We start from the raw sequence: 55,557 nt of genomic DNA on the forward strand, positions 1-55,557 counted from the left end.
GCTCGGCCAATTTCGATCAAACGCGCAATCGCCGGGTCCACCTGACCCGATCCGCCAAGGCGCAATGTGGGATCAGGCTGCAGCTTTCCGTCGGCCAGCGCTTGCTCATAAATGCGGTCGATGCGGTCAACCGCTTTGCCCATCATGTCAGGCAGTGCGCCAGGTTCGGGCGCATTCAGCGTAAAGCTTTCTAGCACAACGCTGTCGGGCCCATAACGCGCCGTGAAGGTGCCGGTGATCGGTCCGCCGGGGAATTGGTGATCAAGCTTTGCAATAGGTACGAGCGCATCGGCCGCGCCATATTGGTCAAGCGTCAAGCGCCACCATGCGCGGCTACGCCGTCCGGCCTGACCGTAATTGAGCAGCAGCGAATCGCCCCCAGCACCCGAGGGCCTCACATAGTCGATCCGGCTTGTGCCCGGATTAAACTCAGCCCAAGCCCGCTGCCAAGGGTTGCGCATTTCGAATGCGGTATAGCTGCCCCCGCTCACCACAACCGGGATCAGCAGCATCGGAGCCGATGACCTCTTTGCCGACGCACCGCCAAGATATCGCCCTGCCCGCTGCCGATCAAAGCTCACACCGAGCGTTGCGACATAGCGTTTGGGCCCCAGCCTTTCGCGCTGGATTACGATTGCCGATACCAGACCGTTCAGTTGGCCATCTGGAAGAGAGGGACCGCCAGCCTGCGCCCATGCTTTGCGCGCTGCTTCTTTCCACGCCTCACTGCGCGCGTCATTGGCGTTGTCGCCGCGCACATCGACTTCAATCCCGCGCACCTCGATATCGGTACTGGACGCGGTGGGTGCGATCCCGCGTTCGCCCGAAACCTGTGCAAGCACAAAGGCATAACCGCCAGCAAGCATCACAAATGCCAACAGGCTCGCCAATGCCCAGCGGGCGCGAAATGAGGCTCTCATAAACGGGCCAGAAGAGTGCGATATTGCCATCATCGGGGAAATCTTCACGGTCTTTGCCCAAACACGCGTGGAATTCCAAGCCCAAAGGGGTAAAGCGCAAAAAATGGAAGGCAAAAATTCATCCTACACCTACGCCAACGCAGGCGTTTCTATCGAAGCAGGCAATGCGCTGGTCAAAGCGATTGCCCCCCTTGCCAAAGCCACAGCGCGCCCTGGTGCAACCAGTGAGCTGGGCGGGTTTGGCGGGTTTTTCGACCCCAAAGCGGCTGGCTATAAAGACCCGCTTTTGGTTGCAGCGAATGACGGAGTTGGCACCAAGCTGAAACTGGCGATTGAGTTCAACAAACATGATACAGTCGGCATTGATCTGGCCGCGATGTGCGTCAATGACCTAATCGTCCAAGGCGCTGAGCCGCTGTTTTTCCTCGACTATTTCGCGACCGGTAAACTTGAAAACGGCATCGCGGAGCGTGTGGTGGCGGGCATTGCAGACGGCTGTAAGCAGGCCGGATGCGCGCTTATCGGCGGCGAGACGGCAGAGATGCCGGGAATGTATTGCGACGGCGATTATGACCTTGCCGGTTTTTGTGTGGGCGCGGTGGAACGCGGTGAGCAATTGACTGGCGAGAAGGTAGGCGAAGGCGATGTCCTGATCGGCCTTGCGAGCTCCGGTGTGCACTCAAACGGCTACTCATTGGTGCGGCGACTCGCTGAAGATAAGGGGTGGAAACTTGACCGCCCTGCGCTGTTTGATCCGGACCGATTGCTGATCGACGCGCTGATTGAACCGACGCGGATTTATGTCGCGAGCCTTCTGCCGCTCATTCGCGAAGGACTGGTGCACGGCCTGGCCCATATCACTGGCGGCGGGCTTTTAGAGAACCTCCCGCGCATTCTGCCTAAGGGCGCGCACGCTCAAGTGAATGCTGATCTTTGGGACCAACCGCGTTTGATGGCCTTCTTGCAAGCCCAAGGCGCGATTGAACCGCGAGAAATGGCGCGCACGTTCAACTGCGGGGTCGGCATGGTTCTGGCAGTGGCCGAGGACCAAGTGGCAAGCGTGACTGAGCGCCTAACGCTAGCGGGCGAAACTGTGGTTCAGGTCGGCAAGATCGAAGCGGGTGAGCGCGGCTGCACTGTGCGCGGTTCACAGGGCACTTGGGGCGGTATGGAAGACTGGGAGGCCGCGCACTTTGGCTGAACGCCCCCGTGCCAAGATCGCCGTCTTTATCTCAGGCACAGGCACCAATATGGCGGCCCTGCTTTATGCCAGCCGTCTGGATGACGCTTTGTTTGAAGTCGTGCTGGTCGCCAGCAATGTTGAAGGCGCTGCGGGGCTCACTCTTGCCGAGACCGAAGGGGTTCCCACCTTCACCCATTCGCACAAAGGCCGCTCGCGCGAAGACCAAGACGCCGCGATGGAAGCCGCCGCAATGAACGCGGGCGCGCATTACATCGTGCTGGCGGGCTATATGCGCATCTTGTCCCAAGCGTTTGTTGAGCGCTGGGAGGGCCGAATGCTCAATATTCACCCTTCCCTTTTGCCAAAATACAAAGGGCTCGACACCTTCGCCCGCGCAATCGAAGCGGGCGATGCCCACGCAGGGTCCAGCGTCCATATCGTTACCCACGAGCTCGATGCTGGCGAAGTCCTAGCGCAAGTCAAAGTCGCGATTGCGCCGGATGATACGCCCGAAACACTCGCCAGCCGCGTCAAAATCGCAGAACATCAGCTCTACCCGCGCGCGCTCTCCCAATATGTGAGCCGGGGGAATGATCCCGAATATCTCTATGCCAAGGTCAGTGAGTTCGCCTTAGCGCTGCCGGAAACATACGAAAAGACCAGCCATGGTTCGCCGGGTTTCCGGGTGGGCACAAAAAAATCAGGCAAGTTCTTTGCGCATTACAGCCAGCAGCACCACGGCTCTGAGCATATTGCTCTTTTGGTCAAAACCAGCGGGATGGATGAGCTGCTTTCTCTCATCGAGACGCAGCCCGAGGTCTATTACAAGCCTGACTATTACGGCGCGAGCGGATGGGTTGGGCTGATCCTCAACCGCCCAAATGTCGATTGGGATCATGTGAACGAGTGGCTTGAGCGCAGTTGGCGCACATGCGCGCCGGCGCGGCTCACGAAACTCATTGATGCAAGCGATATGTTCTAATGGCCAAACGGACACGCGAACATCTGCTTTCGCGTGGGCCCTTGGCGGAGCGCGCCAATGCCTTTCTTGGTAAAGCTTGGGCGCGCGGATGGCTACCTACTCCTGAGCTTACCTCCGATGCGCTTTGGGAAGCGGCATCAAAGGGGTTTGGGGACCGGAAAGGCGCTGAGGAAGGCGGACGCGCGGCAGAAGACATCGCCGACTTTCGCTTGCGGCTAGAGCGCCTTTGCGAAGCAATCACCGCCGAGGCTCAGCTTAATGCGCTAGGACAGGCCATGGCATTCGGACAGCTCGTCCGGGTAATCCGCAACCGGCTCGCCTTTGGGGAATTGTGGCAGTCCAAACCCGACCTTCTTGGCACCAAGCTTGCCCCGTCAATTATCGTTATTGGCCATATGCGCAGCGGCACAACGCGCATTCACAAACTGCTCGCCGCAGACCCTGCGCATTCGCACACTCGCTATCAGGATGCTTATCACCCGGTGCCAGCGCGGCTGGGGATGAACCGGGTGAAGTCGGCGTTTGATCTGGCAATGTTGGGGGCGCTCAACCCGTGGCTTCAATCCATCCACCCGATGGCTGCGACAGAAGTGGAGGAAGAACTCGCGTGGATTTCAGCGGCGCTGCACCACTCGATCTACGAATCGCAGTGGCATATCCCCACCTACAGCGCCTTTAGCGAGGCCCGCGACCCCGCTCCGATTTACCGCGAGTTTGCGAGGATCTTGCGCACTGATGCGGCGACGCGGCGGAACGCGGAAAAGCCTAGGGTGATGAAAGTCCCAGCCTTTGCCGAGGACCTTCCCGCTCTTCTGGCTGAGTTCCCCGACGCGCGGCTTGTTATTGCCAGCCGCGAGCGTGAGGCGGTTCTACGCAGCGCCGTTTCGCTTTGCGCCAACCAGATGGCGGTGCAATCAGACGCCTGCGAATTGGAGCAGATTGAGGCGCTTTGGGAGCACAAGATCACTATGCGCGAAGATCGCATGGCGAAAGCACTGGCGCATTGGAATGGTCCGGTTTCACGGCTCCACTTCGATGAACTCAACGCGGATTGGGGCGGCGCGATGCGGCGCTGTTATGAAGAGCTTGGCATACCGCTTAGTGAGCAGGCGTTAAAGGCGATGGACACCCACATGGAGGGAAGCGCCAAGGGCGTACACCGCACCCACTCAGCCCAGCTCGAACGCTTCTCCAAAAGCAGTTAATACGAAAAAGGGCCGCCCCGAAGGACGACCCTTTCACATTCAAATCTGAAACCCGATCAGCCGACAATTTCGTCGTCGTTAAAGAAGAAGGCGATTTCGGTCGCAGCATTTTCTTCGCTGTCTGAACCGTGGACAGTGTTTTCACCAATAGAAAGCGCAAATTCCTTGCGGATTGTGCCCTCGTCAGCATCGGCTGGGTTGGTTGCGCCCATGACATCGCGGTTGCGTTTCACAGCGTCTTCGCCCTCGAGGACTTGGACCACCACCGGCTCGCTCATCATGAATTCGGTGAGTTCGCCAAAGAAGGGACGCTCTTTATGCACTGCGTAAAAGCCTTCAGCCTGCTCTTTGCTCATGTGGATGCGTTTGGAGGCAACAACGCGAAGGCCGGCCTCTTCGAGCTTGGCAGTGACAGCGCCGGTGAGGTTGCGGCGTGTGGCATCGGGTTTGATGATCGAAAAAGTGCGGGTTGCCGCCATGGGAATGTTCCTTGCGTTAAAGAGAGGGACGCGAAAAGCCCGCGCCAGAAAAGGTTGGCGCGCCCCTAGCGCTGGGCGCTGCCAAGTTCAAGTTTTGTGTTCGATTGTGTGTGCCGGTCTTGGGTATCGCTGTTCAGCCGGTTTCCTCGCTGATCGTCAACTGGCTTGTTACCACGCCTTCATCATCAGGGAACGCGCTCACGGAAAATGTGGTGCCCGTCTGTTTATTTTCCCCGCCGATCATCTTTCCGCCGTTCATACTGGTCTCAATCTGGATCGTGATACCGGCGGCTTCTGCCTCAGAGCGGAAGTGCGCGATGATATCATCCGGTGACATGTCCGATTGGAAAGTGGTGAGGCTGCCTTTGGTGTCGGCTTGATCGACGAGGGTGTTGCTTAAAACCTTTGCGCCGCCAACCATCGTAAAGCCGGCGGGCAGATCGGTGGGCGCTTCGGTATTGGTGCGCATCGAGACCGTGCCGTCCTCGGTCTCTACTGTCATCGAAGCTTCGCCGTTGCTGTTGTCAATTGCGTGTTCGCCGGTTTCGCCCTTCTCAGCGGTAAATTCGCCCGACGTCTCCGACCCACAAGCGGTGAGCGCCAGCGCACTGGCAGCGGCAAACATGATTGCAGGTTTCATAAAGACTTCCCCCAGATATCCTTAGGCAACTTTGACCCATTTGCCGCCGTCTTGGCGGAAAAAAGCGCGCTCAAGCTCTTCGCTACTGTCAAGACTGCGCCAAGTCGCGCGCGCGGCTTCGACCGATGTGTCATCGAACAGCAGAAATGCCCGCGCAAAACCGGATTGATCCCGGTATTCGCCATCGGCGTAAACCACATGGCTCGCGGTGTTTGCAGGCTCGGGCGCGTCCGACAGCAGGATCGGTTGATTTTCACAGCCCGCCGTCCCCGCCTCTCCATTGGCAAGAAAGCTCTCAGGCCCGCTTTTCCATAGTTCACGCGAAATGGCTTGGCGCTGGTCGAGCGAATTGCTGACGACAAGCAGACGCTCACCGCTTTCCATCACGCGGCCTGCGATCAGAGCGACGACCTTTTCAACGGGGTCACGGGAGAGTTGCCAGAAATCGACTTTCATCAGGGAGTGTTCTTAGAACGCTTACACCGCTCTGAACAATACTTCACATTGCCCCAGTCGCGCTCCCATTTCTTGCGCCAGGTGAACGAGAGGCCGCAAGTGAGACAGACTTTTGACGGAAGATCCGACTTTTTGCGCATTCGCGCCATTTTAGTGGCCTACCGCTGTATTACCTGAGGCCATGAGGCTTTACTCAGCGTTGTCCGCGACAAACTGATCAATCAAGCGCGGGCCGTATCCGGTTGCGCCCTTTTCATGGGTTGCCCCCGGTTTATCCGACCAAACCATGCCAGCAATATCGCAGTGCGCCCAAGGCGTGCCCTTCTTGATGAAGCGGTGGAGGAATTGCGCGGCCGTAATCGAACCGCCCCAGCGACCACCAATGTTTTTCATATCGGCAATCGGCGAGTTGATGAGCTTGTCATACGCAGGGCCGATGGGCATGCGCCACAGCTTGTCATCAGTGGTCTTGCCGCTGGCGATCAATTGATCGGCGAGCGCATCGTCATTGGCGAAAATTCCGCCATGCTCATTACCAAGCGCCACGATTATAGCGCCAGTCAGCGTTGCAAAATCAACGATGTGTGCCGGATCAAATTGCTCTTGAGCCCAGTGAAGCGCATCGCACAGGACAAGGCGGCCTTCTGCATCGGTATTAAGCACTTCGACGGTCTGGCCGCTCATCGTGGTGAGCACATCGCCGGGGCGGATCGCATTGCCATCAGGCATGTTCTCAACCAGCCCCATAACGCCGACCACATTGGCTTTTGCCTTGCGTGAGACGACAGCAAGCATGCCGCCCGCAACCGCGCCGGCGCCGCCCATGTCCCACTTCATGTCTTCCATGCCGGGGGCCGGTTTGATCGAAATACCGCCGGTGTCGAATGTCACGCCTTTGCCAACAAAAACAGAAGGCTTGTCGCCCGCATTGCCGCCATCCCACTTGATCGCAAGCAGCTGCGATTCGCGGCGCGATCCCTGCCCAACGCCGAGCAATGCGCCCATTCCAAGCTCAGTCATCTCTGCCTCGCCAAGCACAATAAGCTCTGCACCTGTGCCCGCGAACGCTTCTTTACAAAGTGCCACGAAGCTTTCCGGATACACTATGTTTGCAGGCTCTGTGACGAGCTTTTTCGTGAACTCAACCCCGCGTGCAATCGCAGCATTGCGTTCCCAATCAGCCTCAGTGCCCTCAGGCGCGCCAACCACATGGATAGTCTTCAGCGAGATTTGCTTATCGGCCGCAAGCTTGGTGCGGTATTCGTCGTGAGCCCAGCTGCGCAGTTTAGCGCCGAGTAAGACCGCGCCTGCCTCCTCAGCTGAAAGCCCCGCAGTGCTAAGGTCGAGCACAACAGCGTCTTCGCCCGAGCGCAGATATTTTGCCGCAAGCGCCCCGCCTGCCCGTTCAAGATTGAGGCGGCGATTGTCTGCGCTGGATTTGCCCGCACCGACCACTGCAATACGCTTGGCCGAGCCGTCCACGCTTACAAAACCGTCGTGCGTTTGGCCCGCTGTCCCCTTGAAACGCGCGGCGTCCGCGCCTGCGATGAACACGGCATCAATACCGTACACACCAGCATCTGGGCTGTTTGACAATTCACCCTGATTGATGAGCGCCGCGTGTACGCGAACCTCAGGGAGACGGGCGGCGGTGAAGAGGATTTCCATGGTGGCTCCGACAAATTGGCCCAGTCTTTGAGCCTTTGGATATTTTGTGTTCGCCCGCTTTTCAGCGCGGCTAACCGTGGGCAAGACACACTCGCCCCTGAAACCCGATTGCGATTAAGCGTGAGCGGTGCAATAGGCAAGCCATGTTGGGAGAATTCAGGGTCATCTTGGAGCGAAGCAGCCTTGCGTCTGGCGCAGTGGCGCTTGCCATATGCTGCCTGCCTGCATCGGTTGCGGCAAAAGAGGCCCGGTCAGAAGCGAGCCTACCGGCAGCACAGGAGGCTCCGCCGGAGCAAACGGAACCGTCAGGGCCCTTTCAATCTGTTCAGGAAATCGAAACACGCGAAATCGAGTTTGAGGCAAACTCGGTTGACTATGACGCTGAAGCAGAACGGATAATTGCCCGCGGCGATGTGATCCTGCGAAATGAACAGGCCTCTGTGCGCGCAGACACAGTCGTGTGGGACCGCAGGAGTGGGACCATCAATGCGAGCGGCAATGTGCGCTTTGTCGATAGGTCTGGCAATCAGGTCTTTACCGAAGCGGTCGAACTCAATGACGCCTTCGAAGCGGGCGCAATGGATGAGCTTTTGCTTGCGCTTCGCACAGGAGGCAGGCTCGCGGCGCGTTCAGCTGAGCGCGGTGAAGACGGCATCGTTATGCTCAGCGAGGCGGCTTATTCTGCCTGCCCTGTAACCGATGAAAAGGGCTGCGCAAGAGACCCAAGCTGGCGCATCACCGCTGACCGGGTAACCTTTGACCCTGAAGAAAGCCGTATCCGATTTGAAGGCGCGATGCTGGAGATATTCGGCGCACGCCTGCTCCCACTCCCCGGCCTCGCGATTAGCACGGATGGAAGCGCCGAAAGCGGGTTTTTGGTTCCCAACGTCCGGGTCGATCAGGTGAACGGGCTTGAACTTTCGGGTGAATATTATTGGCGCCTTGCCGAAAACAAAGACCTGACGCTTGGCACTCACGTATACACCAACGCCTCTCCGATGGTGCGCGCGCAATTTCGCCATTTCACTGAGAAAGGCGCGTATCAAATTACGGGCTTTGCGACGAACAGCAATCGCGTCGCGAACTTCGGAGTGGCTCCCACTACCACTAATGAACCGCGCGGGCATTTGTTTGCTAATGGCCGTTTCAATTTCTCGCCTGAGTGGAGCCTAACCGGCTCGGTGCGCGTATCGTCTGACCGCACTTTCTTGCGCCGGTATGACATCAGCCGCGATGACCGCTTGCGCTCAACCATCAATCTAGAGCGGATCGGCGATGATTCGTATCTCAGCGTAGCGGGCTGGGCGACGCAGACCTTGCGGATCGCAGCGGATCAGGGCCAAGTACCGATCGCTATCCCCGCGATTGATTACCGCCATATCGTGGGCCGTGATGTGCTGGGCGGGCAATTGCAAGTTCAAGCCAACACGCTCAGCCTAATCCGCACCGAGGGGCAAGACACACAGCGCGCCTTTGCGGGCGCACGCTGGGATATGCGGACCCTTACCGATCTTGGCCAGCTTGTGACGTTCACCGGATTGGTGCGCGGCGATGTTTACAACACCAATGACACACTCTCGACGGTGACCGCTGTGTATCAAGGCAATGAAGGCTGGACCGGGCGAGGCGTGGCAACGGCTGCGGTGGATGTCGAATGGCCGCTTGTTGGCGAAGCGTTCGGCGGCACACAGGTTCTGACACCGCGTCTCCAGATTGTCGCAAGCCCTCCAATCCGCAATTTGTCCATTCCCAATGAAGATGCGCGAGCGATTGACCTTGAAGATTCCAATCTCTTCGCGCTTAACCGTTTCTCCGGCTACGACCGGGTCGAGGACGGCACACGCGTTACCTATGGCTTCGATTGGGAGGTCAATCGCCCCGGATGGCGCGTCAAAACCAACATAGGCCAATCCTACCGCCTCACAAATGAGGAAGAAATCTTCCCTGATGGAACGGGCCTTTCAGATCGCTTCTCCGACTTCGTCGGGCGCACAGAAATACGTTTTCGCAACTTTGTCTCCTTCACCCACCGCTTTCGGATCGACAAAGACAACTTCGCCGTTCGCCGCAATGAGTTCGATGCAACCGTCGGATCACAGCGTAATTATGTCGAGCTGGGCTATTTGAGGCTCAATCGGAACATTGAAACAGTCGAGGATTTGGCTGACCGTGAGGAATTGCGCGCAGCTGCTCGCTTTACGATTGGCCGCAATTGGTCCGTTTTTGGCTCGGGCGTCTTTAACCTTACCGATGAGGACGAAGACCAGGTCTTTACCCCCGACGGGTTCGAGCCCATTCGCACGCGGCTTGGCATTGCGTACCGTGATGATTGTATCGAATTTGGAGCCACGTGGCGGCGCGATTTCATCACCTTTGGCGATGCAGAAGAGGGCAACAGCTTTCAGGTCTTCTTCGCCCTTCGAAATCTGGGTTTTAGATGATTTTTGCGCGTTGGCACAAATGTAAAAAAGAGCTAAGAGCCCGGCGAGAGGACTCAGCCTGCGTTCAGCCTGCTGTGTCTAGGCGAGGGCAAATGTTGGCTGATACGCGATCGCCAAAGGCTAGATGATGCGCTCTTTTGCGTATGGATCAGCTTCAAACAGAACACGATAATTTATGCGAGAAACCGGGATCAAAACTGTGACCTTGAAGGCTTTTTCAACTCTGCGCACATCACTTGGCGCTACCCTTTGTGCTATGGGCGCGCTTGCCATGGTGTCATCGACGACGGTGGCCGGGCCCGCTTATGCTCAGGATGCTAGCCCGCCGCCTGCCCCTGATGCTGCTTCTGATGCGCCTACTGCTTCGGCCAATCCTTTTGGCTTGCCAAACGATGTTACGCTTTTTGGTACAAGCAACCCCAACGAGCGCAGCGCCACCGCTGTCGTAAACGGGTACGTCATTACTGGCACAGACATTGACCACCGCGTATCGCTTATCACCAACGCTTCGCAGACCGACGTATCTGCCGAAGAGCTGCAGCGATTGCGCGGTCAAGTGCTTCGCAATCTGATTGACGAAACTCTCAAGATTCAAGCAGCAGATGCGCAGGAAATTGGCGTCCAGAAAGCGCAGATCAATCAAACCTACGAACAGCTTGCGGCACAGAACTTTGGTCAAGAAGCCGATGCGATGGACGTCTATCTTAAGTCGATTGGTTCGTCACCAAACGCGCTAAAGCGTCAAATCGAAGGCGAGTTGGCTTGGGAAAACCTCATCCGCCGCAACATCAGCCCGTTTGTGAACGTAGCTGCCGAAGAAGTGACCGGCGTTCTCGACCGGCTTGAGGCATCGCGCGGGACAGAGGAATACCGGCTCGGCGAAATCTATTTGAGCGCGACAGACGAAAACCGCGAAGCGGTTATCGCCAACATGCAGCGGATCGTGGAACAGCTTCAGGCAGGCGGCAGCTTTGTCGCGTATGCTCGCCAGTTCTCTGAGGCATCAACTGCCATTCAGGGCGGCGACACAGGGTTTCTTCGCCTTGCCACTCTGCCAGGCCCCATGGCCGAAGCAGCGCGCCAGATGCAGCCGGGTCAGTTGATTGGCCCGATCGCAATTCCGGGCGGTTTCACTATCATATATCTGATTGATAAACGTCAGGTTCTGACCGCTGACCCGCGCGATGCAGTGCTCAGCCTCAAGCAGATTTCTGTGGCTTTGCCGGAAGGTGTGTCGGAGAGCGAGGCGGCAACAAAAATCGAAGAGTTTGGCGCTTATGTGCAGACCCTTCGAGGATGTTCAGATGCAGAGAGCGCTCAAGCCGCGATTGGCGCATCGGTTGTCTCTAACCCGCAAATTCAGGTCCGGCAGCTTCCCGAACAGCTGCAAAGCATTTTGTTGAGCATGCAAGTGGGTCAGACAACCCCGCCCTTTGGGACGGCTGCCGAAGGCGTGCGTGTTCTGATGCTTTGCGGCCGTGACGATCCTGATGATGCAGGTGCGCCGACCTTCCAGTCAGTCATGAGCTCGATCGAGGAAGAGCGGATCAATAAACGCGCTCAGCGTTACCTTCGCGACCTTCGCAACGACGCCTACATTCAGTACAACTAAAGCACGCATCGCGGTGTCCGATTTACCGCTTGCCGTTTCTTTGGGCGATCCAGCCGGCATCGGTCCGGAGGTCATTTTTAGCGCCTACAGCCGGATGAAAGATACGGCTGCCCCTTTTTTCGTGGCTGGCGGGGTGGATGTGCTGCACGGATGCGGGAAGGCTCAAGGGTCAGACCACAAAATCATCACCATAGCGCAGCCAGCCGAGGCGGCCGGCGCGTTCGCGCATGGTGTGCCTGTTCTGGCCGGGGCAGACGCGGCCTACACACCGGGCAACCCCGATGACGCGGGTGCAGCGCTCGCACTTCATTCACTGGCAGAGGCAGTGCGCTGCGTTTTGCTAGAGAAGGCCAGCGCAGTTGTGACTGCGCCAGTGAGCAAATCGCAGCTTGGCAAAGTGGGCTTCGATTTTCCGGGACAGACCGAATTTCTCGCCAACGTTTGCGGGCTCGCGCCTGAGGATGCGGTGATGATGCTGGCAGGGCCAAGCCTTCGCACAGTGCCGCTGACGGTGCACGTCGCGCTTGCCGAGGTGCCGCGCCTGATTTCGCCTGAGCTGATCGAGCACAAGGCGACAATTGTTGATGCGGCATTGCGCCGCAACTTCGGCATCGCGTCTCCTCGCTTGGCGGTATCCGGGCTCAATCCGCACTCGGGCGAGAACGGTCAGTTTGGTAGCGAAGAAGCCCGCGCGATTGAGCCTGCTATCGAAGCGCTCAAGGCCAGGGGTATTAATGCGTTTGGGCCTGTGCCCGGCGATGCTCTTTTCACCCCATTGATGCGGCCCAATTACGATGCTGCGCTTTGCATGTATCACGACCAAGCGCTCATCCCGATCAAGGCGATTGAGTTTGACCAAGGTGTCAATGTGACGCTCGGTCTGCCGATTATCCGCACCTCGCCCGACCACGGCACCGCTTTTGATATCGCTGGGAGAGGCACAGCAGATGCGGGCGCTATGATCGCAGCAATCCATATGGCAAGCGCGATGAGCAAAGCGCGGGCGGGCGGCTGATGACCGGCCTACCCCCCATCCGCGAGACCATCGCGCGCCATAACCTGTCAGCGAGCAAGGCTCTGGGGCAGAACTTTTTGCTCGACGAACAATTGCTGGACCGGATCGCCGCGCTACCGGGTGATTTGTCGGGCGCGAATGTCCTTGAGGTGGGCCCCGGCCCCGGCGGCTTGACCCGTGCGCTCCTTCGCGCAGGTGCGAAAGTCACCGCCATCGAAATGGACGCGCGATGCCTCCCCGCTTTGGAAGAACTGAGCGACGCCTTCCCCGGCCAGCTTACCGTTGTCCAAGGCGATGCAATGAAGCTCGACCATAGTGAGGTGATGCAAGGCAAGCCCTTCCACGTGCTCTCGAACCTCCCCTACAATGTCGGCACCGCATTATTTGTCCGTTGGCTTACCGGAGAAGATTGGCCGCCCCAATGGCAATCGCTCACCCTCATGTTCCAACGCGAGGTCGCCGAGCGGATCGTCGCGAAAGCAGGCACCAGTGCCTATGGCCGCCTCTCCGTTCTCGCTCAGTGGCGCAGCCGAGCCGCCCTTGCGATGAAAGTCCACCGCAGCGCTTTCACCCCGCCCCCCAAAGTGATGAGCGCCATCGTCCATGTGACACCGGGCGAAGCGCCAGAGGGCGTCTCGGCAAAAACCCTAGAGCGCCTCACCGAATCCGCCTTTGGCCAACGCCGCAAAATGCTGCGTCAGAGCCTGAAAGGTGTGCCTGGGGCTCTGGATGCTATTGCGACAGTAGGCATCGACCCCACACGCCGAGCTGAGACAGTGAGCGTCGAAGAATTTGTGAGCGTCGCAAAGACGATTGGCGGCTAAGCGTTCATCCGATGCCCAGAAGCGGTGCCAATGGGCCAAGCGCGATGAGTAGGCAGGCAGAATGCGCCGCGAGGGAGAAATAGAGCTTTCCCTTGGTCATCAAGCGCTTTCCATGCTGCGAACCAATTCCGCGCGCTCAAGCATCAGTTTGAGGATCTAGGAGCGCTCTGCGGCCCACTCTAAAGGGTTCGAGAACATCAGTATTTCGATGTCCTCCACCCCTTCCCTGCGGATGCCATACTCGTTGCTGAGCATATCCTACTGCGCAGGTTCTACGGTCATTTTGGATAACGGCAGAAACAGGTCGCGGCAGCCATATTTGAGCGGCGGCGCGACGGAGAGCGTCAGACCGTCCTCATACACCCCGACCGTAACGGGCGGAGAATTGGTTTACCCCGCCTATTTGCGCGTCTTCGCCTTTTGGCGCCACTCATGGAGCAGCGGCTCGGTGTAGCCGGAGGGTTGCTCTACGCCCTTGAAAATTAGGTCCTTGGCGGCTCGGAATGCGGGCGCATCCTCATTGCCGATGAGCGGCACATAGGTGGGATCATTCGCATTCTGCGGATCGACTTTGGCGGCCATGCGGGTAAGGCTGTCCATGATCTGCGCCTCGCTCACCACGCCGTGGAGCAGCCAGTTCGCAAGGTGTTGTGAGGAGATGCGAAGCGTTGCGCGGTCCTCCATCAACCCCACATCATTGATGTCGGGAACCTTGGAACAGCCCACGCCTGCATCGACCCAGCGCACCACGTAACCAAGCAAGCCTTGGCAATTGTTGTCGAGCTCTTGGGTGAGCTCTTCATCCGACCAATTGGTGCCCTGTGCAAGCGGGATCGACAGCAGGGCATCTAGCCCAACAGGCTCGGGCAGGTCTTTCTGAATATCGAACACGTTCTCGGCGTGATAATGCAGCGCGTGGAGCGTTGCAGCGGTCGGCGATGGGACCCATGCGGTGTTGGCCCCTGCGCGAAGGTGGCCGATTTTCTCGGCCATCATCTGACCCATAAGGTCAGGTGCTGCCCACATGCCTTTGCCGATTTGCGCCTTGCCTGAGAGGCCGTGTTTGAGGCCAATCGCGACATTGCGCGCCTCATAAGAACCGAGCCAAGCCGACCCCTTCATCTCGCCTTTGCGCATCATGGGACCTGCTCGCATCGAGGTGTGGATTTCATCGCCTGTGCGGTCGAGGAAGCCTGTGTTGATGAAAACGATCCGGTCCTTCACCGCCTCAATACAAGCGCCAAGGTTTGCAGAGGTGCGGCGTTCTTCGTCCATGACGCCGACCTTGATCGTGTGGCGCTTGAGGCCCAGCAGGTCTTCGACTGCATCGAACAGATCGTTGGTGAAGGCGCATTCCTCTGGCCCGTGCATCTTGGGCTTTACGATGTAGATGCTGCCGTGTTTTGAATTGCCATATTTCGCGTGGCCTTCGACATCCAAAGTGCTGATCGCGCTGGTGAAGACCGCGTCCATTATGCCCTCGGGGATCTCGCTCTCATCGGCCAGCAGGATTGCGGGGTTGGTCATTAGATGCCCGACATTGCGGACAAACATAAGGGAGCGGCCCGAAAGCGCGTATTCCTCGCCCGCACCATTCCTATAGGCCTTATTGCCGTTCAACTCACGGGTTTGCGTGCGCCCACCCTTGTCAAAGCTCTCCTGCAAATCGCCGCGAATAATGCCAAGCCAATTGGTGTAGGCGAGCAGCTTGTCTTCGCCGTCCACTGCTGCCACGGAATCTTCACAATCGGCGATGGTTGTGAGAGCGGCTTCAAGATTGATATCCGCGATATGGATTTTATCGCCGCGGCCCACAGGGTGTTCGCCGTCGAACACAACTTCAATGTGCAGGCCATTATTGACGAACAAACGCCCTTTCTCGGTTTCGCCTACATATTGGCTTACATCAGCAATCGCGATGCCTTTGTTGACATCCGTGAGATCGGCCCAGCTTCCTTTTGCAAGAGGCACAGCTTGGTCAAGGAATTGCCGCCCGCGCGCGATCACTGCTGCTCCGCGTTCCTCGTCATAGCCACCAGGGCGAGCCGCTGGAGCATCCAGCGCGTCAGTCCCGTAAAACGCATCATAGAGCGAACCCCAACGCGCATTGGCAGCGTTCAGGAGAAAACGCGCATTGAGGATTGGCACCACAAGCTGCGGCCCCGCCATGGTGGCGATTTCCGCATCGACGTTCTGAGTGCCGATCTGGAAATCCGCAGGCTCTGGAACAAGATAACCAATCTCACGCAGGAACGCCTCATACTCGGCTGCGTCATGCGGCTTGCCAGCGCGGTCTGAGTGATAGGCGTCGATCTTGGCCTGCAAGTCATCGCGTTTCGCCAGCAGCTCTTTACTGCGCGGCGCATAGGAAGCGAGAAGGTCTGCAAAGCCCTGCCAAAAGGCATCCACATCACGGCCAAGCGGCGCGAGAACTTGAGCTTCGAGCAGCTCAGCCAGCGGTGCATATACAGATAGGCCAGCGCGGAGGGTGTAATTGTGCATGTGTGTCCTCAGATACCATCGAATTGGCTCCTGGGGAGGAGGACGGTGTCCATATGGCTAAGCTGCATGGACAATGCAATCGTGACGTTGCGTCAAGCGGGCCTTGATAGTTCAGAAGTGGCCGTTAGAGGTGGTTTCCTATGAAACCAACCACAACCGCAGACGTTGATGCCGATGCTATGCTCGCCCAAGTGCAAGACTGGTGCAGCATCAACACCGGCACCGCCAATTTGGAAGGCCTCGCGCGCCAATTGGATGTGCTCGCCGACGCGTTTTCCGTCCTGCCCGGTGAGATTGAGCGGGTTGACCCAGTACCAGTAACAGCGGTGGATGCGGACGGCCATGAGTTCGCCAAACAGCACGGCCAACATTTCGTCCTTCGCGTACGCCCCACAGCCAATCGCCGCATTTTGCTCACCGGCCATATGGATACTGTCTTTCCCAAGGACCACGCATTTCAGGGGCTGACTTGGCTTGAAGAGGGTGTTTTGGGAGGGCCCGGCGTTGCCGATATGAAGGGCGGGATTGCGGTGATGCTTCATGCGCTGATGGCGTTTGAGAAAGGCGCTGGCGCAGGCTCGCTTGGCTATGACGTTCTGCTCAATTCTGATGAGGAAACAGGCTCGCTTGCCAGCGATGAACTCATCGCAGAGCTTGCACGCGGGAAATTGGCAGCGCTGACATACGAACCCGCCGCCCTTCCCGATGGCACCCTTGCCCATGCGCGTGGGGGAAGTGGGAATTACTCCGTTACCATCACCGGCCAATCCGCTCATGCTGGCCGCAACCCTGATGATGGGCGCAATGCTGTCGTTGCAGCTGCCGATCTGGCGGTGCGGTTAAAGGCGCTGCATTCACCCGACATTTCCGTAAACCCGGCCAAAATCGAAGGCGGCAGCGCCAATAATGTCGTGCCCGACCATGCCGTCTTGCGTTTCAATATCCGCCCTCAAAGAACCGAGGCAGCGGAGAAATTTGCGCGTGATCTCAAAGCACTGACCGCTGCGATTGAGAGCCAGCACGAGGTCTCCACCCACACCCATGGCGGCGTTACCCGTCCGCCAAAGCCGGTGGATGAACAGGCGCAGAAGCTCTTCGACCTCGTTCGGACATGCGGCGCGGAACTCGGGCAGGATATCAAATGGAAGTCGACAGGCGGCGTGTGCGATGGCAACAATATTGCCGCTTGCGGTATTCCAGTGGTGGACACCATGGGCGTGCGCGGAGGGTCAATTCACTCGCCGCAGGAATTCTTGATCACAGACAGCTTGGCTGAGAGGGCCGCGCTGTCAGCACGGGTGATCCAGAGATTGGATGAAGGGGCACTTTCTTGAGCTTTCGACTGCGGGCCGCGCGCCTTTGCGATCTGGAACAGCTTTACCAAATGGCAAAGCTTACAGGGGGCGGCTTTACCAATCTGCCCGCTGATCGCAAGGCCCTGACCTCAAAGCTTGAGCGAGCGACCGCCGCGTTTGAGAACACTGGCGATGAGCTTGTGGATGAGCAGTTTGTGCTGGTGCTGGAAGACCCGAAATCGGGCGCGGTGCGCGGGACGTGCCAGCTTATGACCATGGTGGGACAGCAATGGCCGTTCTATTCCTACCGCCTCAACACTTTGACGCAGTACAGCCAAGAACTCGACCGCACGGTGCGCACCGAGATGCTCAACCTGGTCACCGATCTTGAAGGATCAAGCGAAGTCGGCGGGCTTTTCCTTCATCCCAATGAGCGCGCAGGCGGCCACGGCCTCTTGCTCGCACGCAGCCGGTATCTGTTTATCGCCATGCACCGAAAGCGCTTTGCCGACCGTATTCTCGCCGAACTTCGCGGGATCATTGATGAGCGCGGCGATAGCCCCTTCTGGGATAACGTCGCGGGCCGCTTTTTCGGGATGAGCTTTAACGAAGCGGACTATTTCAACGCGATCAATGGCAACCAGTTTATCGCGGATTTGATGCCCAAACACCCGGTTTATGTCGCCATGCTCGACCAAGAGGCGCGCAAAGTGATCGGCGTCCCTCACCTGTCTGGCAGAGCCGCCATGCGCATGCTCGAAAACGAAGGCTTCGCGTACGAGGGCTATGTCGATATTTTTGACGGCGGGCCCAGCATGACGGCGCGCACCGACAATGTGGTGAGCGTTCAAAACAGCGTTGAGGCGCGCGTTACATCTATGGACCTTGAAGAAGGCGAACGCACCATTCTGGCCACCGGGACGCTTTCCGACTTCCGCAGCTGTTACGGTGCAAGGGTTCTTGATCAAGACGGCGGGATTGCGATCGATGCGGCCTCCGCCGATACCTTGGATGTAAGCAAAGGCGACACAGTCTGGAGCGTGCCGCGCTAGCCCCGTTCAGCTCTTTGGTTTTTCGAGAATAATCACCGTGTAGCTGGTCGCATATTCGCCCAAAATCGGCAGAGCCATAAGCGTATCGCCAATGGCTTTCTTCGCGCCGGCATGACCGAAACCGGACTTATCCAGCCGATCAATCGTAAGCCCAACCTTGCGCACCATGCTACGAAAATCGGCAATATCGAGCCCATTGACATAACCCTGCTCGGCAAAGCTTGACCACTGCGCCCATTTGTTAGCCTTTTTGCTGCCATCGGGGTTCAAATCCCAATGGCGCGGCACAAATGCCGGATCGTCGTAAATCGCCTCGGCTGCGCGGAACATCGCCTTCTCGCCAAAGATCACATGCGCCCATGGAAGCGGGACAAGCGCCTCCATATGCGGGCCCCATGGCCCTTTAAATGGGAACCATTCGATCAAAACGCGGCCACCGGGGCGCAGCACGCGGTTCCAATCGGCAAGGATGCTGGCCGGGTCCATCACATGCTCAAGGCAATCAAAGGCGGTGATGAGATCAACGCTCTCATCAGGCAAAGGGAGCCCTTCTACGGATCCTTCGACAAAGCGCAAAGTCTCTGAAAATTCAGGATGTTTGGCAAGTGTCGCCTCGGCCCGGGCCAGAGCGGCGGTGTCGATATCAACGCCGGTGACAGATTTCGCTAAGCCTTTGGCGGCAAGAAAGAAGCTGAGCTGCCCCGCCCCGCATCCGAAATCGAGCACATCTTTGCCTGCAATCTCATCGTCGGAAAAATGCCGCCAGCTTGCCGTCAATGACGCATCGCGCCAATCGGCATACTCCGCCACATCCGCCATCTTGGCCTCGGGCGGAGACATAAAACGCTTTGAAAGCGCGGTGCAGGCGAATGTTCTCAAATCCATCGCGCGCCTTAATAGTAGACTTGTCCTAATGCTCATTTAAAGCCCGAGGTCATGATTACAGAAATCAATTTCGACGGGATCGTGGGGCCCAGCCACAACTACGCGGGGCTCAGCCTGGGCAATATTGCAAGCGCCAGCCACAAGGGTGATCCATCCTACCCACGCGCCGCCGCGCTCCAAGGCATGGCGAAGATGCGCCGCAATTTGGGCGCGCTGGGGGTGCAAGGGTTCTTGCTGCCGCTGCCGCGTCCCAATTGCGCTTTATACGACGCGCTTAACCTTGATGGGAGCGAGGCCCCAGCCCTGCGCGCAGCGCCGTGGTCCGCCTCCAGCATGTGGACTGCCAATGCAGCCACAGTGTCCCCTGCCCCGGACACTGCTGATGGCAAATGCCACCTGACGCCTGCGAACCTCATCACCATGCTCCACCGCGCGCAGGAATGGGAAGACACCAAGGCGCAATTGGACATTGCGTTCGGCGACAAAGCGCACTTCACAGTCCACGACGCCGTCCCGCCAACTTTTGGCGATGAAGGTGCGGCCAATCACGGGCGTTTTTGTGAAGGCCACGGGGCACCGGGTGTGGAGCTATTCGTCTATGGCAGACCGGGCGGCAATTTCCCCGCACGCCAGCACGAACAGGCAAGCCGCCTTGTCGCGCGTTCCCACGGTTTGGACCCGGAGAAATGCGTCTTCATCGAACAAAACCCCGCCGCCATCGAAGCCGGCGCGTTCCACAATGACGTGGTGAGCGTGGTGAATGAACGCGTGCTCTTCACCCACCAAGAGGCCTTCGCCGATCAGCAAGGCGCTTACGACGCCATCCGCGCCAAATTCCCCGCTTTGGAAGTGGTGGAAGTCCCCTCCAGCGCCGTTTCAATCGAGGAGGCGATCCGCACCTATCTTTTCAACGCTCAGCTCATCACCCTGCCCGGTGGCACAATGAACCTGATCGTCCCCGAAGAGTGCCGCGAGTCGCCAAGCGTTTGGGCTTATTGCGAAGAGATGATGGCCTCTAATGGCCCCATCCGCGAAGTCGTGCCCGTCGATGTGCGCCAAAGCATGGCCAATGGCGGAGGGCCTGCATGCCTGCGCCTGCGCGTGGTGTGCGATCCTGCGACCGTCGACCCGCGCTTTCTGCTCGATCAGGCAAAGGCCGATATGATGGAGAGTGTTATCGCAGCCCATTGGCCCGAGCAGATTGATCCAACGGATTTGGGCAGCGAAGCGCTCGCCCAATCTGTGGTCGCCGCACGCCTTGCTCTGCTCGAAGCATTGGAACTTCAAGCGCTTGCCTAGCTTTGCAAGGAATAGGGTTAACGCGTTTGCAAGGAATCGTCGGAAGCGTTTACACTTGTGTCAGCGTTAACCTTTCAAAGCCGCAGTAAGCCGTAGTTGGCACGCTGTTTGCTCTGATACTCACGGACCAAGGAGTCAGTATGCTGCGCAAGATCGGGCGACTTTTTATAATCAAGAACCGCTTTGAAGCGTTCGCGATTATCTATGCTCTGGCGCTGGGTGCAACGAACCGCGGTCTGGTCTACCTTGAAACCTTCCCGCCCTATTGGGGCGAAGCGCTGTTTCTGGCGGCATGCTGCGCAGTCATGATGGGCGGCGCGGCGATTTTGGATTCGCTTAAGGCGAAGAAAGAGCTCGAGGAAACGAGGGCGCAATTGGCAAATTACCAAGGGAGCGGGGCGCAGAACTAGGCCGCGCCCCGACGATTCCAGATTAAAGAACTTTCCGGAAGATGACTTTGTCATCACCCTCACCATAATACCCGCGAATGCAGGCTTCTCGCTCGTAACCAAGCATGTCGTAAAACCCTCTTGTGCGCTTGAAATCGGCAGTACCCGACGTCTCAACCAAGAGGATGCGCACGCCTTCGCGGCCAAGTTCCCTTTCGATAAATCGCATCAATTGCGATCCAAGATTCTGGCCCTGTACGGCTGGATCGACGGCAATCATCATCACATTCCAAGTGCCATCGGTAAGTGGCTCAGGAACATAGTATGCCGCCGCGTTAACCTGGCCATTGTCGCTTACGATCCACCGGTGTGCAAACGCATCTCCGGCGAAATGTCCTGAAGTCATCTCGGGTAGCATTTCCGAGGGAAACATCTCGTTGACATCAACTAGATATGCGACACGTTTGAGGTCAGCCCGCTTAAGCGGACGAATTGATTTATCGGTCAATTTTTGAACTTTCTTTGAATTCGATATACAGAATACCGCTCAGGAAATCCTCCCTCACGGCTCAATCTCAATTGCCGACCTTGCATAAGGTCAGCTTTATCAGGCAATCGTATTCAAAAATTCTCCGGCGTTAAGTGGGGGTTTCTGTTGCTAGCTACCCCCGGAGCCCCGGAATCCGCTTCTGTTGCCCGGTGGGTCCAACCGCGCTTTAGCTTTGTAAGATCAGGCCGTTAGGCCGTCAGATTACGCTGCGATTGCGAGTGCTTCGTTATCGTTTGCACTTATGAGTTGTGAACAGTTTTACGGGGTTTTCAGCCCGGGCAAAAACTACGCTTTTCAGTCCACGTCGATCCTAGTTCGGCCCCGTCAAAAGTGGCTCAAAAAGAGCAGCTTATGGTGGAGCCGCCGGGTACTGCCCCCGGGTCCGTTGTACCTATTGCACGCAGCAATTTATCGCCATAGCCCGCAAAAAACGGGCAGGACCTATATAGGCCCCGCCCGCTTAATGTGAAGTGACTAATCCACTCCCGCTCGCGGGAGGGGGATATGAAGCGTTACTTCTTAAGCGCGTCGCGGATTTCGATTAGCAAGTCGATTTCGCTTGGACCCGCTGGCTCTTCGGCTGCTGCTTCGGCATCTTTCTTCTCGCTCGCCTCTTTGATTTTGTTGGCATAGCGAACCAACAGGAAGATGATGAAAGCAAGGATGATGAAGTTGATGATCGTTGTGATCAACGCGCCGTAACCGATCATTGCTGCGCCTGCTTCTTTCAAAGCGGCATAGTCGGTCATCGAGCCCTCATAGCCTTCTGGTGCGGAAAGCAGGATAAACTGCGAGGAGAAATCGGCGCCGCCAAAGACATAACCGACAACAGGCATAATGACATCACCGGTAAGCGATGCAACGATAGTGCCAAAGGCGCCTGCGATAATAACCGCGACGGCCAGCTCCATAACATTGCCTTTGGCGATAAATTCCTTGAATTCGTTTAGCATAGTGATCCCCAATTTTGTTGTTGTTTGAAACGCTTCTTACAGCTCAAAACGCTCTTGCCAAGCGTGCGATACATAGCTTTGCACGCCTTGAATCGCAGGGTGCGGTGCCCTATATCGGCAACACACACGGTTTTCGCTGCGATTGGGGGATCAACTCACGCAGCCTTAAGGAGGAAATCCATGAATCTTCGCAATTTCGGCCCCAGGATCGCAAAGGGCATTGTTGTCGCTGCCGTCTCATTGACTCTGGCTGCGTGCGGCATCAACTCGGTCCCCACAGCTGAGGAAGAAGCCAAAGCCAAATGGGCCGATGTAGAAGCGCAGTTCCAACGCCGCGCCAACCTCATCCCGAACCTTGCCGAAGTCGCTCAAGGGGCGGCGGAGAACGAGCGCGGTATCCTTACCGAAGTGACCGAAGCGCGCGCGCGGGCAACCTCAATCAATGTGACCGCCGATGACCTTGGCGACACAGCGAAGATGGAAGAATTTGCCGCTGCCCAAGGTCAATTGGGTCAAGGGCTCGGGCGTTTGCTCGCAAGCTTTGAAGCCTATCCGACGATCCAATCGAACCAGAACTTCCTTGCGCTGCAAAGCCAGTTGGAAGGGACAGAAAACCGGATCGCCGTTGCTCTTCGCGATTACAACGAAGCGGTCCGCAAATATAACACGACGATCCGCACCTTCCCTGACACAATTGGTGCAAACATCATCCACGGCGCAGAACCTCTCGCGCCGTATAGCGCTGTGACCGAGGGCGCAGAAGCAGCGCCAACGCTTGATCTGACTTCGGACTAAGCATGCGTATTGGAGGGGCGCTCATCGGTATTGCCGCGCTGGCCCTTGTCGGCTGCTCGACGAAAGCTGAAAGCGACCCAACCAACCAGAACGAACGCGCTTCTGCCCCGGCGCTCGAATTGACGGGGCGCGTTGTGGACGCGGCGGACATTCTGTCTCCCGGTTTTGAGACCGCCCTCGCCGATAAACTTGAAGAGCTTGAAGAAAGGACGCTTGTGCAACTTGTGGTGGCAACCACCCCCAACCTGAATGGCTACTCGATTGAGGATTACTCCCTCAATCTTGCGAAAACGTGGGGCCTTGGAAGCGCCGAGCGGAACGACGGCTTGTTGCTCTTGATTGCGCCAAACGAGCGCCGAGTGCGCATCGAGGTTGGTTACGGGCTTGAAGACAGCGTCAAGGATGAGGAAGCTGGGCAGATCATCCGCGAGGCTATTTTTCCAAGTTTCAGAAATAGCAACTTCGAAGCCGGGGTGGACGCAGGTGTCGATCGCCTCATCGATGAAGTCACACCCTACGAACAGAAGAAAGCTGCATGAAGCATCTCGCGCTCCTCTTTGCCGCTCTGGCCGCTCTCATCGCATCGCCCGTATACGCCCAGCCGGAGTTCCCGGCGCTTACCGGGCGCGTTGTAGACACAGCTGACATCATCCCTGCCGATGTAGAGGCGCAGTTGACCGCCAAGCTTGAGGCGCTGGAGACCCAGTCTCAGCGGCAGTTGGTGGTCGTCACAGTTCCTGATCTGCAAGGGTATGACGAACAGACATTTACCTATCAGCTCGGCCGCGAATGGGGGATTGGCGACGCGGAGCGCAATGATGGTGCGATCCTTCTGGTCGCGCCGGAAGAGCGCCGCGTTAGGATCGAAGCTGGCTATGGCCTCGAAGGCTACCTCACCGATGCGCTATCCTCGGTCATCATCCAGAACGAAATTCTGCCGCGCTTTCGCGATGAAGATATGCCCGGCGGGATCGTGGCAGGAACCGACGCGATCATTGCGCAATTGGTGCTCCCACCCGATGAAGCTGCGCGAGTGGCCCAAGAAGCGACCGAGACACGCTCAAGCGACGGAGGCTTCCCCTTCGGCTTTCTCATCTGGATCGGCTTCATGTTCTTCTTCTTCGTGCTCCCCATTGTCCGGGGAAGCCGCAGAAGGCGCAAATACCGCTCGAAGGGTAAGGGCCCCTGGAACAAACGACGCGGCAAACGCGACAAATATGACGACGATGATGACGACGACGGTTTCGGCGGCGCGGTTGGCAACATTATCCTTTGGGAAATCGGTTCAGCTATCGCGCGCGGCGCTATGAGCGGCGGCGGTGGTGGCGGCTCCGGCTGGGGCGGAGGCGGCGGTTTTGGCGGCGGTTTCTCCGGTGGTGGCGGCTCATTTGGGGGCGGCGGCGCCTCAGGAGGCTGGTGAAACATGGCCTATTTGAACGAAGCCCAACACAAAATTGTCTCTGCGGCTGTTAAGGAGGCGGAGCTCACCACGTCTGGCGAAATCGTGACTGTTTTGGCGGATCGCTCCGATGGCTATACCGATGTGGCGCTATGGTGGGCCTTAGGCCTCAGCTTTACCGCGATGAGCCTTTTTGCCTTTATCCCCGCCCCGTTCCTTGATCTTTGGGATGCTCTGATTGGCGGGTGGAGCCATGAATGGACCACGGGTGAGCTGGCGAGCATGACCATCGGTCTGGGCCTGCTGACGTTTCTCATAGCATTGGGCGCGCAGCAATGGCAGCCCTTGAAGTTCTTCCTCATTCCCAGCCCCGTCAAAGCCGCGCGGGCTCATGAACAGGCGATCAAGCACTTCAAAGTCGGCGCAGAACGCCGCACCGCGGGCGCAACTGGCGTGCTCATCTACCTCTCGATGCGCGAACACCGCGCTGAAATCGTCGCGGATGACAGCATTGCTGAGAAGGTAAACGCAGAAGTCTGGGGCGAGGCCATGGGCGACATGATCGTGCGCATCCGCGAAGGTCAGGTTGCCGAGGGCATGGCCGCAGGCGTGCGCGATGTTGGCTTTGTCCTCGCCGAGCACTTCCCTCGCGGAGACAATGACGAAAACGAGTTGCCGGATCGCTTGATTGAGGTCTAAGCCTCTCGCTCATATGAGCCATTCCAATTACACCAAAAACGCAGATGCCGACCTGCCAGAGCAAACTCGGTGGGAGGGCAAGTTCATCGTCGCCAAAACGCGCGGCCGGTGGGAATATGTCGGGCGCTCTCGCGGCATCAGAGCCGCTGCCATCATCGCAATTGACGAGGATACCGACGGCACACGCCATGTGATCCTGGTCAGCCAGTACCGCGTGCCTCTGGGCCGTTTCTGCCTCGAAATTCCCGCTGGGTTAGTCGGAGACGATGACGGCGGCGAAGACGAGCTTGCCTCTGACGCTGCCTCACGTGAGCTCGAGGAAGAAACCGGCTACAAAGCCGAGAGGATGGAAGTGCTGGGCGAGTTTTACTCATCCCCCGGCATGGTCTCCGAATGCTTTACCCTGTTGCGAGCGACTGGCCTAACAAAAGTCAGTGAGGGCGGCGGATTACAAGGTGAGAATATCACCGTACACCGCGTCGCTTTGAGCGAACTGCCTGATTTCGTGGCCGAATGGCGCGAGGCGGGCCACGGCGTGGACGTGCGCATAGCGATGCTAATGACACCAGAATATCTGGGGTCAGAATAATTGGGAGAGAATTCACATGACTAAACGCTGCGAAGGCAAATTGGCCCTCGTCACCGGCGGCGCACAGGGCCTTGGCCGAGCGCATTGCATCCGTTTGGCACAAGAGGGCGCGCGCGTCCTTGCGACCGATATCAACGGCGAAGGTGCTGCGGAAACGGCCGAAATCGTCAACGCCGAAATGGGCGCTGGCACTGCGTTTAGCATTCAGCACGACGTCACCGACCCCGCCGCGTGGGAAGCTGCGGTGGACGCAGCGCGCGACCAGATGGGCGGCCTCAATGTGCTCGTCAACAACGCTGGCATCGGCGTTCCCGGCAATATCGAAGAGTGCGATTTTGGCGATTGGCAGCGGTGCTTTTCGGTCAATGTCGATAGCATTTTCCACGGCTGTCAAAAGGCCCTGCCCCTGATGCGCGAGCATGCGCCGGGCTCGATCGTGAACATCTCCAGCATCGCAGGCCTGATCGCGAGCGACACCATGCCAGCTTACAATGCGTCCAAATCGGCGGTGTGGATGCTATCCAAATCCATCGCCCTTCACTGTGCGAAAAAGAACATGCAGATCCGTTGTAATTCGGTGCACCCGACCTTCGTGGATACGCCGATCTTGGATGGGACAGCCAAATCAGCGCAGCTCGACAAAGCCGTGCTGATGGACAAACTCGCGCGGCAGATCCCGCTGAAGTTCGTCGGCGAACCCAATGATATCGCCAATGCCGTGGTTTATCTCGCGAGCGATGAAAGCCGCTTTATGACCGGCGCTGAGATCAAGCTGGATGGCGGGATTTCGGCGATGTGATCACTGCGGACACATTGGAGTGGTACTAAAAAGCGGTCTCGCCAGCCACTGTCAGATCGTCTGCAGATTGGAGAGCAATCTGGGTTTGATAGTAGTATTTTTCAGAGCGCTGACCATCGGCGAAAAACCAGATCTTGGTTTTCTTGGCTGTCCCGCGAACCGCGATAGCTTTGCTTGAAAGAGTGCCCACTACCGGCCCGCCAAGTCGCGCAGAAAGAGCACGCTCGACCGCGGGGGTAAGCGCAACCGTCAGGTTTCGCGGGTCGCGGTAGTCTTCATGTGAATTGAGAAACAATCGGCCATTTTGCCGTCCGGTCTCACGCACGACCATTTCAAAAACGCCCCTGGTGCCCTCCTCCGACTGCGCGGCGTTGAAGACAGCTTGCTCTGGAGAAATACGCAAGGTTGAAGCCTGTTGGGCGGGTGCGGCACAAGACGCGGCACAAAGGCTGAATGCGAACCCTGTTGCGATGGTCGGTAGCGACTTCAATTGCTTCTCCCTTGTTGCGAGAACCTAATATTGGGCGAGGGTATGACCATCGGTCAATAGTTCATTGGAGCGAGCAGCTTCCTTCTCTAGAGATCATGGACAAACAAAAGGGGCCCTCGTGAGGCCCCTTTACCGGTTTTCTCAAATTTTTGCCGGAGACCGTTGGCGGTGATGAAAACCGGCCAGCGTGGCTTAGTCTGCGATCAGCGCGATTGCGAGGTAGATCAGGATCGGGAAACCGACGCCTAGAATAACCGCGCCGACAAATCCGATGCGCCAAATGAGGGCATCAACACCGGACCAATTGGCAAGGCCTGAGCAGACGCCGAACAGCTTGCCGCTCTGCTTGTCGAGGCGGAATCCGCTGCTTGGCGGACGGCTGTTGTTTTGGGTCAAATTGCTCATGCGAGAACTCCAGTGGTCAAAAGTACAGTGCCGGGTGTGGCGGTTCCTTGGGCGGGAATGATGGCCCCTGCCATCAATATCACGGTGATGATGAGCGCTCCAGTGCCTGCAATGACGCGGGCCGCTTTCGTGCTGGAAAGGTCAAAGAAAGAGTACATTATCCTATCCTGTTGGTGGGAAGTGTGAGTTTGCAATCAATCGGCTCAGGCGATGACGGGTGAGCCAGGAACGATTGCGTAGGCGAAGACACCGGCAGTCACGACAACTGAGAATCCAGCTGCGAAGAAGCGGTTGGCGGTTTCATTGGCGAACATGGTTTTGGTCCTTTCGAATTGGGTTAAATAAGCGCCTGAAATTAAGCGATACCAGGGGTTGCTGGGACGATGGCGTAAGCGAACATTGCGGCTGATACGACGACTGAGAGAGCAGCAGCGAAAAAGCGGTTTGCGGTGTTAGTGGCAGTCATTGTTGGTCTCCTAAAATCAAGTCTCGGTATGTTTTCCCGGCGCGTTTTCGTTCTTGGCCGGGGGACACCAAAGACTTTGCAGAAGGCGTGCCAAACTTGAAAAATGGCGGATTTCTGCGGTTGACGCTCTGTTACGAACTTATCCTTTTGTTCATCATTCCGAAAGGTTGGGATTTTTCCCCAATAGTTGGTAATGTTGATTTCAGCAGTTTCAAAGGCTGTGCTTTCGCTCCGCCCCTGCTAGGCGAATGGACGACCATGGCGCTTGCAAAGATCACCCTCCAAAACTTCCGCAATCATGCCGCGAGCGAGCTGAGCGATACTGCGCATTTCAACTTGCTTGTGGGAGAGAACGGTGCGGGCAAGACCAATGTGCTTGAAGCGATCTCGCTGCTTTCCCCGGGCCGGGGCCTAAGGCGTGCAAATCTTGCCGACTTTGCGCTTAGGCAAACTGGCGACGCACAGCCCGGCGCTTTTGCCATTGGTGCAAGCCTGATCGAGCAAGGCCAAACGAGCGCACGTATCGGCACCTATACTGAGGCAGAGCGCCCCACCCGGCGTCTGGTTCGCATCAATGGAGCGGAGGCAAAGTCGTCCTCTTTAAGCGAGTGGCACGCGGTCTCATGGCTTACCCCTTCGATGGATGGCCTGTTTACTGACAGTGCGGGCGCGCGGCGGCGATTTGTGGACCGGATGGCGCTGGCGATTGAGCCGGGGCACGCAAAGGCGGTGAACCAGCTGGAGACGGCGATGCGTGAACGCAACCGCCTGCTCGAAGATCGCGGCGATGCTCGCTGGCTCGATGCGGTTGAGGCCCAAGCCGCGCAGCATGGAAGCATGGCCGCGCAGACGCGTGCGGCATTGGTGGCGCGATTGTCAGATGAACTCTCCGCCCTCCCCGTAGAACCTTTTGCGCGGCCGATCCTGACTTACCGCCCCGGCGGCCCCGTAACGCCAGAAGAGCTGCTTGCCGAGTTCGCGCGCAATCGCCCACGCGACCGCGCCGCTGGCCGCGCGCTCACTGGACCGCACCGTGATGAGCTGGAAGTGGTGATGGCGCAAAAGGATCGCTCCCCCGGCCCTCCCGCTGCGTCTTGCTCGACCGGCGAGCAAAAGGCGATGCTCATCGCAATTACCCTTGCTCACGGTGTTCTTGCAGCCACGGGAAGGCCTAGCGTGCTATTATTGGACGAAGTTGCAGCGCACCTTGATCCCGTGCGGCGCACCGCCTTGTTTGAGCGCCTGCGCGCAGGCAAAGCGCAAATCTGGATGACCGGAACCGAGCTTGCCCCGTTTGCCGATATCCAAGAAGAGGCGGCAATCTGGCGGGTTAGCGGCGGATCGCTCGAAAGGCTCTAGCTCTCGTCAGACGGCAGCGCCGCCACCACTTCATCGATGGTTGATGCGACCAACGCCTCAATCCCTTCGGCCGTGGGGTGAATGCGGTCATTTTGGAACAACTGGGGCTCTTGAAATATATCCTCAAGCCAAAACGGGATCAGCTGCGCATCATATTTGGCCGCCATATCAGGATAGATCGCGTCAAAATCGGCAGTAAACTCCGGTCCATAATTGGGCGGACTGCGCATTCCCATTAAAAGGACAGGGATATCCGCATCTGAAACCACCGTGAGCATCGCATCGAAATTGGCCCGCGTTTGCTCTGGCGAGAGGCCGCGCAAGAGATCATTTCCGCCAAGTTCGAGGATGAAAAGATCGGGCTTTTCCTTCTGGGCCTTTAGCACAAAATCGAGCCGGTCTAGCCCTGCAGCGCTGGTGTCGCCGGGAACCCCAGCGTCAATCACCCGTGCATTAATTCCGCGCGCGCGCATCGCCACTTCAAGCCTTTCGGGATAACCCTCGGGCTCTTTCAAATTGTACCCTGCAAAAAGGCTGTCACCAAAAGCGAGGATGCGCACTTCTTCGCCCATGACGGGGATCGCCTGTTCGCCGGGTTCAAACGCGCCTTGCGCCGTACCAGCGACAGGCTGCTCCACCGGTGCCTCGGACGAAGGCTCTGACCCGCAAGCCGCCAACGAAAGCGCCAAAGCGGAAACCCATGCTAGGTTCGTTCGTACTGTATTTTTCTGCAAGCGTCGCATAGCTTTCGCTGAACCTTTCAATTGGTACTTGTTTGAAACCCATCCCTATCCCATCTGGAACCTCGTGACAAAGCCCTCTTCTGCCTCAGGCACCACCGCCCCAAATGCCGATCTCGCCATCAGTGCGCGCGGCCTCACCTTGACCCTTGGCTCATCCGATGCGCCGGTTGATATCCTCAAGGGCATCGACCTTGATATTGCCAAGGGCGAAGTTGTGGCTTTGCTGGGTCCGTCAGGCTCAGGCAAAAGCTCGCTTATGGCAGTGCTTTCGGGCCTCGAACGCGCCACCGGCGGATCGCTGACCGTGGCAGGCCAAGACTTTGCATCGCTGAACGAAGACGGCCTTGCCGCCGCGCGCCGGGGTAGGATCGGAATTGTGCTGCAAGCCTTCCACCTCCTCCCCACAATGACTGCGACAGAGAACGTAGCGACCCCGATGGAATTGGCAGGCAGCAAAGATGCGAGCCCGCGCGCTCACGCCGAGCTTGAGGCGGTTGGCCTTGGCCACCGGACCGGCCATTATCCGGCACAGCTGTCTGGCGGCGAACAGCAGCGTGTTGCTATCGCAAGAGCCACAGCGCCGCGTCCAACCCTCATTTTTGCAGATGAGCCCACCGGGAACCTCGACGCGTCCACGGGTGAGGAGATTGTTGAGCTCCTTTTCGTAAGGCGCGCCGAAACAGGTGCGACTTTGCTGATCATCACGCATGATGCAGCATTGGCCGAAAAATGCGAGCGCGTGCTCACCATGGCAGACGGTGTGATTGCATCCGACCGCCGCACAGGCGCGCAGCCTGCCGCCGAGGCAGCAGAATGAGCGCACCGGGTACTGCGAGCACTGAGAATGCTCCGAGCCCTCCGGGAGGTCTTGGCTGGGGAGATGCTTGGCACATTGCGCGGCGCGACCTCAATGCGCGGTTTAAGGGTCTCAGGCTCCTTCTGGTCTGCATATTCCTTGGCACAGCGGCGCTTGCCGCGATCGGTACTCTCACCGCCTCAATCGAACGCGAGCTTGAAAGTTCGGGCCGGGAGCTGCTCGGCGGTGACCTGGAGGTTGAGGTTTGGCAACGCGATTTATCGCAGGAAGAGCAATCGTCGCTTGACGAGTATGGCGAGATATCAGGTGGCTACCGCCTGCAAGCCATGGCAAGCACCGATGATGCCGCGGCGCCCGTTGAGCTGAAAGCGGTAGAGAGCAATTGGCCGCTGTTTGGCGAATTCACCCTGGCCGATGGCAGCACGCCCGGCGCGCCCACTGGCAATGACGCCTATCTTGCGCAAGGCGCGCTTGACCGGCTCAATATCGAAGTGGGAGACACATTCCGCCTCGGCACCTCGGATCTGCGCGCAGCAGGCATCATTGCCAATGAGCCTGACCGCTTGTCCGAAGGCTTTCAATTGGGCCCAACCGTGCTTGTGGCAAAACAGGTCCCGCTTGATGGCGGCCTGCTCCAGCCCGGCTCCCTATTTCAAAGCAAATACCGCATTGCATTCACGGATGCAGGCACCGATCCGGAGGGTATTCAAGAAGAGCTCACCGCAGCCTTTCCAAATGCCGGATTTGACTTCCGCACCAGAGACCGCGCATCGCCGGGAGCTGATCGTTTTGTCACTCGGATGAGCGACTTTCTGACGCTTGTGGGACTGGCCGCATTGGTGATTGCGGGCATCGGAATTGCCGGGGGCGTATCCTCATACCTCGATCAGCGGCGCGCTAGCATTGCGACGCTCAAAGTGCTCGGCGCATCATCGCGCGATATTATGCGTATTTACGCGCTTCAAATCGCGGTCGCTGCGGTTGTCGGAAGCGCGCTTGGCCTTGCAGCCGGCGTTCTGGTCACCCCGCTGCTCGGCATGGCTTTGCAAGGGTTATTGCCGATTGAAGGCGGCTTTGTGATTGAGCCTGCACCGCTGCTGTTGGCCGGTGCTTACGGTGTACTGGTTGCCTTTGCGTTTGCCTCTGCGCCGCTTTTGAGGGCGCGCTCATTTCCCGCCATGGCGCTTATGCGCAGCCGGATTGTGCCGCTCTCAAGCGACCGCCGCGCGCTGTTTGCGACCGCAGCGGGTCTTGCGGCGATTTGTATGCTGGCGCTGTTTACCACAGGACAGGCGTGGCTGACTGCAAGCTTTCTTGCAGGGGCAGGCCTTGCTTTGATTGCGCTAGCAGGCTTGGGCCTTGGGCTCCAGCATGTAGCACGGAGATTGCCGCGTCCTTCCAATCCGCTGCTGCGCTCGGCCCTCGCTAATATTCACCGCCCCGGTGCGCCGACAAGCGCTCTCGTCACAGCGCTTGGCTTTGGTCTTGCTGCCTTCGTTCTGCTTGCCGCTATCCAAAGTGCAATTGACGGCAATATCCAATCCCGCGTGCCGCAAGAGGCACCCGACTATTTCGTGATTGACGTCCCGCCTGAAGAGCGGAAGCGGTTCACCTCGCTGATCACCGCTCCTTTTCCCGATGCCACTGTGCGCGCGGTACCAACAATGCGCGGCTCTGTGCTTGCGTTTGGCCCAGAAGGCGCGATGCAGCGCACCGCTGACCTTGAAGAAATCCCAGAGGGAGCATGGGCCCTTAACGGTGAGAGAGGCATCACCTACGCCGACGAACCACCCATGGGTAGCCGCGTTGTCGACGGTGAATGGTGGAACGAGGCAAATGCGGGCGAGAGCCTTGTCTCTATCGACAAAGAATTTGCCGATGCAGCCGGACTTGAGATTGGCGACATGCTGACCATCGGCATTCTTGGGCAGGAACGTGATGTGCGCATTGCCAACACGCGCGAGATCGACTGGGAGAGCATGGGGTTTAACTTCACCATGGTGTTTTCCAGTGGCGCGATTGCCGATGCGCCGCACAAGCTTTCCGCAACGATTGAGCTTCCCGATAACGCCAGCGTCGAAGACCGCGCGCAGCTGTTGCGGACGATGGTGCAGGAATTCCCATCAAGCTCTGTCGTCGAAGTGGGCGAGGTTCTGGTGCAGGCGCGCACAATTCTAGAGCAAGTTGGCCTGGCAACGCTTGCAGCGGCGGCTGTGGCGGTCCTTGCAGGTCTAGCGGTGTTGATGGGAGCCATCGCTGCCGCTCGCGCGGCGCGCACTTATGACACGGTGGTCTTACGGGTTATGGGCGCATCACGAAGGCAAATCCTTGGGCTTCAGCTTGCAGAATATGGCCTGATTGCAGGCGCGCTCGCTCTTGTCGCGCTCGGATTGGGATCAGGCCTCGCTTGGGTGATCATCACCCAATTGTTCGAGTTCGACTGGCTTCCGGATTGGGGCGTGGTGCTCGCCGTCCTTGGAATGGGACTGGCAACGGTGCTCGCATTTGCGCTTGGCGGCTCGCTCCCCCTATTGAGAGCGAAACCCGCTCAGGCGCTGCGCGAACTTTAACGCACATAGACGCCTAAGCGGGCTAGCACCATTTATGCAAAGACGTCCGCGTTGTGAGGGTCTTTGGGGTCTGGACCAAACCGGTTCGGTCCATCCGTGCCGGGGAGGAACATCACGACGATGAAAGCGATGCTCGCAATGATACCGATCAGCGGAATGATGCTGGCCACGATAAAGCCAAGATACCACCAACCGGACATATCACGGTCATGCAGGCGGCGTATCACAACCGCGATACTAGGAATAAATACCGCCAGAATGAACAGTCCATAGAGGCTAATGCCCACGAGTTCCAGCGTGCCTATTCCTGCTAATTGGTCAGGCTCTGAGAAGGGATCGGTTTGAGCCGCAAGCGGATCAGTGGCCGATGCCGCTATAATGTCAAAAAACGCAGGCCCAGCCAGCACGACGCCAACAAGCGTCGTGAATACGACAAACATCCAATATTCCATCCGGCGTGAACGGCCAGAGAAGTCAAAATACCGCTTCAACGGCAAAATCATCCAATGCATAAAATTGATCCCCTCGGTTTAGCGGCGCACAAGCGACCATATGCTGGCCGAATATTCAAGGCATTCGCGCTCTATTCGGGGGAAAAGGCCGTTTGAGTATCCGCGCATGTGGCCAACAAAAAAGACCCCGTGCGATTTCTCACACGGGGTCTTTTGTCAAAAGCGCATGAGCGCTCGCTCGATCAGAAACGGAAGCGAACCACACCGCCATAAGTGCGCGGCTGGTTCGGGTAACCCGATACCGTGCCGGCCTGAGCAACGCCGTCAAACACCGTCGTGATGAAGTCCTGGTCAAGCAGGTTACGCGCGAACGCGCCCACTTCCAGGCCATTGACGAGCCGTAGCGTAACCGACGCGTTCACCAGATTAACTTCGCGTTCGAAATTGTTCGGGCCAAAGGTCGGCAAGCCGTTGTTGATCAACGTATTGCTTTCGTGGTTGTAATCGACACGGGTCAGCAGTGAAGTGCCGCTATCCCATTCATGCGTGTATGTTGCCGAAGTCGAGATTGCGATTTCGGGAATACCCGCTGGGGTAACGCCGGTCAGATCGCCCAAAACGCTTCCGGGGAAGCTGTCGAACACCGGATCGAGGTATGTCATCGCAAAGGTGAACACCAATCCGTCCGTCGGATTGATTGTAGTATCCAGTTCAAAACCCTGAACCGATTGCTGACCCGCATTTTGCAGCGCAAAACCGGTTCCGGTGAAGGCCAGGCTCTGGAACCCTTCAATCGTTTGGTCAAAGATGGCTAGGTTGAAACCAAAGCCTGGCCATTGCCCCTTGATGCCGAATTCGTAGACTTCTGCATCCTCCGGTCCAGCAAAGCGTGAACCTGACGAAAGGTTTGGAAGCTGAAGACCAGCGTCGATGATTGGCGAATCCGGTGCGGCAAACGTCGATCCGCCGGGACCGGCCTGAAAGTCGGTGTTTAAAGGACGGCTGTCCCGCGAAAGGTTGACTGAACTTGCCTTAAAGCCGGTGGCGAAACTGGCGTAGATGTTGACCTCATTCGAAATCTGATACGCCGCACGCAACAGATATGTGAACTTGTCATCATCCGTCTGGCCGTCTTCGACCGCGTTAGGAAGAGCCAGGAAGGGCGGCTGGAACTGAAACGCAGCCAGACCAAGAAGTTCGTTCTGCACTGGGTCTGTCGCCGCTGCAAGCAGGCCCGCCTGAACTGCTGCTGGCAGAGCCTGGAATTCGTCACGATTGGTGACGAGAGGCAGGTTGGGATCAGCTGCCGTGGCCCCCGTGATGAAGGCATCGACGAAGTTGACCTGCGCCAATGGATCAAAGCTCGCTTGGCTAAGCGCGAAGTTCTTTGAATCGTCGGTGTAGTTACCGCCAACGGTAAAGACGAGGCCATCAACTGGTTCATAATCAATCGTGCCGAAAACTGAATAAGATGTGTTGTCCATCTCGAAAAGTTCTTCGGTCAACAGAGGCGTATTGAAAATGCTTTCCTGTGGGAAGCCGAAAGCCGCCTCCAGCCCGTTGAACAAGGTCGGTTGCCCCGTCAGCACTGCCACAGGGTCTTGACCTGCCAGAATTTCAAAGAAATTTCGAATGTCTGTACCGTTCTGGATCGAACTGTCCTGGCTGATCGACTCGTCGAAATAATAGCCGCCAAGCAGGAAGTTGATCGGACCATCAAAATCCGATGTAACCCTGAATTCCTGAGTGAAGGTTTGAACGTCCTGCGCGCGAGTTTCGTTAGCGACGTCTGCGCTGGTGAAATCGATGTCCGTCAGAAAGCTGTTCTTCAGTTCACGATACGCTGTGATCGAGGTGAAACTCAGCGCACCAAGATCGTAATCCATCTGAATCGAGCCGCCATAATTATCGACTTCGTTTTCAGGCACAAAGTTCAGGAACACCTCGCGAGCAAAGATGTCCGTACTGAATTGACCACCAACGGCAAGGATACCCGCCGAGGTAGGGCCCGCGACAACCGTGCCGACGGTGCAACAGACTTCGTCGATCCGCGAATAATCGCCCATAGCGCGGATACTGAAATCAGGGGTCGGTTCGATCAGCAACTGTGCACGCGCAGACCAACGGTTGCGGTCGTTAATCTCTTCATCGAGATTAAGAATTGTGCCGTACCCGTCGCGGCGGTTGTAGCTGCCGTCGACCGAGAATGCGATGTTCTCGGTAATAGGGCCGGTAATGTCACCCTCAATAGTGTACGCATCGAAATTACCGTAGGTTGCCTCAATCGAGCCGCCCCAATCGAATTGCGGCTTCCGCGTAACAACAGAGATAACGCCGGCCGATGCATTCTTACCGAACAGCGTCGATTGCGGGCCGTTCAGCACTTCGATGCGTTCAACATTCTGAAGATCGGAAAGCGCACCGGCAGAACGTGAACGGAACACGCCGTCAATGAAGACCCCGACCGATGGCTCGATACCGAAGTTGTTATCGCCGTTACCGAAACCGCGAATGATGAAAGTCGATGCCGAAGCGGTTTGAAGCTGGCTAACGCGCAGCGATGGAGTGACGGTCTGCAGATCAAGGACGTCGCGGATCTGCGCATCTTCTAGCGTTTCACTAGTGGTCACAGAAACCGAAATCGGCGTTTCCTGAAGCGTCTGCTCACGCTTCGAGGCGGTCACGATGATGACATTGCTGTCGCCATCATCTCCCAGAGCATCGGCCGCATCTGCTGCTTCTTCAGCATCAGCGTCTTGAGCAAAGGCGGCTGTCGGTGCAGTAAAGGCAAAACCGGCGGCACCTGCAAGCAGTGCAAACCGAAGCGACCGGGGGTGCCGGAATTAATTGAACGCATGGATATCCTTCTCCTCATATCCCATCACAAACGTCCAGCCGCCTATAGATGCATCCCCAGATGCTGGGCTGTGACGCGTGTGACCAATGACTTTTGCGATAGGCGAACCTAAACACGCCTACAAGCAGGGTGCGAGGGTTTGCATAAGTGTAAAGTCAGAGCTGTGGCCAAGCAGTCACACCCCAAAAACTGGTTGTTTGCAGGTGCACACAGCATTGAGAAAAGTACTGATTAACAACTTACGCTGCGTCACGCTGTGCCTTTTGCGCTGTGTTGCTAAATTGGCGCGTGATTAGGCTGGGTGAATTACGCCCTTGTTGCGCCGCAGCATAGCGTCTAGGGGGGCGGGCAAATTCCCAAACTTCTTTCCAAAATGAGAACCCTTATGTCTCGCGACCTGCGTAACATCGCGATTATCGCTCACGTTGACCATGGTAAAACCACTCTGGTCGACCAACTTTTCCGCCAATCGGGCACTTTCCGCGAAAACCAGCGTGTTGAAGAGCGCGCGATGGATTCAGGCGATCTGGAAAAAGAGCGCGGGATCACCATCCTTGCCAAATGCACCAGCGTTGAATGGGAGCACGACGGCACAACCACACGCATCAACATAGTTGATACGCCGGGCCACGCCGACTTCGGAGCCGAGGTTGAGCGTATCTTGAGCATGGTGGACGGCGTTATTCTTCTGGTGGACAGCGCAGAAGGCGCAATGCCTCAGACCAAGTTTGTGACCGGTAAAGCGCTCGCCCTTGGCCTGCGCCCAATTGTGGTCGTCAATAAGATCGACCGACCCGATGGCCGCCCGCAGGAAGTCTTGGACGAAGTGTTCGACCTGTTCGCTTCGCTCGATGCCAATGACGATCAGCTCGACTTCCCATCGCTTTTTGCCTCAGGCCGCGATGGTTATGCCAGCGACAGCGAAGCCGCGCGCGAAGGTACGCTTGATCCGCTGTTTAAGCTGATCACCGAGCATGTCCCCTCACCCGGCCTCGACACCACCGGCAAGTTCAGCTTCTTGGCTACGCTTCTCGACCGTGACAACTTCATGGGCCGCATCCTGACGGGCCGCGTTCAATCGGGCACGCTCAAGGTCAACGATCCGATCCACGCCATCGACAGCGAGGGCAACGTCGTCGAAGCAGGCCGCGCGACCAAAGTGCTTTCCTTTGACGGGCTCGACCGGGTGCCGGTTGAAAGCGCGCAGGCAGGCGACATCATCGCTCTGGCTGGTCTTGAGAAAGCCACCGTTGCCAACACCATTTGCGACCCATCGGTGAAAGAGCCTATCGAAGCCCAGCCGATTGATCCGCCAACGCTCGCCATGCGCTTTGCCGTCAATGACAGCCCGCTTGCCGGGCGCGAAGGCGATAAGGTCACCAGCCGCATGATCCGCGACCGCCTCTTCCGCGAGGCTGAAACCAACGTCGCGATCCGCATCACGGAAAGCGCCGACAAAGACAGCTTTGAAGTCGCAGGCCGCGGCGAACTCCAGCTCGGCGTTCTCATCGAAACTATGCGCCGCGAAGGCTTTGAACTTGGCATCAGCCGTCCCAAAGTGCTCCTTCGCGAAGAAGACGGCCAAAAGATGGAGCCATATGAGACGGTCGTTATCGACGTGGATGACGAACACTCCGGCACTGTGGTTGAGAAGATGCAGCGCCGCAAAGCGGACCTCACCGAGATGAAGCCGTCGGGTCAGGGCAAAACCCGCATCACTTTCTCTGCCCCGTCACGCGGCCTTATCGGCTATCACGGCGAATTCCTCTCCGACACCCGCGGCACGGGCATTATGAACCGCCTGTTCGAGAAATATGGCCCTTACAAAGGCCCGATTGAAGGGCGCAATAACGGCGTTCTCATCTCCAATGGCGACGGCGAATCCAACGCCTATGCTCTTAACATGCTGGAAGAGCGCGGCGAACTCTTCGTGGGCGCTTCGATGAAGCTGTATGAGGGCATGATCATTGGCGAAAATGCCAAGCCCGATGACCTCGAAGTCAACCCGATGAAGGCAAAGCAGCTCACCAACATCCGCTCCTCGGGCAAAGATGACAGCATCCGTCTAACCCCGCCCCGCCGTATGACGTTGGAGCAATCGATTGCCTACATAGACGACGATGAAATGGTCGAAGTGACCCCCCAGAGCATTCGCCTGCGCAAGGCGCTGCTGTGCCCGCACGAACGTAAGAAAGCACGTCGGAGTAAAGGTTAGGCCGCGGCAGCCTACAACCGTCATCCCGAATTCATTTCGGGATAACCATAGACGCTTTGGCGTCTCGCTGCTGTTATCCTGAAACGAGTTCAGGACGACGATGGCGGTGTTTAGGACGACGGATAAGGGAAGTGTGCAGCTATTCTCCGTCCGCTTGTGCTGAGCTTGTCGAAGCACTTGTTTTTCGTGTAACTCTGGCCGGAAGGAAAGTGAGCCAAGACCAGCACGATCTATTTCGGTGACAGTCAGCACATGCTGCGCGAGCATATTTCGGATAAGAGCGTGGACCTCATCTATCTCGGCCCGCTGCTCAATTCGAACGCCGATTACAACATATTGTTCAAATCACCCGAGGGGCAGGACAGAGACACTCATGCGCTAGAACCAATCGACACCGATTATCCTACGTTCGCGCTTTCGTTCTGAATGGTTGAAAAAGCAGAGTATGTGGCCAGATTTGTACCGGCCTTGAACTCGAGGTAATCGTTCACGCACAATCGCTCGCTTCTGCAAATCCTGACCCTTGCCGAACTGTTCCAGAACAAACGGCCCGATATTCCATGGGGCGATGCGAACGCCCTCAAAAAGGTGAAGCGCGAGAAAACGAGCAAGCAGGACAAGCACAGCAAGCAGAGCAAGCCACTTTAGAACAATGTCCCATATCGCCAACGCGTGCGACCCGGCGAAAACCTACCCCCTAGCAGCCTGAGCGAGCGCCAAAAAATTCGGCTGGCCATTGCTTGCAGTGACGCCGCCATCGACAGGCAAGTTGACACCAGTGATGAAGCTTGCATCTTCGCTTGCAAGGAATGCGGCGGCCGCTGCGATATCTTCGGGTTCGCCGATGCGGCCCATGGCAACGCGCTGCATGAAGGCGTCAATCATTGCGTCATTGCCGGTGATGCCGTCCACCATGTCTGAACGCGTAATCGACGGGTTGATGGCGTTCACACGAATGCCCATCCCGCCCACTTGCAAGGCGAGCCCGCGAGTAAAGTTGGTCACTGCGCCTTTGGATGCGTTGTAAACAGGCAGAAGGGAATCTCCGCCCATCCCTGACACGCTGGAAATATTGATAATGGACCCCTTGCTCGCTTTAAGATGAGGGATCGCGGCCCGGCTCATGTAAATGACGCCCTTGACGTTAATGTCTATGATGCGGTCAATTTCCTCGTCAGATGTCTTGTGAAGCATCGACCCGCCGCCAACACCGGCATTGTTGATCATCACATCGAGCCCGCCGAATTTCTCGGCGCAGGCCTCCACGATCTCGGTCGCAAAAGCGCTTTTGGAGACATCACCGGGCACGACCAAAGTGCGCTCCGCATCAAGGCTAGCCGCCATCTCAGCGCATTTCTCTGCGTTGCGAGCATTGATGACAACATTGGCACCCTCGTCATGAAAACGCCGCGCAATCCCTTCACCAATGCCAGTGGAGGAGCCGGTGATAATAACCGACTTACCAGCGAAACGATCAGAGATTGCCATATAAAATTCCTTTGCGATTTCGGGCTTTAAGTAGCCCCCCTCACAATGGGCCTTAACAAGCCGCTCAAAATGCGCAAGCGTGGGAGCGGCAAGATCAGCTCAAGACAATATCCGAATAATCCAGAAGTTCGCCATTGCTGCGGCCTGATTGCCAGATCGCAGCGCTCTCATGCTCCTTCCTATAAACGTGCGTTTTGGTCAGATGCGGCGTGCAGGTTCGTGCCAAAGGATCGGCCTCGCACAGAGGTTTTTTGCCTCGGCCGGTCCCGTTTGTGAAGCGAAGCCCTGTGAGCCCTTCCACTTCCTCAACCGGCACCTGAAACGTCTTATAAGCGCCCAACCGGTCGCCGTCTTTACGCTCAAGCCCGTGGCCCGCGATCACCTCTTCCTGACTCAGCAAATAGGCGGTTGCAAACAGCTCCCCATCTGGATTGATCGCAGCAAGAATTTTCCAGAATTCAAGAGGGTACTGGAGACCGCGATATTCTGGATCGGCATTGCCAAACACAGGCCCGGTGAAGGCCTGAAGTTTGAATTCACTCTGTAGTGAGCTGTTCTCAAGGATATAGCGCTCAAGCCCCTGCCAAAGCTGTTTGCTTTGATTAAAACGCGAGTGCTGCGGTACACAATTGGTCCAGGTGCAGGTGTTGTTGGCGCTGATCGTTGCAGCGACCGGGTTCACGCCAAACTCCAAATCCTCGCGCCGTGTCAGGTGCCCTCGGTCAAAATCGTTACGCTTGTAATAGCTGTTATCGACCTGCGCTGAGCGAGCGATCCGATCATCGTACATCCATCGATCATTGCGCCCGGAAAGATAGGGCCGCATGCCCCAGTCCACATTGGCCGCAGAATAGAACGCGAACCTTCGCGCCACGTTCATAACTATGGAATAGTTGATATAGTTGAGAACGCCTGCGGCTTTTTCCGCCTCAGAAAAAGTCTCCCCATACGCGTCTTGCAATGGCGCTATTTGCGCTTGCATTTCAGGGGACAGCTCAGGCAGATTGACCGTCTTTGCCCCTCGCCCAAGGAAACGCGGATTGTAGCCATCTGCGCCTGCCCAATCACGCTCCGGGTCGACGGGCGCCTGTAATCTGGCGCTGTTCTCATGGACGGCGCCGCCCTGGCTTTTGTATTCAGGCCGACCAGGCGTAGCACTGCAAGACGCCGCTGCCTTGTCAATGCTGACCACGCCGTCTCTAACCGAAAGTGTAAGATTGACCGTCTGATCACCGCAAAGCCCATCAGCGAGCGCGGGAATTTCCGCCTGTGCAGGCGGCGCTGCTCCATCTTTTGGAATGCTTGACGAGACGGGCTTTTGGCCGCCGGATTTCCCATCCGCTGATTTCATATAATCTGCGATTTTCACAGTGCGCGCGATTTGGGCGAGACTCTCTGGCAGTCCGCCACCGCGAAACATTACCGGCAGACGGTTTGCAATATCGCGCACTCCTACATTGAGCATCGGCGCGATCATCGCGTGGTTCGCGATCTCCAAATTGGTGCGCAAATGCTCGATGATTTTGGATATCCGGATGCCTTCATTCGCGATCCAGTCGATATCGGCGTCAGTGTGCCGTGTAGGATCGTAATTGTCTCCGCGCACCGTTTTCCAAGCGCCATTCTCGATCCGGGGAACCCCCGAATGGTGGAGTGCCACAACCAACCAATCGTTTGTGAAGACGGGAGCACCCGAGGATCCTCCCAATGTATCTGTTGAATACCAAAGCACATCGTCGCCGCGCGCCAGAAACTGATTGTCCCTCGCGCACACCTGTTTGCGTTCGCCATTGGGGTGCTGAATGATGGTGAGCCACTCGCCCTCCATCACTTTTCCAAGCTCAGCGATCAAGGGAAGCCAGCCGACTTCCTCAAGCGTAGCCATACCGCCGACCGACTGTTCCTTGACCGCAACGATCGTGAAATCGAGCTTTTTGTTGGTGTAGAACAGTTTGTCAGGGTCGAGGCGAAAGCGAATGGGGATGCGGTCCTGACCCAGTAAATCGCGTTCGAAAAACATCTGAATTTCGCTATGTTCAGCAAGCTCTCGGTTCTTGATCACGTGGTTGTTGGTCATGATGACGCCGTCACCCACGAAGAAGCCTGAGCCGAACCCAAGCCGTTTACCCCCGGATTTCACGATCTCAACCCGTACCACGGACCGGGCGACCAAAGCGCCGCGCGGAAGGTAATTCGCATCTTGCAGCTCATTGCCGTCAATAATTCGCTCAAACGCAAGCTGTGCCTCGCGTTCTTCAGAATAAAGATTGTCCAGCATCTGGCGCCGCTGCTTTTGCTGCTGCGCGCTAGCTGCCTCGGCCGGCGAGCCCATGCGAATATCGCGCGCTAGTTTTTCAATGTCCTTGCCGCTTCGCGCTATACGATCGGCAGCCTCATTTGCTGCCCCAAGAAAATCTGGATTGGAAAAGCCCACCTTGACCCCCCGCAAAAAACCATGCTCAACGACAACTCCAAAGAACGTGCAACATTCATGACGTTGCAAGATATTTAAAGCCGTCCGCGCGGTGCACCATTTTCTACATTCGAAGCACAGCGCAATTGCTCAAGATGTAAAGCATGAACGGTCGCGCAATGAAGGGATGTGAATGTTGACACATAGCCATGCAGAAAACAGCAGCAATGTCGCTAGCAATTGAGAAAGTTGAGAGGTGTGTGAAGCCGCCTTCTAGACACTGAATTATGGCCCTAATCACGTATCACGCAGCAGTAACACGCCTTTCAATTTGCCGCTCATTTGTAACCGCGTGCTTAGATCGAGCGAAGTTGCCAATGAACTTTGGTGCCCACGCCCATACCTCCTACTGAGAGAATAAAGATGACCCGCCTTTTCCTTATCATCGCTGCCATCGGCGTATTCGTCGCCGGTGCGAGCACGCTCACTGCACAGGGCGATACCGACAAATGGACCACTTACGACGAAGCTGAGTTCATGATAGCGCAAAAGAAAGGCAAGACCATCGTGGTCGACGTCTATGCCGATTGGTGCCCCACTTGCCGCGCGCAGGCTCCGATCCTTGATGAACTTAGAACCGAAAAGCAATCGAGCGATGTGCTGTTCGTCAAAGTGAACTTCGACGATGAGAAAGCCTTCCTTCGCGCCAATCGTATCCCGCGCCAGTCCACAGTGTTGGTGTTTAAGGGGATGGATGAAGTGGCGCGTTCGATCGCTCAAACCAACCGCACACGCCTTCGTAAAGTTGTTCTGGACGCCCTCTAAACGTCCCATTGCCATTCAAGGCGGCCCCCATGTTCGGTAGCGCAATCCTATCCTTCCTCGCGGGCGTGGTCACAATCCTCAATCCTTGCGTGTTGCCGCTGGTGCCGATCCTTGTGGCATCGGCGCTGGGCAAGAGCAGGTTTGGACCGCTCGCTTTGGCAGGCGGCATTGTCACCAGTTTCACGCTCTTTGGCTTCACAGTCATCGCCTTCGGCTATTCGCTAGGGATCAATGAGCAGTTCGTGCGTTTCTTTGCTGGCGGGTTACTCGCGGCGGCTGGCGTGGTGCTTGTGGTGCCGCAGGCGCAGGCGGCATTGAGCGCGGCCGCTGCCCCCATCTCAAACTTCGGAAACCGGCGCCTCTCTTCTTTGAGCGGTGATGGTTGGTATGGCCAATTTGCGGTCGGCCTTTTGCTTGGCGTTGTCTGGGCCCCGTGTGTGGGCCCCACACTCGGCGTTGCAATTGCAGCCGCCAGCCAGGGACAGGATTTACTTGCCAGCTTCGTTATATTCCTGATCTTCGGGCTCGGGGTTGCGACAAGTGTGCTCGCCTTTGCTTATGGTTCGCGCAAAGCCATGGGCGAGCGCCGGAAGACGCTAGGCGTACTGGCGCATTATGGGAAACCCCTATTTGGTGCAGCGCTCCTCGTCGTGGGGCTTATGGTGGTGACCGGGTTTGACAAGCTGATTGAGATCGCTCTGCTTGATGCTCTGCCGCCGTCGATAATCGAGTTCACGACGCAGTTTTGATTGGATAGGTCTTTGCGCCGAGCCGTTGGCCCTGTACTCAAGACGCAGGAAGGCGGACTTATGACTGAGACAGCTGGACCCGGGAATGCAGGGTCAAAAGACGCGGGATCCGAAACGGGAGGGCCGCGTATCACAGGCTTAGGCGGTGTGTTCTATGTGGCTGACGATCCGGAGGCTACACGCACATGGTACCGCGAAAAGCTGGGAGTGGACGGCGAATATGGGCCGCAGTTTGCTTGGGATGAAGAGCCCAAAGAAAAGCCCTACTCGCTCATTAGCCACTTCAAAGACAGCGAATATATTAAGCCCGGCAAAGGCGGCTTTATGATCAATCTGCGGGTGACGGACCTTGATGGTTTTGTCGAGCTTTTGAAGTCTCGCGGCGTCGACGTATTAGACACAGCGGATGAGGGTTACGGCAAGTTTGCCTGGATCCTTGATCCCAATGGCGTGAAGATCGAACTATGGGAGCAGATGGTCGATGACATGCCCTGACCTCGCCGAGTATTTTGCGAACTCAGTTTGGATCGCGGTACACTTAGCGCAGCGTTAACCAATATCGTTGCGAGAGGAATTAACCACTCGCGGTTACTTGGCCTTAGGTATGAAGCGAACGGCCATCCTGCGCCTATTGGCACCAGCGACACTTGCCCTTGCCCTTACGGCATGCGGAGGGATCATCCCTATGCCCGAAACGCCAAGCTCGGGCACGTCATGGACCGGGGAACATGGTGCGGCCCAAGGCGCGGCATCGCGCGCGCCCTCACCCTATCCGCCACAAACCTACACCCGGCAGGCCCCGCGTGCCGTCATAACCGCCGCTCCGCAAAGCTATGTTGGACGCTCGGCCGAAGCCAATTGTATCAATGCGCTTGGAGCAGGCGGAGCCCAGTTTAACCCATTGCCCGATGCTTATGGCGCGCCTGGTTGCAGCAGATTGGGAACAGTCAAACTTATGTCGATCTCGGGTGATCGCGGCAATTTCGGGATCAGCAATCTGGGGCCCGTCAAATGCGACGTGGCAAATGCCTTTAGCAGTTGGGCACGGTTTGGTGTGGACCGGGCTGCTCAGCAAATTCTGGGCAGTCCGCTTGCTAGGATTGAGACGATGGGCAGCTATGCTTGCCGCAATGTAGCAGGTACGGACAAGCGCTCTGCCCATGCCCGCGCTGAAGCTATTGATGTATCGGGATTTGTCCTTGCCGATGGACGGCGCATTAGCTTGATGAAGGATTGGAGCGGGGGCAATGCAGCAGAGCGCGAATTTCTAAGGGTGGTCAAGTCGTCGGCTTGCAAACGGTTTGGCACTGTCCTTAGCCCAGATTACAACCCGGCGCATGCTGATCACTTTCATCTGGAGGGTACAAAACACGGTTCTTCAAGCGGCCTGTGCAGGTAGCTTTGCAATACGCTGCCACGAATATGAAAGTGGGCGGCGATCTGCCTTAAAAATAAACACGGCCCCGGCATCTGGAAAGATGCCGGGGCCGTTTGGGTACCAAGGGCAGGGTGACTTTTCCTCCCCTTCAAAAGGGCGCCCTACGCAAGATATACACCTGCTTTAACTGGCGGGTTTCACCCAGGTTTAATAGGACATCTGGGCTTCAATCTGAGGCTCCAATTTCGCCTCAAGTTTGAGACGGACGGCTTCGGCGGCGTGACGAGCACCGAGTTTGTGCATCATGTTGGCACGGTGGATTTCAACGGTGCGCGGGCTGATTTCCAGCTCACGGGCGATGACTTTATTGCTGCTTCCTTGTGCGAGCCATTCTAGGACTTCGCGTTCACGTACTGAGAGACTTGCGATCCGGTCACGGGCTTCGATCATCCGGCGGCGTACTGCGCCAAAGACTTCGGCCTCTTTTTCAATCCGGGTCAGACACCGTTCGAAGCGATCTGGATCAAGCGGGAGAGAGAGATAATCCAGCGCCCCCGCTTTGATCGCCTCAACAATCCGGCCCGGACGAGGGTCTGTCTCAACCGCAATCAGAGGCAACCAAATGCCCAATCGGCTGAGCCGATCAAGGATCATGGAAACGCCGCCCTGATCAGGCAGATCGCGGGCGACAATGATCCCCTCACGCGGTGGGTGAATGGATAATTCCGAAATGTCACCATACACTTCTGAATGGTGGCCCAGGGAAAACCCTATTCGGGCCAATTCAGCGCGATGACGGCTGTTGGAATCGATGAAATGGAGGGTGGCTTTGCGTGACATGCTTATCTTGGTGCGCCCACCCAAGATGTAATTCACGCGGCACTAACCCCGATATGGAGTCATACGGTCCGGGAAACCACCAAATCGCTGAATCCCCCTAGGTTATTCACTCCAGTTTGAACCAATTGCCCGCAAGGGTTATGGGGTTATGTGCCGATTAGTCGTTTGGACTCGCCCACAGCCTTACTTCGACTCGAGCGAGTAACCGGGAAGAGACTCGAAAGCAGACTTAAGCGCAGCTCCCCAATTCGACGAGATTTCGCGGAAATATTCATCATCTGCGGTGATACGTCTCTCATGCGACGGGGCAAAGTCGTCCTTGCCAATCACCATAAGATCAAGCGGCGGGCCCACAGACAGGTTTGCTTTGAGCGTGGAATCAAACGATACCATGAGCAGCTTCACCGCGTCCTCAATGCTCATATCAGGCTCATACCCACGGATCAGGATCGGACGGCCGTATTTGGTTTCACCTATTTGAAAGAAAGGCGTGTCTGAACTTGCCTCAATAAAGTTGCCTTCGGGATAGATCATGAACAGGCGCGGCTCCATGCCAGCGATCTGCCCAGCCAGAATGATCGAGGCTGTGAAGCGCGATTTGGTCCCATTGGCGTCCTGCACCTCGCTGATGGTCTGGCGCAGCAGCCGCCCGATCTCAGTTGCAACAGTGAACATGGTAGGACCATTGAGCAAGGTGGTTTCGCGTTCGTCTGGCTCCTTGGTGCGCTCTTCAAGCTTGCTAACAACGGCCTGCGTCGTGGCAAGGTTGCCGGCCGTCATTACCGCAATCATCCGATCACCGGGCACCGACCACGAGAACATCTTGCGAAACACCGAGATATTGTCGACGCCCGAATTGGTCCGGGTATCGCTCATCAGAACAAGGCCTTTATCAAGCACCATACCAACGCAATAGGTCATAATAGTCTTCCTTACTGGCCCAATCAACGGGCTTGCTGCCGGGCGTATTACTGGGCTTGCTGTTCAACTTCGAGGTCAACGGTAAGCACTTGCTCTGACGAACCGAAACTGATGCCTGTCACGGGCGCTGCATCGCGGTAATCGCGGCCCGTGGCCACCCGCACATATCGCGGATCGGGGCTGATGCCGTTAGAAACATCAAAGCCGACCCAGCCAAGCCCTTCGATATGTGCCTCGGCCCAGGCATGGCTTGCCTCCTGTTCGATCCGGTCATTCATCATCAGATAGCCCGAAACATAGCGCGCCGGAATATCGAGCAAGCGCGCAGCGCCAATAAAGATGTGTGTGTGGTCTTGGCACACGCCCTCGCCCGCAGTCACCGCTTCCTCAGCTTTGGTCCCAGCACCGGTTGCGCCTGTGGTGTAAACCACCCGTTTGGCGATATGCGCGGACAGTTCATGAAGGAATTCAAGGTCAGCCACTTGCGGCCTGCCAAGCTCGCGAACCAGATTGTGCATCTGCAACCCCGGCCTTGTAAGATCAGTTTGGCCAAGAAAGCTCCACAAAGGCAGGTGACCTGAATGCCGCCCGATTACGCCGGCATGATCGCTTGTCTCGACCTTGCCCTGACACGTCACCGTGACTTCATGAGCCCCCGGCTCCACCGCAACCAGCGTCACCGTATTGTAGTTCTGATCCTCATATTCGAGCTCAGGCTGTGCATTGCTGTAGACCATATCCCATTCGAGAATTTTTTGGCCTTGTGTTTCCTTGGGCGTCAGTCGCAGGCGCTGAAGCGCGTGGATCACGGGGTCTCTAAAGACGTAGCGGGTGGAATGACGGATCGCGAGTTTCATTGAGGCACCTTACGCCAAGAACCGGTAGTCTTCGGCAATAGCCTGACCAATCGCGCCATTGAGCGCCATGAACTCGGTGAGGAATTCATGCAGGCCCTGCTCGAAAATCTCCTCGACCTTGAGCGCGGAAATTAAGCTTTCTTTGGCTGCAAGTAGGCCAGCGGATTTTCCTTCCTCACCGTGAAGCTCTGCCAGACTTTGCAAATGGTTGCGCAGCGCAATGCGGCAGAAGGCAAGACTGCGGGGGAAGCGCTGGTCGAGCACCAGAAATTCAACGATAGAGCGCGCATCAATATTGCCGCGGTTGATCCAGCTGTAGCTGTTCACCCCTGCCACCGAGCGCAGCACCTGCTCCCACTGGCCAATGTCAAGGCTCGACCCCACATAGGAGAGCGAGGGGAGCAGCAAGTAATATTTCATATCGAGAATATGCGCCGTGCTCTCAGCGCGTTCTATATAGGTGCCGGCGCGGGCAAAATGGTGGCCTTCATTGCGCAGGATCGTCCCGTCCATTGCGCCATGGATGTGCATGCCAGTCGTTCTCAGCCGCGCGAGGACATCACCCAATGCTGACTGGCTGACAGGACGGGAGAGCTGCTTATCAAGCGCCATCCAGTTTTCATTGACCGCCTCCCACACTTCGTTCGAGAGGCATGTGCGCGCGGTCCGGGCGTTGTTGCGCACAGCGCCCATCATCTCGCGTACATTGGCGGGATTGGCAGGGGCCCTGAGGATGAAGTTCCAAACGGTCGCCCCTTCATAGTTCTCATGCACCGCTTCGAACGAGGATTTCAGACCAAGGGTCGATATCACCGAACGCCATTCATCCTCCGCGGCCTCCACATCGCGTGTCAGCGCCATACGAAGGCCCGCTTCTATTAGGCGCGCTGTGTTCTCTGCCCGTTCAAGATAGCGGAACATCCAGAACAGACCATGGGCAGTGCGGCCTAGCATGAGAGCATTCCTATGTGTCCCACAGCCACCATCAGTCTTTCAAAACCCAAGTGTCTTTGGTGCCGCCGCCTTGCGAAGAGTTCACCACCAAAGATCCTTCTTTTAGCGCCACACGGGTCAGCCCTCCGGGCGTGATATCAATCCCCTCGGGCGAGACCAGCACATAGGGTCTAAGGTCCACATGGCGCGGGACAAGACCGCTGGTTTGCGCGCCTTTGCCTTTAAAAATCGGACAGGTGGAGAGTGAGAGCGTAGGCTGCGCGATGTAATTTTCTGGCTTTGCCTCAAGCTTGGCGCGGAAGGCTTTGACCTCTTTCTTGGTCGCGGTGGGCCCAATCAGCATGCCGTATCCGCCCGAGCCGTGAACTTCCTTGACGACCAGCTCTTCGAGGTTGCCAAGGACATAGGCAAGGCTATCGCTATCTGCGCAGCGCCACGTTTGCACATTGGGCAAAAGCGGTTTCTCGCCGGTGTAGAACTCGACGATCTCGGGCATGAACGAATAAATCGCTTTGTCGTCGGAAACCCCAGTCCCGGGAGCATTGGCAATGGTGACGCCGCCAGAGCGGTATACGTCCATGATGCCGGGTACGCCAAGCACGCTGTCAGGATGGAAGGTAAGCGGGTCGAGATAGTCATCATCCACGCGGCGGTAGATTACATCCACCGGCTCAAACCCGCGCGTCGTGCGCATTTGTACCCGCCCATCAATCACGCGAAGGTCCGACCCCTCAACAAGTTCTGCACCCATTTGGTCGGCGAGAAAGGCGTGTTCGAAATAGGCGGAATTGTAGATGCCTGGCGTCAACACCGCGACATTGGGTGTGCGCCCGCCTGAACCATCAAACTTTGGAGGCGCGCATGCGGCAAGCGACCGGGCCAAACGGCGCGGGTAATTGGAAACGGGCTCGACCTTCACCTGTGAAAACAGGTCCGGGAACATCTCCATCATCGTCTCGCGGTTTTCAAGCATGTAAGACACGCCAGAAGGCGTTCTTGCATTGTCTTCGAGCACAAACCACTCGTCAGGCCCCGTGCGGACCAGATCAATGCCGACAATATGGGTATAGACCCCGCCAGGCGGTGTCATGCCGACCATATGCGGTAGCCAAGCATCATTATTGCGCAGCAGGCGTTCAGGAAGGCGGCCAGATCGGATGATCTCTTGCCGGTGGTAGAGATCATAGAGAAAGGCGTTCAATGCCCTTACCCGCTGTTCAATCCCTCGTGTCAGCCTGCGCCATTCGCCCGCCGTGATAATGCGCGGCACCATATCGAATGGGATCAGGCGCTCTTCCGCCTCATCCTCTCCGTAAACATTAAAGGTGATACCAGTGCGGCGGAAGCTCTCATCGGCCTCGCGTTTTTTGCGTTTGAGAAAACCTGGCTCTTGCTGATCATACCATTGACCATAGGCGTCATATGCAGGGCGCGTGGCACCTGTTGCACCGGTCATCTCATCGAATTTGTCCGATTGGTCAGACACGCTGCTAGCCATCCCTGCTAATTCGCTGAAAGTGCGAAAGTATAGTGTAACGAGCGCTCACCAAAAGGAAAGCGAGGAATGCAAACACAGAACAATCCGGGCTTAATCCTGACAAACCCGGTCGAGCTCGCTTAGAACCGCCAAAATGGCATTGGGATCATAGGTGAAACCGGAATGCGTGCAGCGCAGCGCGATTGCCCTGTCCCTTTCTCCCGGCTTGCCAGCCGCACTGCGGGGCCCGATTGCGCCATCGTTCGGGCTCCAAAAGGCGACCGTTTCAACCGATGGTTTTTGCGATATGTCGGTGTCTATGCCCGGCTCATCCACGCTTTCCCCGGTAATCACCGAATAAAGTCGCCAGATGTTGTTGCTGCGCCGCGAGCCTGAGAAGGGTGAGCCCATCGTGATGACTTTGCTGATCAATTCCGGGCGAGATTTTGCCAGCTCACGCGCATAAAGCCCGCCAAGGCTCCACCCGACAAGCGCGGCAGGGCCGCCGCTCGCTTGGCATATCTCTGTCAGCCGTTCTTCAAGGCCTTGAAGGGTTGCCTCCGCAACGCCCCAATTGCGCCCTTGCCCCCAATCTTTCACGCTATGACCTGACTCTTCCAGCCGCTCTGCCATATACTGCATTCGCGATGGTCCATGACCAAAGCCGGGAAAAAGGATCACCGTTTGGGGACGGGTTGCCTTCGGCACCTCAAACTTACGAACCAATCGGCGTGCAGGCTCGATCAGCAAGTCTGCCTCGCCCATGAATTTGAAAAGGCTAGGCTTTCCCTTTTCTTCCTCAGCATAATTTCCCGATGCCAGCTGAATGCGCCGCGCAAGTTCGGTTTCGTTGAGAGCCGCTTTGGAGGAAGCGAGGAAATGTTCGATTTTGGACATGGGAGGATTGTTATACACACCAACCTGCCAAAGAAAAAGCGGCCAGGTTTCCCTGGCCGCTCTTCAAATGCGCCATACTGAAGCGCTACTCAGTGCATTCACCGATACGCTCCTGTGTCACCTTCATCTCCATCTTGCCCTCACCAATACCAAAATTGCCTTCGCTGATCATGGTCATTTCGGAGCCTGTCGGAGTGACCTTGCCCTTAGCTGCTACAGAGACTTCGCCAGTGCCAGCTGGATTGCAGGTCATCGCCATATCCATATCGCCGCCGTCGATCGTCAATTTGGAGATGGTGCAGCTGTCATCCTGACCCTGCTTCATGGACTCGCCATAGCCCTGCTCAGCCATTTCATCAGTCATGCAGAACTCAAAATTCTGGCCGCTTGCGTTTTGCATCATTTCCATCATCTGAGGCGGTGCATTAGGGATATCGAGGCTCACAAATTCCATTGTCGCCCTATACTGACCCGGTTCTGGCTTGATCTCAGCGCCAAGATTATTGGCAAGCTCCGCGGCCTCTTGCTGCGTCACTTCGCCATCACCGTCAGCATCGGCATCCACTGCCTCACTTCCGCAAGCTGCAAGCGCAAGCGATGATGCGAGCACCAGAGCTGCTGATATTGTCGAATAGTTCATTCATGTTCCCCTCATTGCATGAAAAGTGACGCTAAACCGGAGTGAGCCGCTTCACAACAGGCTTGTGATGTACCATATCTGTTCGCATGAGCGAGCTAGTCATCAGACGCGGGCTGGAAGAGCCTGAAACCGGCGACGATTTCACGCCCCACCGCCCGGCGCGGCCCGAAAAGTCAATGCCGGGAAAACCCTTCAAGCTGGTGTCGGATTATGAGCCTGCCGGCGACCAGCCCACCGCAATTGCAGAACTCGTTGCAGGCACCCGTGAGGGCGAGCAAACACAGACGCTTTTGGGTGTGACAGGCTCGGGTAAGACCTTTACCATGGCTTCCGTCATCCAGGAAGTGCAGCGCCCTGCCCTGATCTTGGCACCTAACAAAATCCTCGCCGCGCAATTGTACGGCGAGATGAAAAGCTTTTTCCCGGAAAACGCAGTCGAATATTTCGTCAGCTATTATGATTATTACCAGCCCGAAGCCTACGTCCCGCGCTCCGACACGTATATTGAAAAGGAATCGAGCGTAAATGAGGCGATAGACCGCATGCGTCACGCCGCCACGCGGGCTCTGCTGGAACGCGACGATGTGATCATCGTGGCATCGGTTTCGTGCCTTTACGGCATCGGTTCGGTTGAAACCTATTCGGCGATGATTTTTGATATCAAGAAGGACCAGACCGTCGATCAGCGGGAGCTCATCCGCAAGCTCGTGGCCCTTCAATATAAGCGCAACGACGCCGCCTTCACGCGTGGGTGTTTCCGGGTGCGCGGTGACAATCTGGAACTCTTCCCCTCGCACTATGAAGACATGGCGTGGCGCATCAGCTTCTTTGGCGATGACATTGAAGAGATTGCGGAATTTGATCCGCTGACCGGCAAAACCGGCGCCAAATTGGACCGCGTGCGGGTCTATGCAAATTCGCACTATGTAACGCCGGGTCCGACCATGAAACAGGCCGCCGAGGCTATCAAATTTGAACTAGCAGAGCGGCTCAAGGAATTGGAAGCCGAAGGGCAACTCCTAGAGCATCAACGTCTTGAGCAGCGCACCCATTTCGACCTTGAGATGATCGCAGCGACGGGAAGCTGTGCAGGGATTGAGAATTATTCACGGTTCTTGACCGGCCGCCTGCCGGGTGAACCGCCCCCCACCCTGTTTGAATATCTGCCCGAAAACGCGCTTTTGTTCGTTGATGAAAGCCACCAGACCGTACCTCAAATCGGAGCCATGTCGAAGGGGGATCACCGCCGCAAAATCACTTTGGCAGAGCACGGCTTCCGCTTGCCCAGTTGCATCGACAACCGCCCGCTTCGCTTCAACGAATGGGACGCGATGCGCCCACAAACCTTCTGCGTTTCCGCCACTCCCGGTCCATGGGAGATGGAGCAGACGGGCGGTGTGTTCGCAGAGCAGGTCATCCGCCCCACCGGCCTGATCGACCCGCCCGTCGAAATCCGACCGGTCGAAGATCAGGTTCAGGATTGCATTCAAGAATGCCTTGCGACCGCCAAGAAGGGCTACCGCACGCTGGTCACCACGCTGACCAAGCGCATGGCCGAGGACCTCACCGAATTCATGCACGAGGCGGGCGTGAAGGTCCGCTATATGCACTCCGACGTAGAGACGCTGGAGCGGATCGAGCTGATCCGTGACCTTCGCATGGGGGTCTATGATGTGCTCATAGGCATCAACTTGCTGCGCGAGGGTTTGGACATTCCCGAATGCGGTTTGGTCGCGATTTTAGACGCGGACAAAGAGGGCTTCCTGCGTTCAGAGACTTCGCTCGTCCAAACCATTGGCCGCGCGGCGCGCAATGTCGATGGCCGGGTGATCCTTTATGCTGACCGCATCACCGGAAGCATGGAGCGCGCGATGGCCGAAACCGACCGCCGGCGCGAAAAGCAAAAGGCTTACAACGAAGAGCACGGCATCACCCCCACCACAATCAAGCGCGACATCGCCGACATCGTGGCGCACACCGCCTCTCAAGATGGTGTGACAGTCGACCTTGAGGACAACGAGACCAACAACCTCGTCGGCCACAATTTGCGCGCTTACATCGAAGACCTAGAAAAACGCATGCGCGATGCGGCGGCTAACCTCGAGTTCGAGGAAGCGGGCCGATTGCGCGATGAGATACGGCGGCTGGAGAATGACGAGCTGGGCTTGCCTGATGAGCAGAAGAAAGCGCCTCGCGTGGGCCGCAGTAACGAGGGCAAGCCGGGGACGAGGAAGACGCGGTATGGCAAGACACGGGCTAAGCGGATGGGCGGGAAGCCGTGAGCACTATTGACGAACTACACTAATTTCACTATTTATTCGTTCATTGGAGAGTTTGATGAACGTCGAAATAGATTTCGAAGTATTTAAGGCACTGACGGCGCAGCTCGAGAATGAGCAGGACACGTACAACGAGGTGATTCGGCGATTGCTGAGTCTTCCTGCAACCCAGGTGACTCCACTTCCAGGTGAAGTCGACGTGCCTGGACTCCCTGACAGCTTTCAGGGCTTGGCGGGCAAAGTTGGAGGTGTCTGGTTTTCTGACGTTTTCTTTCCTGATCAGACGCTTTTTCGAGCGACCTACAAGGGTCGTACCTACCGTGGCAGAATTCAGAACTCCCAATGGTTAGACGAAATAGGACAAATTAGAACGAGCCCTTCCGACGCGGCTGGAGCCGTAACTGGCACAAACGTAAATGGCTGGCGGTTTTGGTTCGCTCGGCGACCATCAGACGAAGATTGGCACCGATTGGACACTTTCAAGAAATGACCCGCCGCATTGACAAATCCGCTAGTGTCCCCTACAAGAGACAAGCATTCCAACTGGAGGAAACCGTCATTTTCTCCGACTGGCTTGGCTCCTTAAAGGATCGCCGGGCGATGGCGCGGATTGTTGATCGATTGAAGCGTGCATCAAACGGCAATTTTGGAGATCACAAATCCGTCAAGGGTGGGGTCTTTGAAATGCGGATCGATGTGGGGCCAGGCTACCGGGTTTACTACTTCCAGCGTGGAAAGCAGCTTGTCATTCTGCTGTGTGGAGGCGACAAGCGCACTCAGACAGCCGATATCGCCAAGGCGAAGCGGCTCAAGGCGGAGATTGAAGGCGCTGAT

At 57.0% G+C, this 55,557-nt stretch carries 58 protein-coding genes and 1 other RNA gene (3 of these 59 only partly in view); 30 read left to right on the plus strand and 29 right to left on the minus strand.

What is annotated here, in order from left to right; genetic code table 11:
- Positions 1–968, minus strand: the 5' portion of a protein-coding gene (locus AC0V60_RS08500; RefSeq protein ID WP_486178044.1) for a heavy-metal-associated domain-containing protein. It extends 337 nt beyond the left edge of the window; 968 of the gene's 1,305 nt are visible here — the first part of the coding sequence; it begins with the start codon at positions 966–968; the stop codon falls past the left edge of the window.
- 55 nt (positions 969–1,023) lie between these two features.
- Here AC0V60_RS08500 and purM point away from each other — a divergent pair, with 55 nt between their 5' ends.
- From purM to AC0V60_RS08515, 3 genes are read left to right on the plus strand one after another with little or no spacing between them, the layout of a single operon-like run.
- Entirely contained in the window at positions 1,024–2,121 is a 1,098-nt protein-coding gene (gene purM, locus AC0V60_RS08505; protein WP_486178045.1) for a phosphoribosylformylglycinamidine cyclo-ligase, read from the plus strand.
- Positions 2,114–3,085: a phosphoribosylglycinamide formyltransferase gene (purN, locus tag AC0V60_RS08510; RefSeq protein ID WP_486178046.1), complete on the plus strand. Its 972-nt coding sequence runs from the start codon at positions 2,114–2,116 to the stop codon at positions 3,083–3,085. The genes purM and purN overlap by 8 nt, the downstream gene beginning before the upstream one ends.
- Positions 3,085–4,290: a sulfotransferase family protein gene (locus AC0V60_RS08515; protein ID WP_486178047.1), complete on the plus strand. Its 1,206-nt coding sequence runs from the start codon at positions 3,085–3,087 to the stop codon at positions 4,288–4,290. Before purN ends, AC0V60_RS08515 begins: the two co-directional genes overlap by 1 nt.
- Before the next feature lie 56 nt (positions 4,291–4,346).
- On the opposite strand, the gene ndk is transcribed toward AC0V60_RS08515, so the two are convergent.
- The 5 genes from ndk to AC0V60_RS08540 all read right to left on the minus strand — a co-directional run bounded on the left by ndk (position 4,347) and on the right by AC0V60_RS08540 (position 7,533).
- A complete protein-coding gene (gene ndk, locus AC0V60_RS08520) occupies positions 4,347–4,769 on the minus strand; it encodes a nucleoside-diphosphate kinase (protein WP_486178048.1) in 423 nt (140 codons plus the stop codon).
- Between the two features lie 133 nt (positions 4,770–4,902).
- A complete protein-coding gene (locus tag AC0V60_RS08525; RefSeq protein ID WP_486178049.1) occupies positions 4,903–5,409 on the minus strand; it encodes a hypothetical protein in 507 nt (168 codons plus the stop codon).
- 21 nt (positions 5,410–5,430) lie between these two features.
- Entirely contained in the window at positions 5,431–5,865 is a 435-nt protein-coding gene (locus AC0V60_RS08530) for a DNA polymerase III subunit chi (protein ID WP_486178050.1), read from the minus strand.
- The gene (locus AC0V60_RS08535; RefSeq protein ID WP_486178051.1) at positions 5,865–6,014 is read right to left on the minus strand and encodes a DUF2256 domain-containing protein; all 150 of its coding nucleotides are present in this window, start codon (positions 6,012–6,014) and stop codon (positions 5,865–5,867) included. Before AC0V60_RS08535 ends, AC0V60_RS08530 begins: the two co-directional genes overlap by 1 nt.
- Positions 6,015–6,054: 40 nt before the next feature.
- Entirely contained in the window at positions 6,055–7,533 is a 1,479-nt protein-coding gene (locus tag AC0V60_RS08540; protein WP_486178052.1) for a leucyl aminopeptidase, read from the minus strand.
- Positions 7,534–7,676: 143 nt separating this feature from the next.
- On the opposite strand from AC0V60_RS08540, the gene AC0V60_RS08545 reads away from it, so the two are divergent.
- From AC0V60_RS08545 to rsmA, 4 genes are all read left to right on the plus strand, one after another.
- Entirely contained in the window at positions 7,677–9,974 is a 2,298-nt protein-coding gene (locus AC0V60_RS08545; RefSeq protein ID WP_486178053.1) for an LPS-assembly protein LptD, read from the plus strand.
- Between the two features lie 271 nt (positions 9,975–10,245).
- Positions 10,246–11,586 carry a peptidylprolyl isomerase gene (locus tag AC0V60_RS08550; protein WP_486178054.1) on the plus strand — a complete coding sequence of 447 codons (1,341 nt, stop codon included), beginning with the start codon at positions 10,246–10,248 and terminating at the stop codon, positions 11,584–11,586.
- A gap of 13 nt (positions 11,587–11,599) precedes the next feature.
- Entirely contained in the window at positions 11,600–12,601 is a 1,002-nt protein-coding gene (gene pdxA / locus AC0V60_RS08555) for a 4-hydroxythreonine-4-phosphate dehydrogenase PdxA (RefSeq protein ID WP_486178055.1), read from the plus strand.
- A complete protein-coding gene (gene rsmA / locus AC0V60_RS08560) occupies positions 12,601–13,425 on the plus strand; it encodes a 16S rRNA (adenine(1518)-N(6)/adenine(1519)-N(6))-dimethyltransferase RsmA (RefSeq protein ID WP_486178056.1) in 825 nt (274 codons plus the stop codon). Before pdxA ends, rsmA begins: the two co-directional genes overlap by 1 nt.
- A 399-nt stretch (positions 13,426–13,824) precedes the next feature.
- Here the strand turns inward: rsmA and AC0V60_RS08565 are convergent, their stop codons facing one another.
- Positions 13,825–15,927, minus strand: coding sequence for a malate synthase G (locus AC0V60_RS08565; RefSeq protein ID WP_486178057.1), 2,103 nt, complete (start codon positions 15,925–15,927; stop codon positions 13,825–13,827).
- Between the two features lie 140 nt (positions 15,928–16,067).
- Here AC0V60_RS08565 and AC0V60_RS08570 point away from each other — a divergent pair, with 140 nt between their 5' ends.
- Entirely contained in the window at positions 16,068–17,261 is a 1,194-nt protein-coding gene (locus AC0V60_RS08570) for a hydrolase (RefSeq protein WP_486178058.1), read from the plus strand.
- Positions 17,258–18,274, plus strand: coding sequence for an arginine N-succinyltransferase (locus AC0V60_RS08575; RefSeq protein ID WP_486178059.1), 1,017 nt, complete (start codon positions 17,258–17,260; stop codon positions 18,272–18,274). Before AC0V60_RS08570 ends, AC0V60_RS08575 begins: the two co-directional genes overlap by 4 nt.
- Before the next feature lie 6 nt (positions 18,275–18,280).
- Here the strand turns inward: AC0V60_RS08575 and AC0V60_RS08580 are convergent, their stop codons facing one another.
- Entirely contained in the window at positions 18,281–19,159 is an 879-nt protein-coding gene (locus AC0V60_RS08580; protein ID WP_486178060.1) for a class I SAM-dependent methyltransferase, read from the minus strand.
- Positions 19,160–19,210: 51 nt separating this feature from the next.
- On the opposite strand from AC0V60_RS08580, the gene AC0V60_RS08585 reads away from it, so the two are divergent.
- On the plus strand, positions 19,211–20,458 hold the full coding sequence (locus AC0V60_RS08585) for an N-succinylarginine dihydrolase (protein ID WP_486178061.1): 1,248 nt from the start codon (positions 19,211–19,213) through the stop codon (positions 20,456–20,458).
- A gap of 140 nt (positions 20,459–20,598) precedes the next feature.
- Entirely contained in the window at positions 20,599–20,868 is a 270-nt protein-coding gene (locus tag AC0V60_RS08590; protein WP_486178062.1) for a hypothetical protein, read from the plus strand.
- 22 nt (positions 20,869–20,890) lie between these two features.
- On the opposite strand, the gene AC0V60_RS08595 is transcribed toward AC0V60_RS08590, so the two are convergent.
- The 3 genes from AC0V60_RS08595 to mscL all read right to left on the minus strand — a co-directional run bounded on the left by AC0V60_RS08595 (position 20,891) and on the right by mscL (position 22,350).
- Positions 20,891–21,355: a GNAT family N-acetyltransferase gene (locus tag AC0V60_RS08595; RefSeq protein WP_486178063.1), complete on the minus strand. Its 465-nt coding sequence runs from the start codon at positions 21,353–21,355 to the stop codon at positions 20,891–20,893.
- Positions 21,356–21,525: 170 nt separating this feature from the next.
- Positions 21,526–21,871, minus strand: a transfer-messenger RNA (tmRNA) gene (ssrA, locus tag AC0V60_RS08600).
- Positions 21,872–21,909: 38 nt separating this feature from the next.
- Positions 21,910–22,350: a large conductance mechanosensitive channel protein MscL gene (gene mscL / locus AC0V60_RS08605; protein ID WP_486178064.1), complete on the minus strand. Its 441-nt coding sequence runs from the start codon at positions 22,348–22,350 to the stop codon at positions 21,910–21,912.
- 180 nt (positions 22,351–22,530) lie between these two features.
- On the opposite strand from mscL, the gene AC0V60_RS08610 reads away from it, so the two are divergent.
- The 6 genes from AC0V60_RS08610 to AC0V60_RS08635 are packed head-to-tail and all read left to right on the plus strand — an operon-like array spanning position 22,531 to position 26,631.
- On the plus strand, positions 22,531–23,145 hold the full coding sequence (locus AC0V60_RS08610) for a LemA family protein (protein ID WP_486178065.1): 615 nt from the start codon (positions 22,531–22,533) through the stop codon (positions 23,143–23,145).
- A 2-nt stretch (positions 23,146–23,147) separates the two neighbouring features.
- Positions 23,148–23,684, plus strand: a complete 537-nt coding sequence (locus AC0V60_RS08615) for a TPM domain-containing protein (protein WP_486178066.1) — start codon at positions 23,148–23,150, stop codon at positions 23,682–23,684.
- Positions 23,681–24,565 carry a TPM domain-containing protein gene (locus AC0V60_RS08620; protein WP_486178067.1) on the plus strand — a complete coding sequence of 295 codons (885 nt, stop codon included), beginning with the start codon at positions 23,681–23,683 and terminating at the stop codon, positions 24,563–24,565. Before AC0V60_RS08615 ends, AC0V60_RS08620 begins: the two co-directional genes overlap by 4 nt.
- A gap of 3 nt (positions 24,566–24,568) precedes the next feature.
- Positions 24,569–25,243 carry a TPM domain-containing protein gene (locus AC0V60_RS08625; protein ID WP_486178068.1) on the plus strand — a complete coding sequence of 225 codons (675 nt, stop codon included), beginning with the start codon at positions 24,569–24,571 and terminating at the stop codon, positions 25,241–25,243.
- Positions 25,244–25,256: 13 nt separating this feature from the next.
- Positions 25,257–25,832 (plus strand): NUDIX hydrolase, encoded by a 576-nt coding sequence (locus AC0V60_RS08630; RefSeq protein WP_486178069.1) that lies wholly within the window; start codon positions 25,257–25,259, stop codon positions 25,830–25,832.
- A 16-nt stretch (positions 25,833–25,848) separates the two neighbouring features.
- Complete coding sequence (locus AC0V60_RS08635) at positions 25,849–26,631, plus strand: SDR family oxidoreductase (protein WP_486178070.1); 783 nt, start codon at positions 25,849–25,851, stop codon at positions 26,629–26,631.
- 25 nt (positions 26,632–26,656) lie between these two features.
- Here AC0V60_RS08635 and AC0V60_RS08640 read toward each other — a convergent pair whose 3' ends face one another.
- The 5 genes from AC0V60_RS08640 to AC0V60_RS08660 form a co-directional block, all read right to left on the minus strand.
- The gene (locus tag AC0V60_RS08640) at positions 26,657–27,034 is read right to left on the minus strand and encodes a hypothetical protein (RefSeq protein ID WP_486178071.1); all 378 of its coding nucleotides are present in this window, start codon (positions 27,032–27,034) and stop codon (positions 26,657–26,659) included.
- A 279-nt stretch (positions 27,035–27,313) separates the two neighbouring features.
- Positions 27,314–27,526 carry a PspC domain-containing protein gene (locus AC0V60_RS08645; RefSeq protein ID WP_486178072.1) on the minus strand — a complete coding sequence of 71 codons (213 nt, stop codon included), beginning with the start codon at positions 27,524–27,526 and terminating at the stop codon, positions 27,314–27,316.
- Positions 27,523–27,684: a hypothetical protein gene (locus tag AC0V60_RS08650; RefSeq protein ID WP_486178073.1), complete on the minus strand. Its 162-nt coding sequence runs from the start codon at positions 27,682–27,684 to the stop codon at positions 27,523–27,525. Before AC0V60_RS08650 ends, AC0V60_RS08645 begins: the two co-directional genes overlap by 4 nt.
- A 45-nt stretch (positions 27,685–27,729) precedes the next feature.
- Positions 27,730–27,840, minus strand: coding sequence for an enoyl-CoA hydratase (locus AC0V60_RS08655; RefSeq protein WP_486178074.1), 111 nt, complete (start codon positions 27,838–27,840; stop codon positions 27,730–27,732).
- 41 nt (positions 27,841–27,881) lie between these two features.
- Positions 27,882–27,992 carry an enoyl-CoA hydratase gene (locus tag AC0V60_RS08660; RefSeq protein WP_486178075.1) on the minus strand — a complete coding sequence of 37 codons (111 nt, stop codon included), beginning with the start codon at positions 27,990–27,992 and terminating at the stop codon, positions 27,882–27,884.
- Between the two features lie 258 nt (positions 27,993–28,250).
- Between AC0V60_RS08660 and recF the strand changes: the two genes are divergently transcribed.
- The gene (recF, locus tag AC0V60_RS08665; protein WP_486178076.1) at positions 28,251–29,351 is read left to right on the plus strand and encodes a DNA replication/repair protein RecF; all 1,101 of its coding nucleotides are present in this window, start codon (positions 28,251–28,253) and stop codon (positions 29,349–29,351) included.
- Here the strand turns inward: recF and AC0V60_RS08670 are convergent.
- On the minus strand, positions 29,348–30,094 hold the full coding sequence (locus tag AC0V60_RS08670) for an arylesterase (protein WP_486178077.1): 747 nt from the start codon (positions 30,092–30,094) through the stop codon (positions 29,348–29,350). The two genes, recF and AC0V60_RS08670, sit on opposite strands and share 4 nt — an antisense overlap.
- Positions 30,095–30,158: 64 nt before the next feature.
- Here AC0V60_RS08670 and AC0V60_RS08675 point away from each other — a divergent pair, with 64 nt between their 5' ends.
- On the plus strand, positions 30,159–30,911 hold the full coding sequence (locus tag AC0V60_RS08675; protein WP_486178078.1) for an ABC transporter ATP-binding protein: 753 nt from the start codon (positions 30,159–30,161) through the stop codon (positions 30,909–30,911).
- Positions 30,908–33,481 carry an ABC transporter permease gene (locus AC0V60_RS08680; protein WP_486178079.1) on the plus strand — a complete coding sequence of 858 codons (2,574 nt, stop codon included), beginning with the start codon at positions 30,908–30,910 and terminating at the stop codon, positions 33,479–33,481. The genes AC0V60_RS08675 and AC0V60_RS08680 overlap by 4 nt, the downstream gene beginning before the upstream one ends.
- Before the next feature lie 32 nt (positions 33,482–33,513).
- Here the strand turns inward: AC0V60_RS08680 and AC0V60_RS08685 are convergent, their stop codons facing one another.
- The 3 genes from AC0V60_RS08685 to AC0V60_RS08695 all read right to left on the minus strand — a co-directional run bounded on the left by AC0V60_RS08685 (position 33,514) and on the right by AC0V60_RS08695 (position 36,790).
- Entirely contained in the window at positions 33,514–33,993 is a 480-nt protein-coding gene (locus AC0V60_RS08685; RefSeq protein WP_486178080.1) for a DUF805 domain-containing protein, read from the minus strand.
- 182 nt (positions 33,994–34,175) lie between these two features.
- The gene (locus tag AC0V60_RS08690) at positions 34,176–36,617 is read right to left on the minus strand and encodes a TonB-dependent receptor (RefSeq protein WP_486178081.1); all 2,442 of its coding nucleotides are present in this window, start codon (positions 36,615–36,617) and stop codon (positions 34,176–34,178) included.
- Positions 36,614–36,790, minus strand: coding sequence for a hypothetical protein (locus AC0V60_RS08695; protein WP_486178082.1), 177 nt, complete (start codon positions 36,788–36,790; stop codon positions 36,614–36,616). Before AC0V60_RS08695 ends, AC0V60_RS08690 begins: the two co-directional genes overlap by 4 nt.
- Positions 36,791–37,175: 385 nt before the next feature.
- On the opposite strand from AC0V60_RS08695, the gene typA reads away from it, so the two are divergent.
- Together typA and AC0V60_RS08705 are read left to right on the plus strand one after the other, a co-directional pair.
- Positions 37,176–39,005 (plus strand): translational GTPase TypA, encoded by a 1,830-nt coding sequence (gene typA, locus AC0V60_RS08700; RefSeq protein WP_486178083.1) that lies wholly within the window; start codon positions 37,176–37,178, stop codon positions 39,003–39,005.
- Positions 39,006–39,257: 252 nt separating this feature from the next.
- Positions 39,258–39,431, plus strand: a complete 174-nt coding sequence (locus tag AC0V60_RS08705; RefSeq protein WP_486178084.1) for a hypothetical protein — start codon at positions 39,258–39,260, stop codon at positions 39,429–39,431.
- 264 nt (positions 39,432–39,695) lie between these two features.
- On the opposite strand, the gene budC is transcribed toward AC0V60_RS08705, so the two are convergent.
- On the minus strand, positions 39,696–40,493 hold the full coding sequence (gene budC, locus AC0V60_RS08710; protein ID WP_486178085.1) for a meso-2,3-butanediol dehydrogenase: 798 nt from the start codon (positions 40,491–40,493) through the stop codon (positions 39,696–39,698).
- Positions 40,494–40,587: 94 nt separating this feature from the next.
- On the minus strand, positions 40,588–42,942 hold the full coding sequence (locus tag AC0V60_RS08715; RefSeq protein WP_486178086.1) for a DNA/RNA non-specific endonuclease: 2,355 nt from the start codon (positions 42,940–42,942) through the stop codon (positions 40,588–40,590).
- A gap of 387 nt (positions 42,943–43,329) precedes the next feature.
- Between AC0V60_RS08715 and AC0V60_RS08720 the strand changes: the two genes are divergently transcribed.
- The 4 genes from AC0V60_RS08720 (at position 43,330) to AC0V60_RS08735 (ending at position 45,879) form a co-directional block, all read left to right on the plus strand.
- On the plus strand, positions 43,330–43,731 hold the full coding sequence (locus AC0V60_RS08720) for a thioredoxin family protein (RefSeq protein WP_486178087.1): 402 nt from the start codon (positions 43,330–43,332) through the stop codon (positions 43,729–43,731).
- Between the two features lie 29 nt (positions 43,732–43,760).
- A complete protein-coding gene (locus AC0V60_RS08725; RefSeq protein WP_486178088.1) occupies positions 43,761–44,480 on the plus strand; it encodes a cytochrome c biogenesis CcdA family protein in 720 nt (239 codons plus the stop codon).
- 60 nt (positions 44,481–44,540) lie between these two features.
- A complete protein-coding gene (locus AC0V60_RS08730; RefSeq protein WP_486178089.1) occupies positions 44,541–44,975 on the plus strand; it encodes a VOC family protein in 435 nt (144 codons plus the stop codon).
- A gap of 109 nt (positions 44,976–45,084) precedes the next feature.
- A complete protein-coding gene (locus AC0V60_RS08735; RefSeq protein ID WP_486178090.1) occupies positions 45,085–45,879 on the plus strand; it encodes an extensin-like domain-containing protein in 795 nt (264 codons plus the stop codon).
- A gap of 186 nt (positions 45,880–46,065) precedes the next feature.
- Here the strand turns inward: AC0V60_RS08735 and AC0V60_RS08740 are convergent, their stop codons facing one another.
- From AC0V60_RS08740 to AC0V60_RS08770, 7 genes are all read right to left on the minus strand, one after another.
- A complete protein-coding gene (locus AC0V60_RS08740; RefSeq protein WP_486178091.1) occupies positions 46,066–46,698 on the minus strand; it encodes a response regulator transcription factor in 633 nt (210 codons plus the stop codon).
- A gap of 183 nt (positions 46,699–46,881) precedes the next feature.
- On the minus strand, positions 46,882–47,619 hold the full coding sequence (locus tag AC0V60_RS08745) for a proteasome-type protease (RefSeq protein WP_486178092.1): 738 nt from the start codon (positions 47,617–47,619) through the stop codon (positions 46,882–46,884).
- A gap of 47 nt (positions 47,620–47,666) precedes the next feature.
- Complete coding sequence (locus AC0V60_RS08750) at positions 47,667–48,476, minus strand: transglutaminase family protein (RefSeq protein WP_486178093.1); 810 nt, start codon at positions 48,474–48,476, stop codon at positions 47,667–47,669.
- 9 nt (positions 48,477–48,485) lie between these two features.
- Positions 48,486–49,430 carry an alpha-E domain-containing protein gene (locus AC0V60_RS08755; protein ID WP_486178094.1) on the minus strand — a complete coding sequence of 315 codons (945 nt, stop codon included), beginning with the start codon at positions 49,428–49,430 and terminating at the stop codon, positions 48,486–48,488.
- A 31-nt stretch (positions 49,431–49,461) separates the two neighbouring features.
- Complete coding sequence (locus AC0V60_RS08760; RefSeq protein WP_486179470.1) at positions 49,462–50,886, minus strand: circularly permuted type 2 ATP-grasp protein; 1,425 nt, start codon at positions 50,884–50,886, stop codon at positions 49,462–49,464.
- Positions 50,887–51,018: 132 nt separating this feature from the next.
- Positions 51,019–51,804, minus strand: coding sequence for an esterase/lipase family protein (locus AC0V60_RS08765; RefSeq protein ID WP_486178095.1), 786 nt, complete (start codon positions 51,802–51,804; stop codon positions 51,019–51,021).
- Positions 51,805–51,889: 85 nt separating this feature from the next.
- Positions 51,890–52,444, minus strand: a complete 555-nt coding sequence (locus tag AC0V60_RS08770; protein ID WP_486178096.1) for a DUF3617 domain-containing protein — start codon at positions 52,442–52,444, stop codon at positions 51,890–51,892.
- 86 nt (positions 52,445–52,530) lie between these two features.
- Here AC0V60_RS08770 and uvrB point away from each other — a divergent pair, with 86 nt between their 5' ends.
- Positions 52,531–54,726: an excinuclease ABC subunit UvrB gene (gene uvrB / locus AC0V60_RS08775; RefSeq protein WP_486178097.1), complete on the plus strand. Its 2,196-nt coding sequence runs from the start codon at positions 52,531–52,533 to the stop codon at positions 54,724–54,726.
- A gap of 55 nt (positions 54,727–54,781) precedes the next feature.
- A complete protein-coding gene (locus tag AC0V60_RS08780) occupies positions 54,782–55,213 on the plus strand; it encodes a DUF4357 domain-containing protein (protein ID WP_486178098.1) in 432 nt (143 codons plus the stop codon).
- Positions 55,210–55,557 carry the 5' portion of a type II toxin-antitoxin system RelE/ParE family toxin gene (locus AC0V60_RS08785; RefSeq protein ID WP_486178099.1) on the plus strand. The gene runs 18 nt beyond the window's last position, so the window shows 348 of its 366 coding nt (coding positions 1–348); the start codon lies at positions 55,210–55,212; the stop codon falls past the right edge of the window. The genes AC0V60_RS08780 and AC0V60_RS08785 overlap by 4 nt, the downstream gene beginning before the upstream one ends.
- Positions 55,556–55,557 carry a 2-nt sliver of an addiction module antidote protein gene (locus tag AC0V60_RS08790; protein WP_486178100.1) on the plus strand. Its footprint extends 283 nt past the window's final position, so a 2-nt sliver of its 285-nt coding sequence is all that appears in the window; the start codon is cut by the window's right edge — 2 of its three bases fall inside, at positions 55,556–55,557; the stop codon falls past the right edge of the window. The genes AC0V60_RS08785 and AC0V60_RS08790 overlap by 20 nt, the downstream gene beginning before the upstream one ends.

The organism is Erythrobacter sp. S259, from assembly GCF_057364965.1.

Bases quoted from the DNA above. Each gene is read 5' to 3' on its own strand.
- budC (WP_486178085.1), bottom strand. From the start codon at position 40,493: ATGGCAATCTCTGATCGTTTCGCTGGTAAGTCGGTTATTATCACCGGC.
- AC0V60_RS08535 (WP_486178051.1), bottom strand. From the start codon at position 6,014: ATGGCGCGAATGCGCAAAAAGTCGGATCTTCCGTCAAAAGTCTGTCTC.
- AC0V60_RS08550 (WP_486178054.1), top strand. From the start codon at position 10,246: ATGGTGTCATCGACGACGGTGGCCGGGCCCGCTTATGCTCAGGATGCT.
- AC0V60_RS08615 (WP_486178066.1), top strand. From the start codon at position 23,148: ATGCGTATTGGAGGGGCGCTCATCGGTATTGCCGCGCTGGCCCTTGTC.
- AC0V60_RS08680 (WP_486178079.1), top strand. From the start codon at position 30,908: ATGAGCGCACCGGGTACTGCGAGCACTGAGAATGCTCCGAGCCCTCCG.
- AC0V60_RS08570 (WP_486178058.1), top strand. From the start codon at position 16,068: ATGAAACCAACCACAACCGCAGACGTTGATGCCGATGCTATGCTCGCC.
- typA (WP_486178083.1), top strand. From the start codon at position 37,176: ATGTCTCGCGACCTGCGTAACATCGCGATTATCGCTCACGTTGACCAT.
- AC0V60_RS08740 (WP_486178091.1), bottom strand. From the start codon at position 46,698: ATGTCACGCAAAGCCACCCTCCATTTCATCGATTCCAACAGCCGTCAT.
- AC0V60_RS08720 (WP_486178087.1), top strand. From the start codon at position 43,330: ATGACCCGCCTTTTCCTTATCATCGCTGCCATCGGCGTATTCGTCGCC.
- ndk (WP_486178048.1), bottom strand. From the start codon at position 4,769: ATGGCGGCAACCCGCACTTTTTCGATCATCAAACCCGATGCCACACGC.
- AC0V60_RS08780 (WP_486178098.1), top strand. From the start codon at position 54,782: ATGAACGTCGAAATAGATTTCGAAGTATTTAAGGCACTGACGGCGCAG.
- AC0V60_RS08515 (WP_486178047.1), top strand. From the start codon at position 3,085: ATGGCCAAACGGACACGCGAACATCTGCTTTCGCGTGGGCCCTTGGCG.
- AC0V60_RS08660 (WP_486178075.1), bottom strand. From the start codon at position 27,992: ATGACTGCCACTAACACCGCAAACCGCTTTTTCGCTGCTGCTCTCTCA.
- AC0V60_RS08655 (WP_486178074.1), bottom strand. From the start codon at position 27,840: ATGTTCGCCAATGAAACCGCCAACCGCTTCTTCGCAGCTGGATTCTCA.
- AC0V60_RS08695 (WP_486178082.1), bottom strand. From the start codon at position 36,790: ATGCGTTCAATTAATTCCGGCACCCCCGGTCGCTTCGGTTTGCACTGC.
- uvrB (WP_486178097.1), top strand. From the start codon at position 52,531: ATGAGCGAGCTAGTCATCAGACGCGGGCTGGAAGAGCCTGAAACCGGC.
- AC0V60_RS08585 (WP_486178061.1), top strand. From the start codon at position 19,211: ATGATTACAGAAATCAATTTCGACGGGATCGTGGGGCCCAGCCACAAC.
- AC0V60_RS08735 (WP_486178090.1), top strand. From the start codon at position 45,085: ATGAAGCGAACGGCCATCCTGCGCCTATTGGCACCAGCGACACTTGCC.
- AC0V60_RS08610 (WP_486178065.1), top strand. From the start codon at position 22,531: ATGAATCTTCGCAATTTCGGCCCCAGGATCGCAAAGGGCATTGTTGTC.
- AC0V60_RS08725 (WP_486178088.1), top strand. From the start codon at position 43,761: ATGTTCGGTAGCGCAATCCTATCCTTCCTCGCGGGCGTGGTCACAATC.
- AC0V60_RS08625 (WP_486178068.1), top strand. From the start codon at position 24,569: ATGGCCTATTTGAACGAAGCCCAACACAAAATTGTCTCTGCGGCTGTT.
- mscL (WP_486178064.1), bottom strand. From the start codon at position 22,350: ATGCTAAACGAATTCAAGGAATTTATCGCCAAAGGCAATGTTATGGAG.
- AC0V60_RS08730 (WP_486178089.1), top strand. From the start codon at position 44,541: ATGACTGAGACAGCTGGACCCGGGAATGCAGGGTCAAAAGACGCGGGA.
- rsmA (WP_486178056.1), top strand. From the start codon at position 12,601: ATGACCGGCCTACCCCCCATCCGCGAGACCATCGCGCGCCATAACCTG.
- AC0V60_RS08545 (WP_486178053.1), top strand. From the start codon at position 7,677: ATGTTGGGAGAATTCAGGGTCATCTTGGAGCGAAGCAGCCTTGCGTCT.
- AC0V60_RS08620 (WP_486178067.1), top strand. From the start codon at position 23,681: ATGAAGCATCTCGCGCTCCTCTTTGCCGCTCTGGCCGCTCTCATCGCA.
- AC0V60_RS08525 (WP_486178049.1), bottom strand. From the start codon at position 5,409: ATGAAACCTGCAATCATGTTTGCCGCTGCCAGTGCGCTGGCGCTCACC.
- AC0V60_RS08685 (WP_486178080.1), bottom strand. From the start codon at position 33,993: ATGCATTGGATGATTTTGCCGTTGAAGCGGTATTTTGACTTCTCTGGC.
- AC0V60_RS08705 (WP_486178084.1), top strand. From the start codon at position 39,258: ATGCTGCGCGAGCATATTTCGGATAAGAGCGTGGACCTCATCTATCTC.
- AC0V60_RS08650 (WP_486178073.1), bottom strand. From the start codon at position 27,684: ATGTACTCTTTCTTTGACCTTTCCAGCACGAAAGCGGCCCGCGTCATT.
- AC0V60_RS08565 (WP_486178057.1), bottom strand. From the start codon at position 15,927: ATGCACAATTACACCCTCCGCGCTGGCCTATCTGTATATGCACCGCTG.
- AC0V60_RS08635 (WP_486178070.1), top strand. From the start codon at position 25,849: ATGACTAAACGCTGCGAAGGCAAATTGGCCCTCGTCACCGGCGGCGCA.
- AC0V60_RS08530 (WP_486178050.1), bottom strand. From the start codon at position 5,865: ATGAAAGTCGATTTCTGGCAACTCTCCCGTGACCCCGTTGAAAAGGTC.
- AC0V60_RS08750 (WP_486178093.1), bottom strand. From the start codon at position 48,476: ATGAAACTCGCGATCCGTCATTCCACCCGCTACGTCTTTAGAGACCCC.
- recF (WP_486178076.1), top strand. From the start codon at position 28,251: ATGGCGCTTGCAAAGATCACCCTCCAAAACTTCCGCAATCATGCCGCG.
- AC0V60_RS08580 (WP_486178060.1), bottom strand. From the start codon at position 19,159: ATGGATTTGAGAACATTCGCCTGCACCGCGCTTTCAAAGCGTTTTATG.
- AC0V60_RS08765 (WP_486178095.1), bottom strand. From the start codon at position 51,804: ATGTCCAAAATCGAACATTTCCTCGCTTCCTCCAAAGCGGCTCTCAAC.
- AC0V60_RS08745 (WP_486178092.1), bottom strand. From the start codon at position 47,619: ATGACCTATTGCGTTGGTATGGTGCTTGATAAAGGCCTTGTTCTGATG.
- AC0V60_RS08590 (WP_486178062.1), top strand. From the start codon at position 20,599: ATGCTGCGCAAGATCGGGCGACTTTTTATAATCAAGAACCGCTTTGAA.
- AC0V60_RS08760 (WP_486179470.1), bottom strand. From the start codon at position 50,886: ATGACCGGTGCAACAGGTGCCACGCGCCCTGCATATGACGCCTATGGT.
- purM (WP_486178045.1), top strand. From the start codon at position 1,024: ATGGAAGGCAAAAATTCATCCTACACCTACGCCAACGCAGGCGTTTCT.
- AC0V60_RS08645 (WP_486178072.1), bottom strand. From the start codon at position 27,526: ATGAGCAATTTGACCCAAAACAACAGCCGTCCGCCAAGCAGCGGATTC.
- AC0V60_RS08755 (WP_486178094.1), bottom strand. From the start codon at position 49,430: ATGCTAGGCCGCACTGCCCATGGTCTGTTCTGGATGTTCCGCTATCTT.
- AC0V60_RS08670 (WP_486178077.1), bottom strand. From the start codon at position 30,094: ATGCGACGCTTGCAGAAAAATACAGTACGAACGAACCTAGCATGGGTT.
- AC0V60_RS08770 (WP_486178096.1), bottom strand. From the start codon at position 52,444: ATGAACTATTCGACAATATCAGCAGCTCTGGTGCTCGCATCATCGCTT.
- AC0V60_RS08540 (WP_486178052.1), bottom strand. From the start codon at position 7,533: ATGGAAATCCTCTTCACCGCCGCCCGTCTCCCTGAGGTTCGCGTACAC.
- AC0V60_RS08630 (WP_486178069.1), top strand. From the start codon at position 25,257: ATGAGCCATTCCAATTACACCAAAAACGCAGATGCCGACCTGCCAGAG.